This is a genomic window from Bacteroides graminisolvens DSM 19988 = JCM 15093 (assembly GCF_000428125.1).
GTDB lineage: Bacteria > Bacteroidota > Bacteroidia > Bacteroidales > Bacteroidaceae > Bacteroides > Bacteroides graminisolvens.
Genome location: NZ_ATZI01000001.1, coordinates 980,418 through 1,038,088, shown reverse-complemented (window position 1 = coordinate 1,038,088; position 57,671 = coordinate 980,418). Strand labels below are relative to the sequence as shown.

The following is a 57,671-nucleotide window of genomic DNA, read 5'->3' as shown; positions in this document are numbered from 1 at the left end:
AGAATATATTGTGGAGCTTAACCAAGCGTATGTTCCGGTGAACAACATCGATAAAAAGGAGATTGCCCACGAAATAACGTCGCAATATCGGTTAATGGCCGATTCATTGGGGGTAAACAAGCCGTTCAAAAGTTCGCCGCGGGTGAAGAGTATGATGTTCAGCTGGCTGAGTTCGGCCGTTGGCATTACAGGATACATGGGACCGTTCTTCTGCGAGTTCAATCTCAATAAGAATTTGTTGCCCGTTGAATATGCTGCTACTTATGCTCATGAACAAGCTCATTTGTGGGGAATAACCAGCGAAGCCGAGGCTAATTTTTATGCGTACCAGGTATGTACGCGTTCTGCTAACAAAGCCATTAAATACAGTGGCTATTTTTCAGTGCTCAACCACGTGCTTTATAATGCCAAGCGGTTGTTGCCCGAAGAAGATTTCAAGGAGTTGGCGAAATCGGTGAAGCCGGAAATTCAGGCGCAGAGCGAGGGTGTGTATAAACATTGGATGGCGATGTATAACCCGGCTGTGGGTAAAATGCAGGATTGGATTTACGATCTTTACCTGAAAGGGAACAAAATAAAAAGCGGACGGAAGAATTATTCCGAGGTAGTGGGACTCCTCGTTTCATGGAGGGAGAAAACTCAAATTGATCATTTAAGAAATAGTATTATAAATCAAAGAAAAGATGCACAATAAAGAAGAAAAGATGGAAGCCTTCGGGCGGTTACTGGATATTCTGGATGAGTTGCGTGTGAAGTGTCCGTGGGACAGGAAACAAACGAACGAAAGTTTGCGCCCCAACACCATTGAGGAGACTTACGAGTTATGCGACGCTTTGATGCGTGACGATAAAAATGAAATTTGCAAAGAGTTGGGCGACGTTTTACTGCATGTTATCTTCTACGCTAAAATTGGTTCTGAAAAAGGTGATTATGATATAAAGGATGTATGCGATAAGCTTTGCGACAAACTGATTTACCGTCACCCTCACGTCTTTGGCGAAGAGAAATCAGAAACCGTGGGACAGGTGCTCGAGAACTGGGAGCAACTGAAACTGAAAGAAAAAGATGGGAACAAGAGTGTGTTAAGCGGGGTACCCGCAGCACTTCCTTCGCTCATCAAAGCGTATAGAATGCAGGACAAGGCGCGACATGTTGGTTTCGATTGGGAGAAAAAGGAACAGGTTTGGGATAAGGTCAAAGAGGAATTTAGTGAGCTTCAGGTGGAAATAGCCAACTTGGACAAGGACAAAGCCGAAGCTGAATTCGGGGATCTTCTTTTCAGCGTAATCAATGCGGCGCGGCTTTACGGTATCAACCCTGACAACGCGCTGGAAAGAACCAATCAAAAATTCTTGCGACGGTTTAATTACCTGGAGGAGCACACGCTCAAGAAAGGAATCCAATTGAAAGAAATGAGTCTGGAAGAGATGGATGTGATCTGGGATGAAGCTAAGAAATTGGGATTATAAGCCATATAAAAAAGTCGTTCATTATTGAAGAATATACAATGAACGACTTTTTTGTATTTTAGTTCCTATCTTATTGCTGCACTGTGCCCGAGAAAACAGGACCACCGGCACCAACTTGCATATCCGCACCGAACTGAGGCGAATAAAAACCTTCCGGAAGATCTTTCAGCACAAACGTATTGCATCTGCGGGCAGCAATTACTTTATCGGTCAAAGCGGTATTGATGGCAGACGCTGCCAAATCAACTAATGCCCCGAGAAGTCCGGCATTTCCTCCGGAGTTCACACTGGTATCAACACTTAATACACCTTTTCGGGTAAACAACACTTCATTGGAAGTCGTTGATTTAAGAATGTATTCAATATCGACAGTTATAACGCTTCCAATGGTTGACTTACTCCATTGATTGATGATAGTAAACAAAGCAACATCGGCTCCAAATACATTCTTAAAGGCAGTTAGCGAACCATCTATATACATTTCGCTATCATAAGCACTTTCACTTTTAAGAAAATCCATTGCCAAAAAAGGAGAGATTACATAATAACCCTTCTCTGCCAAAGGCATTGCCATGGACGTATAAAAGTATTCTTTGGCCTCCACATTCACTGTTTTATTAATAGGGGGCATCACTAAAATAGTCAAAGGCTTTTCAGCATACATTTTAGGATAACTATCGCCACGGGTGGTAGTGGCAGTGGTTCCGCAAGAAGCTAAAATCACTGAAGCCAACAGCAAGTATATATATTTTTTCATTTGGTAAACTTTTTAATAAGGTGATCCATAAACACAGCCGACTCCGGATAAAGTTCTTTCTCCTTGGTAAACATAGCCAAACCTTCTTCTTGTTTGCCATTTTGAATCAAGAAATAACCATACTCAGCACAAATACCGGGAGGAACAACCTTGCGGGTCCCCTTTTGATTCTTGATAATGTCTTCATACGTTTTCATCAAGTCGGCAGCAGCTTCCGGCGTTTGTTTCTTATAGTATTTATAAGAGCTGTTCACGTAATCATCCCAACTGTAAAGTGTGGTGGTAGTTGTACACGATGCAAGTATGCAACTGAGTGAAACTAAGAACAGTAATTTTCTCATGGCAATGATATTTTTTTCGTTTCTTGGGGAGCAACAAACACGGTACGGTCATACAATACCTGACCTTTACTTCTTACAACTACATGTCTTTTGCCCGTTCTTATGGCATACGTAAAGCCTTTTATCGTTGACTTCTTTTCTTTTACTACTTGAGCTTCGAACGTTGCCTCTTCGTCAACACTCACAACGACCGGTTCCTCATACTTATTGCTGGACGCAAAGTACAGATACGCCTGATCGGTCAGCCCCTGACTGGAAGCTACGTTTCCCACTTTGCAACCTGTCATGAGCAAAGCCAGTCCAAAGACAGCTCCTAGAATCCATTTGTTTTTCATTGTTTAATCTCCTCTATGTAATAGTTCCGTAATTGTGTTCCGTCAATTTCTCCTTCTTTAAAAGAAACAATGGAGTATTCGGTTTCGGGAGTATCTCCTGCCACCGACAATACTTCAACCTTACCCACTTGTTTCCCGGGGAGTTCTATATTAATTCCTGTCTGAGGATTTTTAACAGTCTTTCCTTTCAGCTTTACTGCAAAAACATCTCCAACGGATATTCCTTGGCTAGCGCCTCCCGATACAATCACCGCATCAGAGTCATAGGTCAGGAAGTATGATCTCCAGGGTTTGTTGGTGCACTTGTTAATGATGTTCTCCACCAACTTAGAAATGGCGGCAGAAATCGCTTTATCACTCAGTGTTGCATCAAAATCGGCTCTTCCTCCAATGCCCATGGTTGTTTTGGTTTTCAGTTCAGCATCTCCCTTCGCTTCGTCGGAATAGATAATCAGTCCGGTAGAAACATCCACCAAACGAATAGATACTGCTGCCTCAACAATTTGGGTTTTAGTGGTAGAAAAGACTTTGGCATCGCCTAGATTTTTGCGGCCATACTGCGTTATTGAACCTATGATCATGTAGTCGGCGCCTATTTTCTGAAAACCATTCTCTGTAGAATTGGCTTCATCGAGTAACTGACTGATGTCATTTCGTTCCAATAAGATAAACTTGCCGGATGCGGCAAGTCGCGTCGATAAGATGTCTAGGGCCTGTTTCCCCATCGGGTCATTTTCTTTATCATAAAACAACCCTTTAGCGTACTGCGTTTCATTTGAGAAACGACCGATAGCCACTTTACGTTTCAACATTCTGGCCGTTTCAGATTGAGAAGTAGGTTCTGTTTCAACCTCAACGACTTTTCGCTGTGCATACACAGCGCCAGAAATACAGATAAACAATAGAATAAAAATGTACTTTTTCATACGTGTTTCATATTAAGACATTTAAACAGAAACAAATTAAATACATTTATCCAATATAATGAATCTTTTTGGTTAAAAAATAGACCCTATAAACAAAAAAAGCCGGAATTACTTCCGGCTTCATTTGTATCTTATAAGTTACTTATTCTTATTACCTCCCCACTCTCCTCTTTGCACACCTTTCAGTAGCTCTCGGTGGAAGCGCATCTCGGCCCTTTGTATAAGGTATATTTTCCGTGGAGACAAGATTCCCTTGAATCTTTGATAATAGGACCGCTCCAATTTATCAGAAGCAATTCGGAGATCGTATATTTTACGGAGTATCTCATCATATTGCTCATCAGTCGTTTTAGAATCTCTTCCTTTTCTTAATAGGTTCCATACCTGATCACTCAAGTCTTTCTTTTTATCTTGTAACTCAAAATAAACAGGAAAGAAAGAGGTAGCCTCCTCACTTGAAAGTCCGGCATGTTGAGTCATAAAAGCTTCTTGCTTAGCCCGGAACTGTTCGGGCGTCAGTTTCTGATTCACATCATCTTCTGCAAAAAGATGTAATACGGAAACACAAGCAAAGAAGAATAAAACAATCAGCTTCTTCATTTATATCTGTACTTTAATTATTCAACACTTTCATCGGCCAGATACACATAAAGCGAATAATCATCCATCATAGAATGGTCAAGCGCAGCATCTATGTATTGATCGGAAACAGCCTCAGATGTTTCTTTTTCAGTAATAACAGATTTATCAGTACCTTGATTAGATGAAGCGATTCTGATAATCAATGCGGCACCGGCAAACATAGCCGCCATATATGCCCACGGCTTCACCCTATCCCATAGAGTAACCTTCTTCACACTAAATTCAGTCTTTTCTTTTTCAGGAAGTCTGTTCATTACTTCTGAAGTAAGGTTTTCAAAGTAGCCCTCAGGAACCGTAAAAGGGTTCGTTGTGCCCACTTTTCTAAGTAACTTATCTTCTTCTTTCATATCTTTATCCTCCTATTCACTCTTTTCATTTAGACATTCTATACCATCAAAGGTTTAATCCGTACCTTCTAAAATCTTCTCTATCTTCTTCACTGCGTGATGATAAGAAGCTTTTAAAGCACCTACTGAAGTACCTAATATGTCCGACATTTCTTCATACTTCATATCCTGATAATACTTTAAATTGAATACCATTCTCTGTTTTTCCGGAAGGGAAAGCAGAGCTTTTTGAAGAGAAAGTTCAATCTCATCACCCGAAAAGTAAGGATCACTTTCCAGCTTTTGTATCACATCGGCTTCGGGATCATCTATATCAACCAGCGTAGTTGCCCGTTGTTTATTTAAAAAGGTAAGTGATTCATTTAACGCAATTCGGTAAAGCCAGGTAGACAATTTAGCTTCAGCCCGGAAATAATCAATATTCAGCCAAGCTTTTACAAAAGTATTTTGTAGTATATCATTCGCATCATCATGAGAAAGGACCATACGACGAATTTGCCAATATAACTGTTCGCTATATTGATTTACCAGCAATTCAAAGCCTTTTTTCTGCGTATCTTCTTCCTGCAGTAAAGCAAGAATTTCTTTCTCATTGAATAGTGTCATGGATACCGTTTCTTCTATCTTATAAAGATCATTTGATAACAAGTTTTTTCACTACATTACCAACCCGCACTAAATAATATCCTTTAGGAAGATTCAAATCTGTTTCCTTGCTAGCAGATTCGCTTGGTATAGAAAGTACTTTCACACCAAAGACAGTATATATATCAATGGAAGAGCCGGGAGTAACATTCTTCACAGAAAGTTCATTTCCGGAATACGTAATTACAATCTCGGCATCAGGTTGGGTTGTTTCTGTCTTTTTCTCCTCTCCATAAATAGAAGTAAGGTTCAAAGAAATCAGACTCATGAAACATATACTAAAAAGAAATTTCTTCATTTGGTGCAAAACAATTAATTGTATTGTACAAATATAGAATCTTTAGCCTTTATAAAAGAGACATTTTAAATCTTTAACACAACAAAATACTATAGCGGAATCGTGATGCACAGGTTTTCGCGTGCAAGAATTGTCTCAGGAAATACCATTTGCGCTTCTTCAAGTAATACGCTTTCGTCTTCGTATCGTGCAGAGAAATGCCCAATCACAAGTTGTTTGACATTCGCTTTCTTAGCAATCGTAGCAGCCTGCGCAGCAGTTGTATGAAACGTTTCACGCGCACGAGCTTGTTCTTTCTGAGCGAAAGTCGCTTCGTGAAACAATAAGTTAACCTCTTTGATTTGTTCAATCACCGACTCTCTGTAGATTGTATCAGAACAATAAGCATATTTTCGAGGTGGATCGGCCGGTATTGTTAAGCGAGCATTGGGAACAACAGTTCCATCGGCAGTAACATAGTCTTCACCGCTCTTTATCCTGTTAAGTTCATAAAGAGGGATTTCATAAAAATCAACCATATCCCTGATTATATGATTAAGAGTAGGTTGCTCAGCAAATAAAAACCCACAGCATGCAATCCGGTGTTTTAAAGGAATAGTGGTAACGGTTAGCGAGCGATCTTCATATATCAAAGTCGGCCGTTTGGTTTCGAAAGCATGAAAAAACACCTTATAGGGTAGATTATCACAAAAGAATTTCAGCATCGGCTGCAACAGCTCTTCCAAACCAGCGGGAGAATAGATATGTAAGTCGGCCGTTCTCCCCAGCAAACCGAAGGAAGAGATAAGCCCCAGTAAACCAAAACAATGATCACCATGAAGATGGGATATAAAAATATGATTTAATCGGGAGAATTTTAATCGTGATCTTCTAAATTGCATCTGACAGCCCTCTCCACAATCTATCATAAACAGCTTGTCGCGAACATTCAATACCTGAGATGTTGCAAAATGTCTGGTTGTTGGCAAAGCCGATCCGCAACCTAAAATATGTAGTTCAAATTTCTCCATTCTCCATTTAATCAATAAACAACACCTTATAAATAATACAGAACAAAAAAAGAGTTGCCACAGTTCGCAGCAACTCTTTTTATATATGAATTTTCTACAATTTTACTTTTCAGAATCCATTTGTTCTTTCAAAGCAGCAAGTGCATCAATATCACCCAATGTAGTAGAAGCAGCTTGGTTCTGGATTGAAGGAGCTGATTCCTCTTTCTTAACTGTTTTCTTAGCAGCTTTCTTTTCTGCTCTTTCTTCAGCTTTAGCTACATCTTCAAAGATACGGCTGTGAGAAAGAATAATTCTCTTAGCATCTTTATTAAATTCAATCACCTTGAACTCAAGTTTCTCCTCAAGTTGAGCTTGTGAGCCATCTTCTTTTACAAGATGTTTAGGAGTAGCAAAACCTTCAACGCCATAAGGAAGAGCAACTACAGCACCTTTATCTAACATTTCGATAATAGTACCTTCGTGTACAGAACCTACAGTGAATACAGTTTCAAATACATCCCATGGATTTTCTTCCAATTGTTTGTGGCCTAAGCTTAAGCGACGATTTTCTTTGTCGATCTCCAGAACTTGAACTTCAATATCTGCTCCAATTTGAGTAAATTCAGAAGGATGTTTCACTTTCTTTGTCCAAGACAAATCAGAGATGTGGATCAATCCGTCAACACCTTCTTCGATCTCAACGAACACACCAAAGTTAGTAAAGTTACGAACTTTAGCTGTGTGCTTAGAAGCTACAGGATATTTTTCTTCAATGTTTTCCCATGGATCTTGTTTCAATTGCTTGATACCCAAAGACATTTTACGTTCGTCACGATCAAGAGTCAATACTACAGCTTCAACTGTATCACCAACCTTCATGAAATCTTGAGCAGAACGCAAATGTTGTGACCAAGACATTTCAGAAACGTGAATCAAACCTTCCACGCCTGGAGCGATTTCAATAAATGCACCATAATCAGCCATCACAACTACTTTACCATTTACCTTATCACCAACCTTCAGTTCAGTGCTAAGAGCATCCCATGGATGAGGAGTAAGTTGTTTCAAACCTAAAGCAATACGTTTTTTCTCGTCATCGAAATCAAGGATAACTACATTCAGTTTCTGATCGAGTTCAACAACTTCTTTCGGATCACTTACACGGCCCCATGAAAGGTCAGTGATGTGGATCAAACCATCTACGCCACCAAGGTCGATGAATACACCATAAGAAGTGATGTTCTTAACTGTACCTTCAAGAACCTGTCCTTTTTCAAGTTTACCGATAATTTCTTTCTTCTGTTGTTCCAGTTCAGCTTCAATAAGAGCTTTATGAGAAACAACAACGTTTTTGAATTCTTGGTTAATCTTAACCACTTTGAATTCCATTGTTTTTCCTACGAATACATCGTAATCGCGGATAGGTTTCACATCAATTTGAGAGCCTGGTAAGAACGCTTCAATACCAAACACGTCAACAATCATACCACCCTTAGTGCGGCACTTGATGTAACCCTTAATAATTTCTTCGTTTTCAAGAGCGGCGTTCACACGATCCCAAGAGCGAGTAGCACGGGCTTTTCTGTGTGAAAGAACCAACTGTCCTTTTTTGTCTTCCTGGTTTTCAATGTATACTTCAACAGTATCACCTACTTTTAATTCAGGATTGTAGCGGAATTCATTTAAAGGAATGATACCGTCTGATTTGTAACCGATATTAACAACAACTTCACGTTTGTTCATAGCAATTACGGTACCGTCAACAACCTCACGGTCGTTTACCTTGTTCAGTGTGCCATCATAAGCTTTTTCAAGGTCTTCACGGCTTGCTCCCGAGAAGCTTTCACCATTTTCATACGCATCCCAATTGAAATCTTCAATAGGAGCAACGTTCTTCAAATTTTCCATTAATAATAAATTGTTTAAACTTTAATTAAATAAGACATTATGTTGATTATGTAAATCGGGCGCAAAGATACTATTATTTTCGCGAACGACAAACAATTTCAGCCATTTAGTTCTTCAAATAATAGTTTATGGTAGTTACCACACGCACATTTTTAATGAACGGAGTATTGGCATCGCGATCGGTTATGGTAAATTGTCCTTGCGAAGCATCCCTTATCTTGCCCAACTCACTGTCCGAATCGCGTGCAAACTTATCTGCTGCTGTACGCGCATTTTTAGTTGCTTCTTCAATCATCCGGGGTTTAATCTGATTCAGCCCGGTGAATTCATACACCACGTTATACCGATAATCACCGCCTGCAATAGCAATTCCTTGCTTAAGTAATTCGGCCTGTTCCGTCATTAGTTTTCTTACTTTGGCTACATCTTTTGAAGTAACAGTAACTACAGACGTTGCATTGTATCTGTAGGCAGAAGGAGTAGAACTGTACCGTTCCGCCTGCATATCCAACACCTCGGGCGGAGCAATACTAATTTCTTGCGCAGTTACGCCATTCGCTTTAAGGAAAGACACAATGGCCTGATTTTTACGATTCATGATATTGTATAAACTGATAAGATCATCTCCTATCTCCTTATACATCAAAGGCCAGATCACTTTATCGGCTGCAACTTCCATTTCGGCCAACCCTTTTACGCTGACCACCCTTTCCTTGTCTTTAAAATCAGTTATGCCCGATTTCACCTGATAACCCAATAAAAACAACCCGACACAGAGCAACAAAGCCTCCCATTTTAAGTTTTTCATGTTAAGTCCTCCTACAAAAATTAATTATACAATTATTATCTATTAAATAGTTCAAAGGTAAATTTGCAGCCAATTTGCGAAAACCGGCCGTTTACATTGCTAACAAAAACGCCCAAATCAAATATGTGCGTACCAATACCGTAACCCAACTCCAGATAAGGCATTAAATGCGGTACCAGCAAAGCCCCAAAATAAAGACGTTCGTTCAGTACATTGCGCGTATAACGCACAATATGAGGTAACACCAAGAACGGTGCTTCATAAGTAAAGTTAGCTCTAACGTATTTATTTGATGAGTTATACCAACGCCTGTCTAAAAGTTGAAAAACGCCACCAATATCATCATTCCAGCCCACAGGCAAATTGTTCTTACTAAAATTAACAAAGTCAACAAAGTAAAGTTCTTCTTGTTCCGTAAACATTCCTCCTCCCAAACGCCAATAAACACTTTTCATCAGGCCCAGAGAACGTTGATGCTGAACGTCAAACTCCCAGCGTTCATATTTACCGGTACTTCCTAAAACTCCCTTCACCCCTCTTTCCCAATCGAGCGAAACAGAAGGATAATCCGAATGCAGATTCACTTTGCGTTTTCCATTCATGTAATAATACTGCCCCGGCGTCCACTCCAGTCTAATTCGGGGCGCAAAACTCTTATACTTACTTTTAATTTTAGAGTCGCCACCGGGATGCAACGAATCAATCGGAGCAAAAGCAGCAGGATTCACGGCAGTCCTCCTGTGCGCGGAGACTCCAAGGTTAAGCGTAAACCCGTTGAACACCTCCAAACTATGACTGAACGTAGCATACAAGTCGCGGAAATAATTCAATTCAACCTTATTAAAGTTAAAAATACTATCGGGAATATCTTTCAACTCATCTAACACATCACTACTATAAATACGGTTACCATTACCAATCTGCAAATGCACCGCCGCCCTTTTGGCCGGCCAATAATCAAAATCAGTATTAGCTGACCAATACAATTCTTTTCGTTTGAAGTTATAGCCAACCTTTGGTACAATCCGCAGTAACCGGTCGCCCTTCAGATACCTGTTATATTTAAACTCCTGTTTGTAAGAAAGACCGTCAGTAGCGCTATAGCTCAATAAGAAAGGGTTTAATATCGGAGAGCACTTTACCATGCCAAGATTTGACAAATCAATATAATAGTTACTAATCAATGCATCTCCCGCATTTCCAAAGAACGACCATTTATTGTTTTTGAAGGACTGCTTATTTTGCAAAGAATCCTTCCTTAAATCATACTCATTATATATTTTCTCTTCGTTGGCGTTAAGACTCAGCGGACGCATTTTTTGAAAGTAATTCTTATCCGTAAAAAAAGAATTCGTATCACATTGCAACGTATATGACTCTGTCAGATCATACATTTTTTTTTGTTTTCCCAATTGATGCTGAATCTGTTGATACTTAATATCCTTATAATGCAACGCAGCATTGTAATTGGTAACAACCACATTGCCTAAAAATCGAAAACGCGTATCAACCTTACATGCAACAGGTAAGAACTCATCATCATCTCCTATTTTCCCCATCTCAATATGATTGGTGAAAAGACGATATTCAGATCTACCGGTAAATAACATTTCACGCACACTCCAAACCTTATCCGTCACAATAAAATAGCCTTCAACCAATTGATAACTAGGCCATTTGGGAACGAAGGAAATTTTGTAATGCACATTATCCGCATCATAAAGAATGGAATCTATTGAATACGTATAATATTTACGCGCATCATTTTGCAATGGAGAAAGCAATTTCTTATTTAATAAATCAGAAGAATAAACATTAACATGAAAGAAATCTAAAATATCCGCATTTACACCTTTGTACTTTTTCACCGTTCCCGAGCAGGCTTTAACCTTCTGATCATAAATATTAGGAGCCGTGTAGTGCAATTCGCTATGCGATTCCATAATATATTGACGTACACCCTTATCCGTATCAAACATAAAAGGCACAAAACGCAATATAAGATTTTTCTTCTTGATGTCGGCTTTGGCTTTAATATATAGATCGGCCGTGTATTCGCCTACTATTTTTTCGTAAAAAGGAGCATAAAGTATTACTCTATTCAGAATCGTATCAACAGGCATTCCATTGGCTTCCGAGCCAGAGAACGTATATGATGCACAGGCTTTGTTTCCACATAAACCTGACAGAACAATGCACAACCCTATTAATATATATTTTTTCAAATCAAAAACATGCCTAGAATAAACCACACAAATATAAATAAATTAGATAACATTGACACGGTCAAGCTGTTAATACATGTTGTTATCTTTATATTTGAATGAATATTCATCGAAAACCGATATAAATAGATTATTTTTTGCTTTTATTCCGTTTTTCATTTTTTCTTCTTACATTTGTGCTTTATAACACAGTTTTGCAACACTCATGGTTAAAATGAATTTGTCAGACATAGTTGTTTCGGATTATATTGCAGAGATGTGGACTCCTTTAAACGAAGAGCAAAGGGAGTTCCTTGCCAGTAATTTTACTCTTCAAAATTACAAAAAGAACGAAACCATTTATTGTGAAGGCGAAGCTCCCACTCACCTGATGTGTCTTTTAAGTGGAAAAGTCAAGATATACAAAGACGGTGTAGGAGGCAGAAGCCAAATTATTCGCATGGTTAAACCGGGAGAATATTTCGGCTACAGAGCCTATTTCGCAAAAGAAGATTACCTTACTGCCGCTGCCGCATTCGAACCATCCGCCATTTGTCTGATTCCCATGAGCGTTATTACAAAGCTGGTTAGCGAAAACAATCAATTGGCGTTATTTTTCATCAAACAATTGTCTATTGACCTTGGAATATCCGACGAACGTACGGTTAACCTTACCCAAAAACACATTCGCGGACGATTGGCAGAATCACTTCTCTTCCTCAAAGAGAGCTACGGATTGGAAGAAGACGGCTGCACACTGAGCATCTACCTTTCCAGAGAAGACTTGGCCAACCTTTCCAACATGACTACATCTAACGCCATACGAACCTTATCCAATTTTGCAAACGAAAGATTAATCAGCATCGATGGAAGAAAAATAAAGATCATCGATGAAGAAAAAATAAGAAAGATTAGCAAGATAGGTTAATCTTGCTGGTTTATTATCACTTAACACACGTAATATTATGAAAAGAGGATTTTTTATCCTTCTTTTGATTGTGTCATTTATCTCCCCCGGATGCGGACAATCAAAAGAAGCAGTTAATGAGTACCAACTCATTCCGTACCCTAATGGGTTAACACCCCAAAAAGGAAGTTTCAAACTAACCAACGGTTTACCGGTAGTGGTTCAATGCCCCGAGGCACAATGCGTGGCCGACAGTTTTATCACCCGCCTGAAACAGTGCGCTCTCATGAACCTGAAAGTAGAGACAAAGGGAACTCCCGGTCAACCGGCTATTTATTTCCAAAAGCAAGAAGGTCTTCACAAAGAAGGATATAAACTTTCCGTTTCCGGCAAGCAGATCACTGTGAAAGCCTCTACAGCCAATGGCTTTTTCTATGCCGTGCAAACATTGTATCAACTCCTGCCACCTGCCATTTATAAAAGAGATGTAACTCCTGGCTTAACATGGAGCATACCCGCCGTTGAAATTGAAGACGAACCTCGTTTTGCTTATCGCGGTTTAATGCTTGATGTGTGCCGGCATTTTTCACCCGTAGGCTACATCTATCGGTTTATTGACATGCTGGCCTACCATAAGATGAATGTCTTCCATTGGCATCTCACGGATGATCAGGGATGGAGAATTGAAATCAAAAAATACCCCAAGCTAATAGAAATAGGTTCCAAAAGACCGGAAACACTGATTGGGTACTATTTTGAAAATTACCCTCAGTTATTTGACGGCAAAGAACATCAAGGTTATTACACCCAAAAGCAGATCAAAGAGATTGTGGCTTACGCCGCCAGTAAACACATCACTGTTATTCCTGAAATAGAAATGCCGGGACATGCGCTGGCTGCTTTGGCCTCTTACCCGGAACTATCGTGCAGACCCGATACAACTTACGGAGTATCAACCAAATGGGGCATCTTCAATGAAGTGTTCTGTCCCAAAGAAGAAACATTTGCGTTCCTGGAAGGAGTACTCGACGAGGTGATGGCGCTCTTCCCCAGTCCGTATATCCATATAGGGGGCGACGAATGTCCCAAAACCGAATGGAAGAACTGCGCACACTGCCAGGCATTAATCAAAGAACTCGGATTGACAGACGACAGTGAGCCTAATAAAGTAGACGGAAAAAAGCACAGCAAAGAGGAAAAGCTACAGAGCTATTTTATCACTCGCATGGAAAAGTATCTCAATGCTAAAGGAAGAAACATCATCGGATGGGATGAAATTCTGGAAGGCGGACTGGCGCCCAATGCAACTGTGATGTCGTGGCGCGGTGTTGAAGGAGGTTTAACCGCAGCCAAAGCCGGGCACAATGCCATTATGACTCCCGGTGCCTACATGTACCTCGATCAGTATCAAGAGAATCCGGAGATAGCGCCTACCACTATCGGCGGATACGCAACCTTGAAGAAAGTATACGGATATAACCCAGTTCCCGATGATGCCGATGCGCTGGTGAAAAAACACATCATTGGTTTGCAGGGAAACATCTGGACTGAGTACATACCTACCACCGACCGAAGAGATTATCAGGCATTTCCTCGTGCGTTGGCCATTGCCGAGACGGCGTGGACACAGAATGGCCGCAAGAATTGGAACAGCTTCCGCCAAAGAGTAGAAAGTGATTTTGCCCGCATGGACATCATCGGTGTAAAGGCATGCCGAAACTTCTTCGACGTTAACATCCAGACACGCGGAAACGGTAAAAACGGACTGAACGTGACGTTGGAAACCGACGTACCCAACGCCGAAATACATTACACCACCAATGGTACCGAACCAACCAACCAATCAACCCGCTACACTCAACCTTTCCTGCTTCACGGCAACTTATCACTGAAAGCAGCAACGTTCAGAAACGGAAAACGACTGGGAAGTATCACATCAAAACCACTGTACGGAAACCTCATCAGCGGACATAGCTTTACCGTAACTCCGGGAGCAGGCTGGATGACAGGCGACATTTGGGACGAGAACCACGTGCTGGGTTCCGACAAACAAACCTTTGGCCTGACCAATGGCAAACGCGGATACCGACAGTCGTACACGCCGTGGGTAAGCTTCGGCATGAACGAATCATGCAAAGAAGTTATTTTCACAACCGATTTGGGTAAAACAGAATCGATTAGCAAAGTCGTATTCGGCACCCTGCACAACCCGGCTTACAAGGCACTCCCTGCGGGAAAAGCAGTTGTAGAAATATCGACGGATGGTGTTAACTACCAGAAAGTAGCCGAAGAAACCTTCCGCAGGCAATTACCCGGGAACGGCAGAAAAGCCTTTACCGACGAAGTAATCTTTGCCGCTTCCGATGCACGCTACGTTCGTTTAACCATTCAAAACGGAGGAACGCTGCGCAACGGCATTGATTACAGAAAAGATAACGGGCCCGCCACCATCCAAGCTAATTTATACCTAGATGAGATAGAAGTTTATTAAGCAAAGCAACGATTAAAGCTTTCATACAAAATAAGAAGCAGGGTGATTGAAGGAAGTCCCATTCAATCACCCTGCTTTATTTATGATCCGAAGCTAATTAAAGCCCGTGTTCAGACAAGTACCTTTCAGCCTCAATAGCAGCTTTACAGCCACTTCCGGCAGCCGTGATGGCCTGACGATAATGCGAATCGGCTACGTCACCGGCAGCAAACACACCCGGCACTTTGGTTCGGGGTGAATCACCTTCCGTTAAGATATAGCCCACTTCATCCGTTTCCACATAAGGTTTGAAAATATCGGAATTCGGTTTATGACCAATAGCCAAGAAGAAACCGTCAATCGCAATGTCGTAACGTTCTTCGTCGGCCTCTCCCATCCTTTTAACCAAATGAGCCCCTTCAACACCTTTCTCTCCAAACAATCCAAGCGTGTTATGCTCAAAAAGAACTTCAATTTTCTCGTGATTCATCACGCGATCTTGCATAATCTTTGAAGCACGCAAGAAAGGCTTGCGAACAATGAGGTAAACCTTAGATGCCAATCCGGCCAGGTAGATAGCCTCTTCACAGGCAGTATCACCACCTCCTACTACAGCAACCACCTTTTTGCGATAGAAGAACCCGTCGCAAGTAGCACAAGCACTAACGCCCATACCGGCATATTTCTTTTCATCTTCCAGTCCCAAATACTTAGCCGTAGCTCCTGTTGATATAATAACAGTCTGAGCCTCAATCACCTTTTCATCATCGATGGTTATTTTATAAGGTGCAGCGCTCAAATCAGCCGCGGTAGCCATACCAAACCGAACGTCCGCTCCGAATCGTTCAGCCTGTTTGCGAAGATCCTCCATTAACTCAGGACCCGTAATACCTTCGGGATAACCGGGAAAGTTCTCGACTTCAGTCGTAGTTGTTAACTGTCCGCCCGGTTGAATACCTTCGTAAAGCACAGGTGAAAGATTGGCTCTCCCAGCATAGATAGCTGCCGTGTAACCAGCAGGGCCCGACCCGATGATCAGACATCTTACTTTTTCTGTTTCCATATACTTAATCTTATTTTATCTTAAATCAATTAGTTCCACGTTAGGGTGCTGTTTTCTATTAAATACAAAAAAAGAATCAGCATACCGCTGTCCCGGCTGATAATCAGTAATGACTATTTCGCTGCGAGAACCATCCCGCTGCTGTGCCAATATGTACAACGGTTGATACGAATCCCTGGCCACATAAATAACCAAGCTACTTAAATTCTGTTTCTTGCTGCTTGCCGAAAGCTTCACCTCATAGACAGCCTTGCCCCGAAAGCTCTTCACCGAACCCAACTTGTGCGAGAATCCTTTTTTATACATATATAATAAAGTATACGGATTCATGGATTGCAGTTCCTGTTCGGTAGGATTACTGATATTCACCTCCTCGCTGCCCGACAGATAACTCCACTGCGTTTTCCCATCAAACCAAGTAGTCATCTCCGCAGTTTGAAGCACAAACTTATTACCCTTTAGTTGAATGGTACCGCGAGTATCTCCGGCAGGCCGTCCTTTCGCAAAAGCTTTTATGGTAAACCCGGCTTTGATGCCACCCGCATTTTGAAAGGCAGCAGCCGTTTTGTCGAGCACCTCAATAGAACTTCCCTGAGCAGCCAGTAAGCTAAAACCACCAGCAACACATAACAACAGCGTAAAAATATATTTTTTCATTGCTCTAATAACGACTTATTACATCAAATTGTTCAAACGCATTTCCAAATCATTTTCATCCAGACACATTACCTGACGCGCCTTACTTCCCTCGCTGGGACCCACAATTCCCGCTTTTTCAAGTTGATCCATGATACGTCCCGCACGGTTATAACCAATGGCAAACTTACGTTGAATAAGCGACGTAGATCCTTGTTGGTGAATGACAATAAGACGTGCCGCATCGGAAAATAAAGGATCGAGTCGTCCCATATCCACATCGCCCAAATCACTTGAAGCATCTTCATTCACATATTCGGGCAAGAAGAAAGCCGTGGGGTATCCTTGTTGTCGAGCAATGTATTTGGTTATATCCTCCACCTCGGGCGTATCAACAAAGGCACACTGCACACGAATGGGGTCTGCACCCTGAAGGAAAAGCATATCACCCCGACCAATAAGCTGGTTGGCCCCCGGGCGGTCGAGAATGGTACGTGAGTCCATCATAGAAGACACACGGAAAGCCACTCGTGCCGGGAAGTTAGCCTTAATGGTACCGGTAATGATATTTGTCGTTGGGCGTTGCGTAGCAATCACCATGTGAATACCAATGGCACGAGCCAGCTGAGCAATACGCGCAATAGGCAACTCCACCTCCTTACCGGCAGTCATGATCAAGTCGCCAAACTCATCGATGATCACCACAATGTAAGGCATGAACTTATGTCCCTTTTCGGGATTCAGCTTGCGGTTAATAAATTTCTCGTTGTACTCCTTAATGTTACGCACATGCGCCTTTTTCAGCAAATCATAGCGGCTGTCCATCTCCACACAAATGGAGTTCAACGTTTGCACCACCTTGGTTACATCGGTAATGATGGCCTCTTCCCCGTCGGGCAGTTTAGCCAGAAAATGATGCTCGATAACCGAATAAATGCTGAACTCAACTTTCTTAGGGTCAACCAATACAAACTTCAGTTCAGACGGATGCTTCTTGTAAAGCAAGGAAGTAATGATGGCGTTGAGCCCAACCGACTTACCCTGTCCGGTAGCACCGGCAACCAGCACGTGAGGCATTTTACAAAGGTCGACCATGAACACCTCGTTGGTGATGGTTTTACCCAATGCAATGGGCAAATCGTATGACGACTCCTGAAATTTCTTACTACCAATGATAGACTGCATCGACACAATCTTAGGATTCGAGTTAGGCACCTCAATACCAATCGTTCCTTTACCCGGTATGGGAGCAATGATACGAATACCAAGAGCCGACAGACTGAGAGCGATATCATCTTCCAATCCGCGTATTTTAGAGATACGCACACCCTGTTCGGGTGTAATTTCATATAGCGTAACCGTGGGACCTACCGTTGCCTTGATGGAACTGATTTCAATACCAAAACTTCTCAACGTATTGATAATACGATCTTTATTCGCCTTCTGTTCCTCCATGTTAATGGTCGGTTCGTTGTTATCGTATTTCTTCATCAGCTCCAACGTAGGATAGCGATAATTCTCCAAATCAAGTTGAGGATTATAAGGTTCCACCTCGGGGCCTTGGTACGATTCATCGTCGTCGCCTACAGGTGTTGCAACCTCAAAAGCCGGACCCTCGGGAATCGGCGGACTAACCATCACATCATCAGCCGTTTTGGAGAAAGTCATATCCAACGCTTCTGCCGGAGCAGGCTCTTCAACCATGAAATTGTCATGAACAGGAGGAGCCACTTCCATCGCAGGCTGTTGAGCCGGAATATCTTGTTTGAAAGTCTTCTTCACCGAAAACTCAACCGTCTGCGGCTGAGGATTTGTAAATTCGGGCTGTTCAGCCTCTTCCTCCTCGTCCAACGCCTCCACCGATTCTTTCTCTTTGCGTTTGATAAAGCCCAAAGAAAGAATTTTGCGCAACCAAATAATGGTACGAGCACTCAGGTAAATCAAGAAACAAATAGCAGTGACCAAAAGAATCATCCAAACACCGGGTACGCCAACCTGAGAGATCAGCCAGATACTCACGTTGTAGCCATGCATGCCTCCGAAGTAGATAAAAGTATCTTTGTAATGCTCCATGAGCACAAAGCCAAAAAATACAGAAAACCAAACCAACAGCAGCGTACAACCGATAAACCATTTCCACAATCGGAAGTTACGTACGCGCATCAGTTTCAATCCCGTGACAGCCAAAAACACCAGAATAAAAAAAGAAGAAACCCCAAAACAGTCGTTTATAAGGTAGCTGGCCAACTGCGCTCCTCGTGAACCTGCATAGTTTTTCACGTGATTATTGACCGAAGCCAATTCCTGTGAATTGCCCGCATCAATAATACTTTGATCGGCAGCTCCCGTGAAAAAGAACGAAGAGAGAGCCAACAACAGATACACCGAAAAAATAACCAATACCAATCCGAGAACAAAATGAATGGTTTCATTCTTGAAAAACAGTATAACTTTATTGGTAGAAGCTTCATCAGTAACCACTTCCTTTTCTGATTTCTTTTTAGCCATGAATAGAATATCTTAAACAATAACATATTAATAATGCAAACTTAGACAAAAATCTGCAATTATTCGCTGCTTACCCTAAAATTAAGAATTTGTAGCCCGAAATGAGCACCCGCTCTCATAAAAAGTATGAAATAAAGTATCACCAAGTATCACCAACCTTGTAACAAACTGATAATCAGACAATTCTGGGTGACACTTGCCTAAAAAAAAGCCTCACCAAGTATCACCAAGTATCACCAACTTTTTTGGCATTTATTCATTACATGTACATCTGTATTTAAGTTCTATATATAAGCTTTTTAATAAGCATGCTTATGCGATTTATTTTGCAGGTTAGCAAATTTCGTCTCCACCCGGATGTACACAGTTTGTACACCCCCATGTACAGATTGCGTAGACCCGGGTGTACAAGCATCCTACACCCGGGTGTACACAAAGATTGGCCACATTGTTTTACCGTCCATTAAACTAGCAGTAATAATAAAGAGTTATTCATTGTACCAAACACAACTTTTTCTTACCTTTGCAAATCAATTTCTTATTTATGAAAACAGAAAGCCAAGTTATATTCGATAGAAACGTCATAGAATTTGTTACAGTTGCTGCTGAATTCTGCGGTTTTTTAGAACGCGCCGAAGGAATGAAGCGCGATAAGTTCGTTGACACCAGTTTAAAAATACTCCCGCTACTATATCTGAAAGCGTCACTTCTGCCCGAGTGCGAAATGATGAGCGATGAATACCCTGAAAACTATGTTACAGAAGAAACTTACGAAGTTCTTCGGATGAACATTGCCTCTGTCTTGACAGAGAAAGATGATTACCTGGAAGTGTTTCTGCCCGACATGGCTTACAGCGACACCCCCATCAAAAAGTGTATTTCCGAAGATCTGGCCGATATCTATCAGGACATTAAAGACTTTATTTTTATTTTCCAGCTCGGTTTGAATGAAACCATGAATGACTCATTGGTTATTTGCAAAGAAAACTTCGGCAATATCTGGGGACAAAAGCTGGTTAACACATTGCGCGCATTGCATGATGTGAAATATAACACCAGTCCTTTTGAAGACGAAGAAAAGAGCGAAGAAGAAGACGATCACGAACATTGCCACTGTGACGACCCCGATTGCGATTGCGGGCACGAGCATCACCACCACGACCATGAATAAATTATGATTATAAAAAGAAACATATCCAAACAGACTATTTCAGAACTGCCCAAGGCTTTTTTCCCCGGTAGAATATTTGTTGTACAAACAGAAACGGAAGCGGAAAAAGCGGTGGAGTATCTTTCCTCACAAAAAGTGATTGGAATTGATAGTGAAACACGTCCGTCGTTTACCAAAGGGCAATCGCACAAAGTAGCTTTGCTGCAAATATCGTCAGATGATATATGTTTCTTATTCCGTTTAAATATGATAGGGCTGACTCCTTCTATCATACAATTACTGGAAAATCCCCACGTCATCAAAGTGGGACTTTCGTTGAAAGATGATTTCATGATGCTTCGAAAGAGAGCCCCATTCAAGCAACAAGCCTGCATTGAGTTGCAGGAGTATGTGAATCAGTTTGGCATACGCGACAAGAGTTTGCAAAAGATATATGGTATTTTGTTCGACGAAAAAATATCAAAATCACAGCGTCTCTCCAACTGGGAAGCCGATGTGCTTAGCGATGCCCAAAAACTGTATGCAGCAACCGATGCCTGGTCTTGTCTGCGCATATACAACCTGTTGCAAGAGCTGAAAGAGAACGGCAATTATGAGGTAGCACCGGAAGAAGAAGTGATTCAAAGTACATCATTCACAACAGAGTCTACAGAAAACAAGTAATTCTTAAACAAAAATATGTCTTATAAAAAAGTATATCTGAAAGCAGGTAAAGAGGAATCGTTAAAGAGATTTCATCCATGGATTTTCTCGGGAGCCATATCACACATTGACGGTGAGCCCGATGAAGGCGAAGTGGTAGAAGTCTATACATCAAAGAAAGATTTCATTGCTGAAGGACATTTTCAAATTGGTAGTATTGCCGTGCGCGTGCTCAGCTTCAAACAAGAAGAGGTCAATCTCGATTTCTGGAAGCAAAAACTTCAAATAGCTTACGATATGCGTAAGAGCATTGGTGTGGCAGCGCACCCAACGAACAATACCTATCGGTTGGTGCACGGTGAAGGCGACAACCTGCCCGGACTTATCATTGATGTGTATGCAGCCACCGCTGTTATGCAGGCACATTCGGCCGGTATGCACATGGACCGCATGGAGATAGCCCAAGCGCTAAGCGAGGTAATGGGTGAAAGCATCAAGAACATCTACTACAAATCAGAAACAACGCTTCCTTTTAAAGCCGATCTTTTTCCGGAAAATGGCTTCCTTAAAGGGGGTAGCAGTGATAATATAGCTCAGGAATACGGACTAAAATTCCACGTGGACTGGCTAAAAGGGCAAAAGACAGGTTTTTTTGTCGATCAACGTGAAAACCGGTCATTGCTTGAACGATATGCCAAAGATCGCAGCGTGCTCAACATGTTCTGCTACACGGGTGGCTTTTCGTTCTACGCCATGAGAGGCGGCGCCAAGCTGGTGCACTCGGTGGACAGCTCGGCCAAAGCGGTTGATCTGACCAACAAGAATGTAGAATTGAATTTCCCCAATGACAGCAGACATACCTCTTATGCAGAAGATGCCTTCAAGTACCTTGACCGCATGGGTGATCAATATGATCTTATCGTTTTAGATCCACCCGCATTTGCCAAGCACAAAGACGCCCTGCGCAACGCACTGCAAGGTTACAGAAAGCTCAATGCCAAAGCCTTTGAGAAAATAAAACCGGGCGGCATTTTGTTCACATTCTCGTGCTCACAGGTCGTTACAAAAGATAATTTCCGCACGGCCGTGTTCACCGCTGCTGCCATGTCGGGACGCAGCGTGCGAATACTACATCAGCTTACTCAGCCGGCAGACCATCCAGTCAACATCTATCATCCTGAGGGTGAATACTTAAAAGGATTGGTTTTATACGTAGAATAGCAGCATTAAAGTATAATTAAAGTTAAATAAGATAAGATTTTTAGTCTGATATTATGTTTTAAAGCATAAAACGATTTATATTTGCACTGTGTTTTTCATGGTATTAGATTTAAGGTTATAAAGATTGGTTGTCGCGACGACAATCAATTTTTTTTTGCCCATATTCCATATAAATAAAAGAAATTTCCCCATACTGGTCTTACTTTCTTCTCATTTTGTTTAAAGATGTAACAGTAGCATATATTCGTGTAACACAAGTCTTTAATCTTTATTAGTGTCATTCAGTAATTTTGCCACATCGCATGAAGGCATACTTCAACTAAACGATAAATGTCTGATAAAAAACACTGATGATTATGAGATCTTTTGACTTAAATTATAAAATCTGTTTATATGAATACTAATAATTTCATTCTACTTCTTACCCTATTACTATTTGAGACACATGCCGCAAAAAGTAATTCCTTAACAGGTGTTCAGCAAAAACACACAAAGGAATTGAATACAAACCCAACTTCTGATAATCCATCAACAGAACAGCGTTTGCTTCAAATGCTTGACAGAAAGGATTTTTTTCGGCTTAAAACTCTATTGCAAGAAAAAAAGGATGAATTACCTCAACATATTGTATTGTATATTGAAGCTAACTTGCAAAATGCCTTCAATCAAACTGAGAAATCTTTGCTAACTATTGACAAATTACTCAGCAATTATAGAAAATCTTTGAGCGATGCCTTTCTTTATAGGATATACGCAATAAAATACGACAATTTATTTAATCAATATCACTACAAAAAGGCCGCAGAGGCGTTAAAAATCGCTATTGACAAGTATGGTCATGCTGTAGACAGTGCAGAATTGACTAGGTCGCGTAAAGAAAAATACGATTTTGTCAATTCATTAAGAAAGTTCCCTGTACAAAAAATGCATATAACCACTGACGTAAGTATTCCTATATCGCTCAATCAATACAATCATATAATAATAAATGTATCAAGTGGCGAGCAATCAGAGAATTTCATTTTTGATACAGGAGCTTCGAATATTGTAACCGAGAGCAGTGCTCAACGATTGGGAATCCGAATACTTGAATCCGAAGCAAGTATAGAAGGAGCAGTAGGCAAGAAAGTCCAATCAAAAGTTGGCTTAGCTGATAAACTATGGATTGGTGACTTAATGTTTGAAAACGTCGTTTTTAAGGTAATGCCTGATGAATTACTCACATTTCCGGCAGCCAATTATGTAATCCATGGAATTATAGGTTTCCCTGTCATGAACCAAATGAAAGAAATCGAAATATACAAAAACAAAAACATTAACGTGATTGCCAATCCGCAAAAGGGTAATTTATGCAATCTCTTTTTGGATAACACCTTGCCTATTGTTCAATTTGAGGCGAATAGCGATACAGTACTTTTCGTATTAGATACTGGTGCTAATACAAGCAAGTTTTCCTCAAAATATTTCGCCGCGCACAATACTGAAATAAAAGAGAAAGCAACGTCAAATACAATACGACGGGAAGGAATAGGCGGTGCTGCCGATAACAATGTGCATGAATTGAAAAATGTCCCATTGAAGATCGGAGGACAAAAGATGACAGTTCCCACTATTATTGTATTAACAGACGAGCTCTCGTATCTTACAAATTATGATGGTCATTTAGGACAAGACATATTGATGTCTTTCAATAAATTAACCCTGAATTTTAAAGAAATGAGTTTATCATTTGATAATTAGTGAAGCAGGTATTATAAAGTTGTAACCATGATTAATACAAATAACATACTATATTATTCATCTCACTAATTACGGGGTGAGCCTACTTACTTTCTTTTCATTTCGTTTAAGATATAATAGATTATCCCAAAATTTCTAACTCACTTCTCTACTAATCTTAATTTGTACTGCACAGAAAGCGTATAATGTGCATTAATAAAAACCAATTTTAGACTCAATTCACACCCAAAAACACAAATGCGTACCAAATGCGTACTATAAAATCATAAGAAGCAACACATTCAGAACTATGTTTGCAAATAAAAAGAACATGCAAGAAAGACATTTAGATAGACTCCGCTATTTTGAAGAGTCAGCTAATTCCGCGCAGGAATATTATATAGACTACCTGAAGAATTTCATTTCAATAGACTCAGAAACAAACATATTGGAAGTGGGATGTGGTGAAGGAGGAAATCTTTTACCTTTTGCAAAAGCAGGTTGCCAAGTAACAGGAATAGACCGTTCTTCAACGAGAATCTCACAAGCAAAAGATTTCTTTATTAGATTTGGCCAAAATGGAAATTTCATTACTTCAGATTTCTTTAATATTGATGTCTCTATACATAAACATTTGTATGACATCATTCTAGTTCATGATGTAATAGAGCACGTAGAAGAAAAAGAAAGGTTTATGGCACATCTAAAGTCTTTTTTAACTCATAAAGGAGTTGTTTTTTGGGGGTTTCCAGCGTGGCAAATGCCATTTGGGGGTCATCAACAAATATGTCATCATAAAATCTGCTCGAAACTGCCATTTATTCATTTACTTCCAAGTTTTTTATATCGTATATTACTAAAAGCATTTGGAGAAAACCAGGCTTGCATAAATGAATTAATGGAAATAAAAAGATGTGGTGTCACAATCGAAAGATTCGAGGAACTTCTCAAAATAAACGGTTATAAGATTAGTGGTAGAATTTTGTGGTTAATCAATCCGCATTACATGCAAAAGTTTAAACTAAGGCCTCGAAAATTGAACAAATCACTGTCACAAATCAGATATTTACGAAATTTCTTTTGTACATCCTGTTTTTACATAACAAATATTATTCCTAAAGACGTAGAAAAGAATTAATGTGTGTTTCATAGAATATTATTTGTATTTATTATGATTAGACACCTTTACTCGCATCAGGGAAGAGCCCCTTCTTTGCATTTAAAAATTGTTCAAAGAAAAATAAGTCTCTATTCCTTATTTTTATTACCAACCTCCAGCATATAGACACCATCAGTATAAGTATATAAATATAGTCTATTTTTATATAACTCAAAATCAATAAGTCCGCCAATACCCGACAAGTTTGTCTGAAAAAGAGTTTCCCAACTATCACCTCCATTAGTTGATTGATAGATCATAAGCTTATGATTCTCATACGGTAATCTGTTTACTCCCGAAGTATATAAAACTGAGGGGGTATTTTTGTCAAAAACAGTTTTAAAGAAATACAAGCCACCAGTTAATACAGCTTTCCATGTTTCACCTTTATCAATGGACTTTTTAATCATAAGTTCTCCGGAATAGAGTAGTATCTTTGAATCAGTAGGATGAAATTCAATGTGGTGAATGCAATTATTATCTACTGACTCTATTAATTGCCAGTTTTTTCCGTTGTCATACGAAGAATACATAAGAGACTCAAATGCCATAGATTCACCTGTATAATAAATATTGGTTGTATCGTTGGGGTTAAACCCTACAAACCAATTCTGATACCCTGCATACTCTTTATTAAGTACCGTCCAACTTTGCCCAAAATTGGTAGATTTGATCACCCCAATCGGTTCTACCAGAGCCAAAATAGAGTTGGGATTCTTGGGGTTTTGAATTATTGAATACGGGATTACCTTATACTCATTTTCTTTTAAAATGAATGAACTGGGAGTAATCGATTTGTAGGTTTCTCCATTGTCCGAAGAATAGAGAAACGCCCTCTCATCTGCACATCCGGAAATAGCTAAAATTTTATTACCGTTCTTTACAAATTGAATAATGGGAAGATCCTTAAATGCAAACAGCTCCCAATCAGTGTTATTGGTTGTGCTTATATTCTTTCGGTACACACCGGTCAAAGTGGTTACATAAATGTAATTGTCTATAATTTGTATTTTAGATCGGTAAGGAACTCCAAAGTTACGAAAAACAGCCTCTTCTGCTTTGCTGACATTTGCAATATCTTTTAAACCCAAATATTGAAACGCTTCGGTTGAGGAAGTTTCATTCGTTTCATTGTCATTGCTGCATGAGCATAAGAAGAAGAATATAATCGGCGCTAGTAACAACACTCTCATTATTTAAATGATATAAATTAAACTAATTTCCATCTATGTATTGCAAATGTAAACAAAAAAATGTGATTTGCAACAAATTTTACCAACCATAATACTAGGAAAAAAGCAATCAATTATTTATTTTTGCAGCAAACACAACAATTACTATAAATGAAGCCATCTATCCAGTTTCTATTTACACTTATTTTTCTGTTCTGCTTGTACTCTTGCAATAATAAGCCTTATCCACGCCCTATGCAAATTGCAGATTCCATAGTTATACAAGACCCAGACAGTGCAGTTTTATTATTAGAGAAGCTCGAAAAAGATATAATTAAAGAGCCCGAAAACACCCGCATGTATTATTATCTACTTTATACAAAAGCGAAAGATAAGGCATACATTCCTCACACTTCTGACAGCTTAATGCAAAGAGTGTTGCACTATTACCAATCGAATAAGGACAAAAAACACTTACCGGAAGCCTATTATTATACGGGATGTGTTTATCGGGATTTAGGTGATGCACCACAAGCATTGGACTATTTCAACAAAGCCATTGAAGCCAGTAAGAAAAGTCCTGATTACAAAGTAATTAGCCTGATTTATAGCCAAACTGGTACTTTGTATCTATATCAAGACATTTATGATCTAGCCATGAATGCTTTCAAAGAAGCTTACAACTACAATAAGATGGCAAAAGACAGTGTAAGAATTGTATATAACTTAAGAGATATAGGACGAACCTTCACAGGGCTTAATAATGCTGATAGTGCGTTATGCTATTACAAAAAATCGTATGAACAAGCTTTAAAAATAAAAGACAAACATCTGATAGATGTTACGCAATATGGATTGGCTAGCCTTTATGTGCAACTTCACAAGTATAACCTCGCCAAACAAATCTTGCAGTCCACATCAAGAGATATTAAAAGAGGCTATGCCAGCGGGGTATATTCTATTTCAGCAGATTTGTATTACAAATTAGGGAAAACCGATTCTGCTGTTTATTTTTTTAACAAAATGCTAAATGAAGGCACAGTTTATGCTAAACAATCGGCCCATTGGGGACTGGCTAGCATTGCAATAGAAAAATCCGATTGCAATACAGCAATAAAACAACTTCGTGATTACAATACTTATACGGATTCCATACAAAAAATAACGGCCACAGAGACCATAAAAAAGAAGCATTCGCTCTATAACTATCAATTACGTGAAAATGAGAATAATAAATTGCGGAGAAAAAATGCCTATCAAACTTTATGGATTGGATATGCTTCCATAGCAGTTATTCTTCTATTAGCATTTATAGTCAGCTACATTCAATATAATAAGCGCAAAAAGGCTCAATGGCAAATACAGTTGAACAAACTAAAACAGATTAAGGAAGAACAATATAAAAGAAGCATTCAATTTATTGAAGAGAATAAGATACAAATTAAAAAATTAGAAGAGACATTACAGCTCACAAAAGGCGAATACAACACGCTAAAAGAAAAGTTATTAAAAGCACAAAAGAATGCTATAGAACAAACAAATACACAAATAAAGGCGAAACTCAAAGAAGAAGAATTAGCTGAAATGAATCTCAAAAAATCTGACATTTATATTCTATTTCACAAATCAGTAAACGATTCTACATTAAAAATAACTAATGACGATTGGGATGCATTACAAGAGGCTGTAGACAATACTTACAATTTATTCACCCAACGTCTTAATGCTCTTTATCCAATTAGCGAAATAGAAAAACGTATTTGCCTACTTATTAAAATTTCAATTCCCATTAAGGATATTCCATATTTAGTTTCACGCTCCAAGCAAGCCGTTACTTCCGCACGAAAAAGACTCTATGAGAAAATATATGGGGAATCCTGCGCTCCCGAAACTTTTGACGCTTTTATTTCTGAGTTTTAGTTCGAATAGAATTAATTCTATTCTGTAATGATAAGGAGAACTTTTCCGGTTTTCCTCAAAAAAGCATTTATTTTCCAATAAAATACATACATTTGCACTGATGTTACAGTATTTTTAAGAACACACAAAAATATATTTAAGGCTATGAGCATTAAGTTTCGTTTAACGATCATGAACTTCCTTCAATATGCAATTTGGGGAGCATGGTTAATTTCTCTGGGTGCCTATTTGGGCGGTGAACTCTCATTCAGTGGTCGCCAAATAGGCAGTTTCTTTGCTACAATGGGTATTGCCTCTTTGTTTATGCCCGCCATCATGGGTATCATAGCCGACAGATGGATTCCCGCCCAGAAACTTCTCGGGATATGCCACATCATAGGTGCAGCATTACTGGTAGTTGCTGCTCCGCAACGAGAGTATCTCCCGCTTTATAGCTTGATATTATGCAGTGTTATGTTTTATATGCCCACCATTTCTTTATCTAACTCGGTGGCTTACAACGCACTAACCAAATCGGGCCTCGATACGGTAAAGGCTTTCCCGCCTATCCGGGTATGGGGAACGGTTGGCTTTATCTGCGCCATGATTGCGGTCGACCTCCTTGGGTTTGCTCAATCATCCATGCAACTTTATTCATCGGCTGTGCTGGGATTCATTTTAGGAGTTTATTCGTTTACACTTCCTAATTGTGAAGTAAGCAAAGCGTGCAAGAATCAATCGTGGGTGGACACCCTGGGACTGCGCGCTTTCATGCTCTTCAAGCAAAAGAAAATGGCTATTTTCTTTGTTTTCTCCATGCTGCTGGGGGTATCGCTTCAAATTACAAATGCGTTTGCCAATGATTACCTGACCAACCACTTTGGAGTGATTGATGCTTACAAAGGTACTTTCGGAGTGGAGCATGCCAATATCTTAATATCTTTATCGCAAATGTCCGAAACGCTTTGCATTCTGCTGATTCCTTTCTTCTTGAAACGTTTTGGTATCAAGAATGTGATGCTCATCAGTATGTTTGCCTGGGTACTCCGTTTCGGTTTATTAGGAACCGGTAATCCCGGTGATGGCGTATGGATGTTAGTACTTTCCATGTTAGTTTACGGCGTTGCATTTGACTTCTTCAATATTTCAGGTTCTCTGTATGTTGATAAAGAAACGGATCCTTCCATCAGATCGAGCGCGCAAGGTGTGTTCATGATCATGACCAACGGATTTGGTGCTTTTCTGGGGTCGTATGCTGCCGGCGAGGTAGTTGACATCTTTGGCTGGCCTCATTCGTGGTTCATCTTTGCTTCGTATGCTCTGGCAGTGGGCATTTTATTCGCTATCGTCTTTAAATACAAACATAATCAGGAAATAAAGTAAGAATGGAAAGAAAGAAAGCAGAAGTACTGGTTATTGGGGTGATTAATATTCAGGAACCCAGCGGAACCTATGCGCTGTTATTGGGGGAGCTTAACGGAAATCGACAAGTTCCTGTCATTATAGGCCCCGCTGAAGCAAACCCCATAACCATGCAGCTGAAAGGAGTAGAAACACCTCGCCCCACGACTCATGATTTGTTTAAAAGTTGCCTTCGCACTTTCAATATTAAAGTCAGCGAGGTACTTATCTACAGAGTGGAGGAGGGAATCTTTTATTCTTATGTCTATTTAAAGCACAATCATGATGTGGTTGCAATTGATGCCCGAACTTCAGACGCTATTTTGCTGGCTCTTACTTTCCACGCTCCGATATACATGTATGATGATATTTTAGAAACTCAATGCATGCCTTACGATGAGGATGAGGAGCTAGATGATTATTCAATGGCAAATGAAAGTGAAGAAGCTGAATCTGTTGAGGAGCTTGAGATGGCTTTGGAAAAGGCGATTAAAGATGAGAACTACGAACTGGCCTCGGTTTTACGCGACAAGATAAAAAAACAAAAATAACATGCATGTTTTTTATACTCCTGATATTCTGACCAAAGCCGAGCTTCCTGAAGAAGAGGCTGCTCACTGCACGCGGGTGCTCCGCCTCAGCGAGGGGGATGAAATAACTCTCACGGATGGAAATGGCTATTTTTATCAGGCAGAAATATCGGCTGCGAGCAACAAACGTTGCTCCGTCATTATTAAAGAGACTACTTTCCAGGAACCTTTGTGGCCGTGCCACCTGCACATTGCCATGGCGCCGACCAAGAATATGGATCGCAATGAATGGTTTGCCGAAAAGGCTACAGAGATTGGCTTTAGTGAGCTTACTTTTCTGAACTGTCGCTATTCGGAACGCAAAGTCATTAAAAACGAGCGCATTGAGAAGATATTGATTTCTGCCATGAAGCAATCGCTGAAAGCCAGACTGCCTAAGCTAAACGAAATGGTTGACTTCGACAAATTCATAGCCGGCAACTTCGAGGGACAAAAGTTTATAGCACATTGTTACGACGGTGAAAAGCCTTATTTAAAAGATGTGATCAAACCGGGCGAAGATGCGCTGATACTAATTGGTCCCGAGGGCGATTTTAGCGAAGAGGAAGTGAGCAAGGCAATAGAAAAGGGATTTACTCCCATAAGCCTTGGCAATTCAAGGCTTCGAACGGAGACTGCTGCTCTTGTGGCTTGCCATACGCTGATTTTAGCAAATGGATAAATGAAATTGAATAGATGATATATAACGATAACTATGAAAAGAAATGTTTCATGCTGTTTATCGGTTCTGATAGGACTGATAATTGTTTTAACCGGGTGTTCTGATAAGAAAGAGTATACCAATGCTGTACCTGCCGACACGCAAGTTTTGGCTCGCTTTGATTTAGTGGCAATTGCTCAGAAATCTGGGTTAAATGACAAAGAGAACCAAGCTACGAAAAGCAAACTAATGGATGCTTTGAAAGAGGGTATGGGGGCAGCAGCCTATAAACAAATGGAGAAAATCATAGCCGATCCGGCTGAAAGTGGCTTGGCGTTGAACCAACCGGTGTATCTTTTCAGTTCTCGTGGACTACCCTACCCCACGCTGCTGATTAAGGTCGACAATGAGGAAAAGGTTACTGCTACATTAGAGGCCATGGCGTCCGAACAGCTTTGCAAAAAGCCGGTTGAGGAAGGTGATTACTATTTCACAACAATGACCGATGGCTCCGTGTGTATGTACAATGAAGGTACTTTTATGCTTGTATCGGGCACAGTCAACGGTGCTTCAAAAGAGGTACAGACTACTGTTGCCAAACTGTTTGATCAGGATGCGGAAAAAAGCGGAGTAAAGAATAAGGGGTTCATTAAAATGGAACAACAAAAGGGTGATATTACTTTTTTTGCTTCCATGCGCGACTTACCCGAAGCATATACCAAACAAATTGCCTTCGGTTTGTCTGACGATGTTGATTTGCGTGAAGTATTTGTGTTAGGTGCGCTCCGTTTTGAGAATGGAAAAATAAGCATAAACTACGAAACGTATAGTGAAAACAAGGAGCTGAATGCTCAACTCGACAAACAGCAAAAGGCTTTTGGCAAACTAAAATCTTCGCTTACCGGTTTATTCCCAGCCTCAACCGTTGCCTATATCAGCATGAACATCAAAGGGAAAGACTTGTACGGCATTTTATCTGAGAACAGGGAGTTTCAAAATGCATTCATCGGGGCTGAAAGAAAAGAGGTGAAGAACTTCATCACGCATGTAAATGGTGAGGTGGCTGTAGCTATTACTGATTTTTCGATGTTTGGCATCCCGGGGTTTATTGCTTATGCCGAAATTGATAATGACGAAGCGGTGTCTGCTTTGAAAAAGTATGCCATGACTTCTTTTATACCTATGTATGCGGGTAAAAGTGGGAACTTGGCTTACTTAACAAACAACAGGGCTTTGGTTGCTTCGGTAGGTCAAACAGTCGAAAAATCGCTGACCAGCGCTCCTTTTGCTTCCAACATAGCAGGAAACAGTTTCTATTTTGCACTTAATGCCGAGAATATCTTGAATTTATCGGCTATTAATGAGTTAAGTAGCTACGGTGAAGAATTTGCAATGTACCGAAACATGGCTTCTCAAATTTCTTTTCTGGAGGTGAAAGGGTATGACAACGGAAAGGGCGAAGCAGCACTCGTGCTCAAGGACCCAAAAACAAATGCATTGAAACAGATGGTAAACTTTGCAAAGCAATTTACCGGTTTATAATAAAGAAAAGAAATGATGGACTGCATTCACTTGCAGCAAACACTACCAGCAGTGTTTGCTGACCGCAACTCAATTGAGTCTGATGTTTGGCACAAAGACATACGTTTTGAGAAAAAAGGAATTTATCTGATTGAGGCGGCATCTGGTACCGGCAAGTCTTCTTTGTGTAACTTTATCTATGGTTACAGGAAAGATTACCAAGGCATCATTAATTTTAATACTGATAACATCCGTTCATATAAAATAAAACAATGGGTGGAAATCAGAAAGCATTCTATCAGTATGTTATTTCAGGATATGCGGTTATTTACTGAACTTACTGCCATGGAAAACATATTGCTTAAGAATAACTTAACGCATTTTAAAAGCAAAAAAGAAATAGTCTCATTCTTTGAGGCGATGGGAATTGCCGACAAACTAGATAGCAAAGTAGGCCGGTTGTCTTTCGGGCAACAACAACGTGTGGCATTCATACGCTCGCTTTGCCAGCCTTTCGATTTTATCTTCCTGGATGAACCGGTGAGCCATCTGGATGACACAAACGGAGAGATTATGGGTGGGATACTAATGGATGAAGCCAGCAAACAAGGGGCGGGTATCATCGTAACCTCTATTGGCAAGCACATTACGCTTCCTTACACTGAGACATTAAAGTTATAAGTATAACATGGAGCAGGCATAACCGCTCAAAACCGTAAAACAATGAAACTTCTTTGGAAACTTCTTCGCCAGCACATTAGCATAGGACAACTAACCGGTTTTTTCCTGGCGAATCTCTTTGGTATGTCTATTGTCTTATTAAGCATACAGTTTTATAAAGATGTAATACCTGTCTTTACGGAAGGTGACAGCTTTATGAAGAAGGAATATCTGATTGTCACAAAGAAAATCAGTGCAATCGGGTCTTTCGCAGGTAAAACGAACACTTTCTCTGAAGATGAGTTGAAGTCGCTTCAGGAACAACGTTTTTCAAAAGATGTAGGTGCTTTTACTCCTTCGCAGTTCAAAGTATCAGCCGGTTTTGGGATGAAAGAGGCAGGTATCAGTCTGTCAACAGAGATGTTTTTTGAATCGGTGCCCAACAAGTTTGTGGATGTTAGTCTGGACAAATGGCATTTCGACAAAGAAAGTCGCTCCATCCCTATCATAATACCCCGGAGTTACTTGAACTTATACAATTTTGGGTTCGCACAATCACGTAGTTTACCTAAACTTTCCGAGGGGGTTATGGGACTGATTCAGATGGATATTGTCATCAAAGGAAACGGACGTTTAGAGCAATACAAAGGAAACATTGTGGGGTTCTCAAACAGATTGAATACGATTTTGGTGCCGGAAGATTTTATGAAATGGGCCAATAGTGAGTTTGCCGATGAGAATAAGCCTCAGCCTGTGCGACTAATTGTTGAGGTTGACAATCCTGCCGACGATGGAATAGCTCGCTATTTTCAAGAAAAAGGTTACGAGGCTGAAAATGATAAGCTGGATGCCGGAAAAACAACTTATTTCTTAAGACTCATAACGGGTATCGTCATGGGAGTAGGCTTATTTATAAGCATTCTTTCGTTCTACATCCTGATGCTGAGTATTTTCTTGCTGCTTCAGAAGAATACGGTTAAGCTGGAGAGTTTGCTACTCATTGGCTATAGTCCGGCCAAAGTGGCCATTCCCTATCAGGTTCTGACTCTCGGACTAAACCTCATCGTATTGGCGTTAAGCATCGGCATCGTTATGTATATGCGTGGTATGTACACGGAAGTGCTTACGCAGTTGTTTCCTCAAATGGAAATGTCCATCATGTGGCCGGCATACGTAGCTGGTATTATTTTATTCAGCTTAGTATCCGTTATTAATATTATTGCCATCAGAAAAAAAATAGCTTCTATCTGGCTACATAAGAGTTAATCACTTTTTTTGTTATCTTTGTAGAAATATAATCAGATACTGCTATGCCAAACTATGATTTAATTGCCATACTGGGTCCTACTGCATCGGGTAAAACTTCTTTTGCTGCCACATTGGCTTATGAACTCGACACTGAAATTATCAGTGCTGATTCTCGCCAAATATACAGAGAGATGGATTTAGGAACAGGAAAAGATCTGGCAGATTATACAGTCAACGGCAAGCAGATTCCTTATCATCTTATTGATATAGCAGAACCCGGATACAAGTACAATGTATTTGAATACCAACGTGATTTTCTAAATGCCTACCAAAGCATTAAACAAAAAGGCCGATTGCCTGTTTTATGCGGTGGAACAGGTTTATATCTGGAGTCTGTTCTCAAAGGGTATCAGTTAATTCCTGTTCCTGAAAACCCGGAACTGAGAATCAGGCTGGCCGGTAAAACGCTGGAGGAGCTGACGGATCTATTATCGACTTATAAAACGCTCCACAATTCGACGGATGTTGATACGGCCAAAAGAGCCATTCGCGCCATTGAAATAGAAGAGTATTATGCAACTCATGATTTGTCGGCTAGGGAGTTTCCATCCATTAACAGTTTGATTATTGGTGTTGATATTGATAGGGAACTTAGACGGGAGAAAATAACCAAACGCTTGCGTCAAAGATTGGATGAAGGGATGGTTGAGGAGGTTCGGCAATTGCTGAACAAAGGCATTCAGCCCGAAGATTTGATTTATTACGGACTGGAATATAAGTACCTCACGCTGTATGTAACCGGAGAAATCAGTTTCGAAGAGATGTTTAAACAGCTGGAAATAGCCATTCATCAGTTTGCCAAACGACAAATGACTTGGTTCAGGGGGATGGAAAGAAAAGGATTTAAGATACATTGGATACAGGCATCCATGCCTACAGATGAAAAAATAGAACTGGTTAAAAAATTAATTTAATCAGGATGAACTGAAAAAGCCTCCGTCAATTGATTAGTGCTTTGAAGTTCTAGTAACTCTCTAAAAAAAGAACAACTATGAGTGTAGATCCAGGAAAATGGGGAGTAATATACAATCCCAGAGCCGGTACCAGAAAAGCTCAAAAAAGATGGAAGGAAATTAAAGAATACATAGACAGCAAACAAGTTGCCTATGATTATATACAGTCCGAAGGGTTTGGCTCCGTTGAGAGAATTGCCGGTATGTTTGCAAATAACGGTTATAAAACCATTGTAGTAGTGGGTGGTGATGGTGCTCTAAATGATGCTATTAATGGAATAATGGCATCGGACGCTCCCGAAAAAAGCAGCATTGCCATTGGTTTAATTCCCAATGGAATTGGTAACGATTTTGCCGACTACTGGGGACTGACGCTTGACTATAAAGTGGCGGTTGACTGGATTATCAATAACAGAAAAAAGAAAATAGATGTGGGGGTTTGCAGTTATTATAATGGAAAATCTCACGAGAAACGGTATTTTCTGAATGCTGTAAACATAGGCCTCGGGGCTAGAATTGTATCTATTACTGATCAGACCAAACGCTTCTGGGGAGTTAAATTCTTATCTTATGTGGCTGCACTGTTTTTATTGTTCTTTGAGAGAAAGCTTTACCGAAGCCATCTCAAGATAAACGATGAACACATCAGGGGTCGCATCATGACCGTCTGCGTGGGAAGTGCCAAAGGGTATGGTCAGACGCCCAGTGCTGTTCCCTATAACGGATGGCTGGACGTATCGGTCATTCATCGCCCGGAACTTCTTCAGTTGGTGTGGGGACTATGGATGTTGATTGAGGGCCGAATTCTTAATCATAAAATGGTGAAGTCATATAGAACCAAAAAGGTACGGGTGTTACGAGCAAAAAATGCGTCGGTTGACTTAGATGGTCGCTTGTTACCCAAACACTTCCCTATTGACATTGGCATCATTCCTGAAGCAATAACCTTGATTATTCCTAATTAAATTGATTATAAAGATGAGAATCAAAGAATTAAAACATACTGACTCAGATAATTTCTTTCTGTTGGCCGGTCCGTGCGTCATTGAAGGTGAGGATATGGCACTTCGCATCGCTGAAAAGGTAGTCGATATCACAGATCGACTAAGAATTCCTTATGTATTTAAAGGGTCTTATCGCAAGGCAAATCGTTCCAGATTAGACTCTTTCATGGGAATAGGTGATGAAAAGGCGCTGAAAATACTTAAAAAGGTGAGCGATACATTTAATGTTCCAACGGTAACGGACATACACAGTCCGGAAGAGGCAGTTATGGCAGCCGAATATGTAGATGTGTTGCAGATACCCGCTTTTTTATGCCGACAAACGGATTTATTGGTAGCAGCTGCCAAGACCGGTAAAATAGTAAATATCAAGAAGGGGCAGTTTCTTTCGCCTATGGCTATGCAGTTTGCGGCTGACAAAGTGGTTGAGGCGGGCAATGAGAACGTAATGATCACGGAACGCGGAACAACCTTTGGTTATCAGGATTTAGTTGTTGATTACAGAGGAATTCCTCAAATGCAAACGTTCGGATTTCCTGTTATACTAGATGTTACGCACTCTCTGCAACAACCCAATCAGTCGAGTGGCGTAACAGGTGGCATGCCCCAATTGATTGAAACTGTAGCCAAAGCCGGTATAGCGGTTGGAGCCGACGGATTATTCATTGAAACACACGAAAATCCTTCTGTTGCCAAAAGTGATGGAGCCAATATGCTGCAACTCGATTTATTGGAAGATTTGCTAACCAAACTAGTACGCATACGCCAGGCAATCAAAGCGTAAATACCACTTGATAGCTACCGAAACAAAACGTTCTACTTTCTTTTGTTTCGGTAGCTATGCCTATTCTGTCCTCCCTTGTTTATTCTTTTTTTTCTGTTATGTGTGATTAATCTACCGCAGTGGCCGACCAATGTAGCATAATAGAAAATCACATAAAAAAACATTCTAAAATGAAACATCTATTTCTCACATGTAAAGTTGCTTTTGCATTCTTTTTTTGTGCACAGACTAGTATTACTTTTGCACAACAAATGCCCCCTGTTCCGGTAGACACCAAAGTTCGTATTGGAAAACTGGAAAACGGGTTGACTTATTACATCAGAAAAAACAATCTACCCGAAAAAAGAGCCGATTTTTATATCGCTCAAAAAGTTGGAGCCATCCAAGAAGAGCCTTCACAGAGAGGGTTGGCGCATTTTTTGGAACACATGTGTTTTAACGGCACCAAACATTTTCCCGGCAGTCAACTAAAAGAGTATCTGGAAAGTATCGGCGTTAAGTTCGGTGAAAATCTGAATGCATATACATCGGTTGACGAGACTGTTTATAATATATCCAATGTGCCGGTTCACAGAGAAGGACCCATTGATTCTTGTCTGCTCATTCTGCATGATTGGTCAAACGACTTATTGTTGGAGGAGAAAGAGATAGATAAAGAACGTGGAGTCATACACGAAGAATGGCGTACACGCATGAGCGCCAATCAGCGTTTACAAGAGAAGGCGCTTCCACAAATGTTTCCAGGTTCCAAATATGCCGACTGTTTACCTATAGGCAATATGGATGTTGTGGATAATTTTAAGTATCAGACATTAAGAGATTATTACGAAACATGGTATCGTCCTGACCTTCAGGGGATTGTCATTGTTGGTGATATAGACGTTGATCAGGTTGAAGCTAAAATTAAAAAAATATTCTCAGACATACCCGCACCAACTAATGCGAAAGAAAGAGTATATTATCCGGTTAATAACAACAAGGAACCGATAGTTATTATTGAAAAAGATAAAGAACTTCCCAATGTGCAACTGCTTATTTTTAACAAGCACGACTATACTCCTCTCGAACAAAAAAACAACTTGGGATATGTAGTTGAGAATTATGCTAAAAGCTTGATTAGCAACATGTTGAATGCCAGACTGAATGAGCTGGTACAAACGGCCAATCCTCCTTATGTTTTTGCTCAATCGGGCGACGAGGAGTTTTTTGTAGCTAAAACAAAAGATGCATTCACCAGTATCGTTATTTGCAAAGAAAACGAGGTAGAGCAGGGCTTAGCTGCCGCACTACGTGAAGTAGAAAGAGCACGTCGTTTCGGTTTCACTGAATCAGAATACAATAGAGCCAAAAGCGAATACCTGCGTCACCTGGAATCAGCATACAATGAACGTGATAAAAATAAAAACGAGAGTTATGTTCAGCAGTATGTACGACACTTCCTCGACAACGAGCCGATACCCGGTATTGAAAACGAATATACAATTTTAAATCAGATTGCTCCGGCTATTCCGGTACAGGCTCTTAACCAAATGATGCAAAGCTTAGTTACCGACAGTAATCTCGTTGTTGCGTTATTCGGTCCTGATAAAGAGGGAATAAAATATCCGGAAAAAGAGCAACTTCTTGACGTTATCACAAAAGTAAAGGCTGAGGAGCTGACTGCTTATGTAGACAAAGTCTCTAATGAGCCGCTAGTAGCCAACAAGCCTAAAGGGGGTAAGATTGTTAAGACACAAAACAATTCGATCTTAGGGACAACAGAACTGACCTTGTCAAATGGTATCAAAGTATATCTGAAGAAAACTGAATTTAAAGCCGATGAGATACTCATGAAGGGCTTCAGTTTAGGTGGTAGTTCACTCTTCCCCGATACGGAAATAGCAAACATAATGAATTTGAATGACGTTGCTGCAGTAGGCGGTTTAGGTAAATTCAGTACTACGGAACTTGAAAAGGTGCTTGCGGGAAAGAAAGCTTCTGCAAGTGCTAGTATTGGAGACAAAACAGAGGCTATTAACGGTAGTTGTTCTCCTAAAGATTTTGAGACCATGATGCAACTCACCTACTTGAGATTTACGGAACCTCGTAAGGACCTTGATGCATTTAGTTCTTATAAAACCCGAACAAAGGCTGCGCTCCAAAACCAAGAACTGCAACCAATGGTTACTTTAGTGGACTCAATACAGCAAATTGTGTACAACAAGCATCCGAGAAAACAAAGACTCAAGGCCGCAAACATTGACCAGATTGATTATGATAAGATTCTTTCAATGTATGGCGATCGATTCAAAGATGCAGGCGACTTCAAATTTATTTTTGTAGGAAACATTGAAATTGATAGCATTAAACCTTATATTGAACTGTATTTGGGTTCATTGCCTAATTTGAAAAGAAAGGAAACATTCAAAGACAATAAAACTTATTTCAAAAAGGGTCTTTATAAAAGTGAATTTATAAAAGAACAAGAAGCAGTTAAAGCATCGGAATTTGTTTTTTATAATGGTAATTGCAGCTATAATCTTAAAAACAACATTCTCATGAGCATGACCGAACAAATTCTCACACTGTTATACACCGAAAAGGTACGTGAAGAGGAAGGCGGTACTTATGGCGTTTATGTAAGCGGAGCGCTCGATAAATTCCCTAAAGAAAGCTACAACCTGCAAATCATGTTCGATACGGATCCGGCCAAGAAAGATAAGTTAATGCAAATCATTTTGGGAGAGATTCAACAGATTGCCGACAAAGGTACTACTCAAGAAAACCTCAGCAAAGTAAAAGAATTCATGCTCAAAAAACATACCGAAAATCAAAAAGAGAATGGATACTGGCTGGGACAAATTGACGAAATGCTCTTCACCGGAAGCGACATGAGCAATGAATATGTAAACATTGTCAATGCGATTTCAAATGCAGACATACAGAAGTTTGCTTCAGAGATATTCTCTCAAAACAATCGGGTAGAGATCAGCATGATCAGTCCTGAGAAAAAGAAATAATAACTTGTATACAGAATTATGCTTTTTAATGAACTAAGAAAACATCACAGGCTTGCCGCCAAAAGACATCCGATGTATGAGAAGAATCGTTTTGGGAAATTCTTCATGTATTTCATGTCTGTCTTTTGGGCGGGCTACCTCATCTTCTTCGGCACAACTTTTGCATTTACTTTTGCCGAAGGAATACCCAACATGGAACCTTATCATGTGCTGAACAGCGGATTGATATTTGTTTTAGCATTGGACTTTCTATCTCGTTTTTCTTTTCAAAAGACCCCTACGCAGGAAGTAAAGCCCTATTTATTATTACCAATCAAAAAGAGCAGGATACAAGATTTCCTGCTCATCCGCTCTGGAGTCGACCCGTTTAACTTCTTATGGCTATTCATGTTTGTTCCATTTGCCATTATAACAGTAACCAAGTATTATGGAGTAATGGGAGTGATTACTTATTCACTTGGTATCTACTTATTAATGGTGCTAAATAACTATTGGTATCTTTTCTGCCGTACGCTAATCAATGAAAAGCTTTATTGGATCGGGTTACCTCTCGTTGTTTATGCCTTAATTGGAGTAGCCGCTTTCCTTCCGAAAGAGAGTATTGTCGACAATCTCACTATGGATTTAGGCGAAGGTTACATTGAAGGTAATGTACTGTTTTTCGCCGGAACATTAGCCGCCATAGCTGCTGCCTGGTTTATCAACAAATGGCTGTTAAGCAAATTAGCTTATTCAGAGTTGAACAAGGTGGAAGATACGAAGGTGAAACATGTTTCCGATTATAGTTTCCTTGAAAAATACGGTGAAATTGGTGAGTATTTGCGTCTAGAGCTAAAGATGTTGTTTAGAAACAAAAGATGCAAAACTTCATTGAGAATGATTGCCATTATTGTTGTATTCTTCTCTCTTATGCTGAGTTTCTCTGGAGCATACGACGGTACATTCATGAAAAGCTTCGTTTCTATCTATGCTTTCGTTGCCTTTGGTATGGTAATCCTAACTCAAATAATGAGCTTTGAAGGTAACTACATTGATGGTTTGATAACACGAAAAGAATCCATATTCAACCTGCTGAAAGCCAAATATTATTTTTATAGTTTGGGAGTGATTATTCCTAATATCTTAATGATTCCGGCAATGATAATGGGAAAGATCAGCGTCCTGGATGCATTGTCATTCAGTTTCGTTGCGATTGGCCCCATCTATTTTATATTATTCCAGTTGGCTGTTTACAACAATAAAACAGTTCCTTTAAATGAAGGGGTGACAGGTAGGCAAGCTTCGGGAACCGGATTTCAAACAATTGTAAGTTTCACCTCATTTGGTTTACCTATGCTGTTGAACTTCGGCCTGAAATCGGCTTTTGGCGAAACAGCAGGTGCATTCATTCTGCTCGGAATAGGATTGGGATTCACGCTAACCGCACATATTTGGATTAAAAACGTTTATGTGCGATTCATGAAAAGAAGATATAAAAATATGGAAGGTTTCAGAGATACAAAATAAGAAGAGATATGATTACGATAAATGAATTACAGAAAATATTTGGAGAAAAGATAGCAGTCGATATTAACAGCTATACTATTAATCCAGGCGAGATGATTGGTCTTGTTGGAAATAACGGTGCGGGAAAAACTACTTTGTTCCGTTTGATACTAGATTTGTTGAAAGCTGACAAGGGCAATGTAACGATCAAAGACATTGATGTAAGCAAGAATGAAGAATGGAAAACATTCACTGGAGCATTTATTGACGATGGGTTTCTTATTGACTACCTTACACCCGAGGAATATTTCTATTTTGTTGGAAAGATGAACGGAATGAAGAAAGAAGCCGTTGATGAGAGATTGGCAACTTTTGAAAGATTCATGAATGGTGAAGTCATGGGACAGAAGAAATACATACGTAATTTCTCAGCTGGTAACAAACAAAAGATTGGCATTATATCTGCCATGCTTCATCAACCGGAACTGTTAATTCTGGATGAACCGTTTAATTTCTTAGACCCAAGTTCGCAATCCATTATCAAACAATTGCTGAAGAAGTACAATGAAGAAACTCATGCTACCATACTTATTTCAAGCCATAACTTAAGCCATACGGTCGATATTTGTCCGCGCATAGCTTTGTTAGAACATGGAGTTATAATAAAAGACATCAAAAATGAAAATAATTCCGCCGAAAAAGAATTGGAAGAGTATTTCAATGTAACTGTTGAATAGCTTATCAGCTGTCGCTTCACAACTTTGTCTGACAGCATGTAAAAACAGCGTGCCAGGGCTCAATAATAGAGTTCTGGCACGCATAGGTATTAATTAATCAAATAAAAATACTATTATGAAACTAAAGTTATTTCTCTTTTTCTTAGCATGCTTCAGTTTAAATACAAATGCTCAACTTCTGTGGAAAATAACCGGTAAGGGACTTAAGGCTCCTTCATACCTTATGGGGACTCATCATCTAGCCCCACTAAGTATTATAGATAGTATAAAAGGTATGCAAACAGCTTTGAATTCAACAACACAAGTGATTGGCGAATTAAATATGTCAGACATACATAAACCAGCCAACATACAACTCCTGCAACAAAAGATGATGATTGAGTGTGATACCACACTACAGACTCTCTTTTCACCGTCAGATTATGATATGGTTAACAAATTCACAAAAGAATACCTCAACTTCGAATTGTCGCAAGTTCCCAAACTCAAACCAGCTTTTATATCTAATAATGCAGTTGTAGTAATATACGTCAAACACGTTGACAACTTCAACCCTCAAGAACAATTGGATTCTTATTTTCAGAAGCAGGGTACTGAGAAAGGGAAAAAAATAGAAGCACTGGAAACCCTCGATTTTCAGCTTAATATACTTTACAACAGCAGTTCACTTCAACGACAAGCTCAACTATTAGTTTGCGGTTTGAGCGATATACCTCAAGCTATTAATGACTTAAAAAGACTCACAGAAGCATACATAGCTCAAGATCTTAACCTCATGCTAAAAATATCTGAAGAAAGACGGGGGAATTCTTGTGATCCATCTCCTCAGGAAATGGAAAGCATGATGACTGCCCGTAATAAAACATGGGCTAAGAAACTTCCTGCATTAATAGAAACAGCACCCTCCTTTATCGCAGTAGGAGCTCTACACCTGCCAGGAGAAGAAGGCTTGATTAATTTATTGAGAGCCCAAGGATATCAGATTGAAGCTGTTTGGTAAATCGAATAACATGAATACTCAAAGAATCAAGGCATACATTCGTTTAATCACTTGTCGAATCAAAGAAGGAAAGAAAATCCCGGTATATCACCAAGAGGGAATTACAATCTGTGGCAACTGCCAAACAAACTTCAGCGGAAACTATTGTTTTAACTGCGGTCAGCACAAAGATGTACCCAGGTTTTCATACAAATGGATTGCCAAAAACATGATTGGAGGATGGATAAACATTGATAGTGGATTCTTTTTCACTATAAAAGAGTTGTTTATAAGACCGGGATATATGATAAATGATTATATAACCGGAAAAAGAATACGCTATTTCAGACCTCTTCAGATGTTATTCGTGTTAGGAGCTGTATACGTACTCTTAAGTCAAGCGCTATATTCTTCCGCAGAAAGCATAATTAACAATGATAAAGAAAACCAAGAATTAGTTGTTGAATTAGGGAAAATCAATGTCGGAAAATGGATTACGGAAAATGAATTCATTAAGTCCGTTTACAAATTGTTAGATAGCTGGTTTAGCAGCAACAGAGCGTTAGGGGTTATTTGGATGTTGCCAGTATCTGCCTTAGCCATGAAAATTGCTTTTAGGAAAGGGGCACGGAAGCTAAATTTAAACTTAGTTGAATATTTCCTAGTGAGGACTTATGCTGCATGCCAAATATTTATCGTTTCAATATTACTTCTTCCCTTATCGAAGGATCCGGAAGATTCGCTACCTTGGTGGTTGTATTTTATATTTTCTTTTTGGATCAACCTGCAATTGTTCAATGATAAGATTAAAACAACGTTTTTCAGAACAGTACTGATGTATGTGTATTTAATTTTAATACTAATTTTACTCGCATTATTTTTAGCCAGCATATTGGTATTCATACTCTGGATATTCAATTAAGATAATATAAAAGAAAAAAACATAAATGTTTGTCTGATTGAAAGAAAATATCTAATTTTGTGCCCTGATTATTCCGCAACGGGTAAACTAAGTGTACTTTGAGTGATTAAAGACCACCCGCCGGATCAAACCTGTATAGCAATATTATAACAGATGTACGCAATCGTAGAAATCAACGGTCAGCAATTCAAAGCAGAAGCTGGCAAAAAACTGTTTGTTCACCACATGCAAGAAGCTGAAAACGGATCAACAGTTGAGTTTGACAAAGTTCTTTTGGTAGACAAAGACGGAACTGTAACAGTGGGTCTTCCTACTATCGAAGGAGCTAAAATTGTATGTGAAGTTGTTTCAAACCTTGTTAAAGGCGACAAAGTGATCGTTTTCCACAAGAAAAGAAGAAAAGGTTACAGAAAACGTAACGGACACCGTCAACAGTTTACAGAGTTAAAAATCACAGAAGTAGTAGCTTAATCATTTTAAATTTTAAGAAGAAATGGCACATAAAAAAGGTGTCGGTAGTTCTAAGAACGGCCGCGAATCAGCAAGTAAGAGATTAGGCGTGAAGATATTTGGTGGCGAAGCTTGCAAAGCAGGTAACATCATCGTTCGTCAAAGAGGTACTGAATTCCACCCGGGAAATAACATCGGAATGGGAAAGGACCACACTCTTTTCGCTTTAGTTGATGGAATTGTAACTTTCAAGAAAGGTAAAGAAGACAAGAGATTCGTATCTATTGTTCCTGCTCAAACAGAAGCATAATTCTTTGTTGAAAATACAAATAAAAGAAAAAAGAAAGAGGTGTAACTTTTAAGTTGCACCTCTTTCTTTTTATATATAAATCACATCGTGTCTTTATTTTATTTATCTTTGCATACGAAATTTGATATTAAAAAAACAGATATGCTTACCATTAAACAAATTACAGAAAATACAGACGCTGTATTACGCGGTCTGGAGAAAAAACACTTTAAGAATGCTCAAGAAGTGATTTCTCAGGTGATTGAAGCAAACGACAAGAGACGTAATTCGCAAAATCAGTTAGACAAAAACCTGGCAGAAGTAAACTCCTTATCGAGATCCGTAGGTCAGCTAATGAAAGAAGGTAAGAAAGAAGAAGCTGAAGCTGCGCGTTTGCAGGTAAATGAAATAAAAGAAAAGAACAAGGAGCTGGAGGCAGCCATGAATGAGGCAGCAGCTGAGCTCCAGAATTTATTATATACCATACCCAATATCCCTAATGAGGGGGTTCCCGAAGGTTATGGCGCAGAGGATAATGTCGTTGAACGAATGGGAGGAAACCATGCTGAACTGCCAGCCGACGCACTTCCACATTGGGAACTAGCCAAAAAATATGATCTTATTGATTTTGAACTCGGAGTCAAGATTACAGGAGCCGGATTTCCTGTTTATAAAGGAAAAGGGGCACGCTTACAAAGAGCACTTATCAATTTTTTCCTCGATGAAGCAAGGGATGCAGGTTATCTTGAAATAGAACCTCCTTACGTGGTGAACGCAGCTTCCGGGTATGGTACAGGACAGTTACCCGACAAAGAAGGACAAATGTATCATGCCAATGAGGATGATTTATATCTGATTCCAACCGCTGAAGTTCCCGTAACTAATATCTATCGGGATGTTATTTTGGAAGAAAAAGAATTGCCGATAAAAAACTGCGCATACTCTGCGTGCTTCCGTCGTGAAGCCGGTTCTTACGGTAAAGACGTAAGAGGTTTGAACCGCTTGCATCAATTTAATAAAGTAGAGATTGTACGTATTGACAAACCAGAGCACTCATACGAATCGCTAAATGAGATGATTGCCCATGTTGAAAATCTGGTTCAGAAACTGGAACTGCCCTATCGCATCTTGCGACTTTGCGGAGGAGATATGAGTTTCACTTCTGCAATCACGTTCGACTTTGAAGTATTCTCTGCTGCTCAAAAAAGATGGTTGGAAGTAAGTTCGGTATCAAATTTCGAATCATACCAAGCCAACAGACTTAAATGCCGTTACAGATCCGGAGAGAAAAAGACAGAACTTTGCCATACGCTAAACGGTTCCGCCTTGGCTTTGCCTAGAATTGTTGCTGCATTACTAGAGAACAACCAAACTCCAGAAGGTATTAAAATACCCAAAGCATTGATTCCTTATTGCGGTTTTGATATAATTGATTAATTTTTTGTTCATAACATGATAAAAGCCACCCATTTGAGGTGGCTTTTCTTTTACATTTACCAAAATAGCAGTATCTTTGTCCCGCAACAATCTGACATAGGTTACATACAAATTACAACAAATTAATTAAATAATGAACAGAATCGTAAACAAAGAGCACTTTTCCGAGAAAGTTATTAAGCTTGAGATAGATGCTCCTCTTATCGCAAAATCACGCAAGGCCGGACATTTTGTAATTGTTCGCGTTGGGGAAAAAGGCGAACGTATGCCACTGACTATTGCAGGTGCCGACATCGCAAAAGGTACTATTACACTCGTAGTTCAGGAAGTTGGATTATCATCAACGCGGTTGTGCGAACTCAACGTGGGAGACTATATTACAGATGTGGTAGGTCCACTGGGACAGGCCACTCACATCGAAAACTTCGGTACTGTAGTTTGTGCGGGAGGCGGTGTAGGTATTGCTCCCATGCTTCCTATTGTTCAAGCTCTAAAAGCAGCAGGCAATAAAGTTATTTCAGTATTGGCAGGCAGAAGCAAGGAATTAATTATCTTGGAAAAAGAGATTCGCGAAAGTTCTGATGAAGTCATTATTATGACGGATGATGGATCATATGGCAGAAAAGGACTTGTCACCGAAGGAGTAGAAGAAGTTCTCAAGCGTGAGAAGGTAAACAAGTGCTTTGCTATTGGTCCGGCTATTATGATGAAATTCGTATGCCTACTTACCAAAAAGTACGAAGTTCCAACGGATGTTTCATTGAATACCATTATGGTTGACGGAACAGGAATGTGTGGAGCATGTCGTATTTCCATAGGAGGAAAAACCAAGTTTGTTTGTATTGATGGACCTGAATTTGACGGACACCAAGTTGATTTTGATGAAATGTTGAAACGCATGAATGCTTTCAAAAGCATTGAGCGTGAGGAAATGAATAAGCTTGAAGCCAACTGTGAAGCTACCAAAAAGACTGAACTTACTGGAAGAGACGCTCCTTGGCGCGAAGAATTAAGAAAATCAATTAAAGCCAAAGAAAGAGCCGGTATAGCCCGCGTTAAGATGAATGAACTTGATGCTGAATATCGTTCTCATAGCCGTAAAGAAGAAGTTAATCAGGGACTGACAGCCGAACAGGCGGTCATTGAAGCCAAACGCTGCCTAGATTGCGCCAATCCGGGTTGCATGGAAGGTTGTCCTGTAGGAATTGACATCCCCCAATTTATAAAAAACATTGAACGTGGAGAATTTCTTGAAGCAGCAGTAACGTTAAGAGAAACAAGTGCATTACCCGCAGTATGCGGACGCGTATGTCCTCAAGAGAAACAATGCGAATCAAAATGTATCCACTTAAAGATGGGTAAAGAGGCTGTTGCCATAGGAAACTTGGAACGGTTTGCTGCCGACTACGAACGTGAAAGCGGACAAATATCTGTTCCTACTATAGCAGAAAAGAACGGAATAAAAGTAGCCGCCATCGGTTCGGGACCTGCCGGACTCGCCTTCGCAGGAGATATGGCAAAATACGGATATGACGTAACGGTATTCGAAGCGTTGCATGAAATTGGAGGTGTACTAAAATACGGAATTCCTGAGTTCCGTTTACCCAATAAGATTGTAGATGTTGAAATTGACAATCTTTCAAAAATGGGAGTAGAATTCATCAAAGACTGTATCGTAGGGAAAACAATCAGCATTGAAGACCTCAAACAAGAAGGATTCAAAGGATTCTTTGTCGCATCGGGTGCCGGTCTTCCTAATTTCATGAACATCCCCGGTGAGAATTCTATCAATATTATGTCCTCTAATGAATACCTAACGCGAGTAAACCTCATGGATGCAGCAAGTCCCGACTCTGACACGCCCGTATCTTTAGGTAAAAATGTAGCAGTAATAGGTGGAGGTAATACGGCAATGGACTCAGTGCGAACAGCCAAGAGACTTGGAGCTGAACGTGCTATGATTATTTATCGTCGTTCGGAAGAAGAAATGCCTGCGCGTTTGGAGGAAGTGAAACACGCAAAAGAAGAAGGGGTAGAATTCCTGACCTTACATAATCCGATTGAATACATTGCCGACGAACAAGGCAAAGTAAAACAAGTAGTACTGCAACAGATGGAATTAGGAGAACCGGATGAATCAGGAAGACGTAGTCCAAGAGCCATCCCCGGTGCTACTGTTACCGTTGACATTGACTTGGCAATTGTCAGTGTAGGCGTATCCCCTAACCCAATTGTGCCTAGCTCAATAAAAGGGCTTGAAGTTGGAAGAAAAGGTACTATCACTGTTGACGAAAATATGGAATCCTCTATACCCACAATTTATGCGGAAGGAGACATTGTTAGAGGTGGCGCTACCGTAATTCTGGCCATGGGAGACGGCAGAAAGGCAGCAGCATCCATGAACGAAAAACTTAAAGTTCAGAAATAAATAACTTCACATAAAAAAGAAGAAGGCGTCTTTTCAGGATGCCTTCTTCTTTTTTATGGTTTAATAGTAAGCCTATTTATTTCACTTAACAACACTATTTGTTGTTGGATCAGGGAATATAACAATAGGTTTAAATTGTTTCGCTTCCTCAAAATCCATCATGGCGTATGACATGATTATGACAATATCATCCGGCTGTACCTTTCTAGCTGCCGCACCATTCAAACAAATCATGCCAGATCCTCGCTCACCTTTGATTACATAGGTTTCAAAACGCTCACCATTATTATTATCAACAATATGCACCTTTTCACCTGCAATCATGTTGGCTGCATCCATAAGATCTTCATCAATTGTGATGCTCCCCATATAATTCAAGTTTGCTTCTGTTACACGGGCACAATGAATTTTCGACTTCAACACTTCAATCATCATAAGGTTTGGTCCATTTTAAATTTAAACTTCTTTGTACTTAATGTTATCAATGAGACGTATTTCACCACAAAAAACAGTAATGCATCCTACAGCATAAGGCGTCTCATCCCAACTTTCAATCCGTTGCAACTTGTATCCGTCTACTATTTCAAAATACTCAAGGTCTAACCCGGGAGCCTTCTTGATAGCCTCTTCAACAAACTGTAATGTTTCACTCACCGTATGAGTGGCTGCAAAGGTACGACTTTTAAATAATGTATCAGATATTTTTAAAGCATTTTCACGTTCCTGAGAAGAAAGGCGTGCATTTCTACTGCTAAGTGCAAGTCCATCGCTCTCACGAATGATGGGGCAACCCACTATTTCAACTGGATAATTCATCTGCTTAACCATTTCCCGAATTATAGCCAATTGCTGAAAATCCTTCTCACCAAAATAAGCCCTATTCGGTTCAACAACGTCAAACAGCTTACTGACTATTTGGCAAACACCATTAAAATGACCCGGCCTGAATGCACCCTCCATTACAACATCCAAAGGTGGGTAACTAAACTGCCTTTGATCGGGCTCGGGATACATTTCCAGAACAGAAGGAGCAAACACCAAAGTTGCTTTATTTGCCTCCAACAAAACACAATCGGCATCTAATGTACGCGGATATTTAACCAAGTCGTTCTTATCGTTAAATTGAGTCGGATTAACGAAAACGCTAGCAACCGTTATATCATTCTCTGTTACACTGCGTTTCACCAGTGACGCATGACCCTCATGCAAAGCTCCCATAGTAGGCACTAAACCCACTGATTTACCTTGAATTTTCAGCTTTGCTAACTTATCTCTGAGATCCTTTATAGTATGAATAACTTCCATTTCATTCGTTTTATGACAGATTATCTTTTCAAAAAACACTGCAAAATAAACCATTATTTACCACATAACGAAAGAATACAGTAAATTAATGCAGCTTATATTATATCCAATGCATGCATAAGCAAAGTATTATTAACTGATTTACAAAGAGTTAACATATCACAAGTAATTATAGAGCCGTCCGACTTGTATTAATGCCCTTTTTTTTTTATATCTTTGCAGAATATTTACGAGAATGATTGTTATTATGGCAAAAGCTAATAAAGTTTTATTCATTACACAGGAGATAACTCCTTACGTTGCAGACACTGAAATGGCAAATATAGGACGTTATCTTCCACAAGCAATACAGGAAAAAGGAAGAGAAATCAGAACTTTTATGCCTAAATGGGGAAACATAAACGAACGTAGAAATCAACTACATGAAGTAATTCGACTTTCCGGGATGAACCTGATTATTGATGATACGGATCATCCACTCATAATAAAGGTGGCTTCCATTCAAGCAGCACGAATGCAGGTATATTTCATTGACAACGATGATTATTTTCAGAACAGATTACAGACATGCGATGAAAACGGTTTGGAATATGAAGACAATGATAGCCGCGCTATTTTTTATGCCAGAGGAGTTCTGGAAACAGTAAAAAAGCTCAGATGGGTTCCTGATGTAATTCATTGCCATGGATGGCTAACTGCCTTGGCACCGTTATACATAAAAAAAGCTTATGCAGACGAACCTTCGTTTAGAGATACTAAAGTAGTATTTTCTGTGTATGGTGAAGATTTTAAAAGCACATTCAAAGAAGATTTCCCTTCTCAACTGATAATCAAAGGAGTTAGTGCGGATGATATTAAAAGTTTAAGCACACCCGTAGATTACACTTCATTAATGAAGCTGGCCATCGACTATTCTGACGGAGTAGTCCAAAACAGTGAATCTGTTAATGAAGAGGTTATGAATTACGCACGTCAGTCGGGTAAGTTAGTACTTGATTATCAAACGCCAGAGGCATTTCATGATGCTTGTGACGAATTTTATGATAAAGTTTGGGAGTCAGAAAACAAATAGGAATAACTAAACGATAATAGAACCATGAAAATAAAACATCTGTTAATGGCGTTGTTGGCATCTGCAATTTACAGTTGCGATGACACCACAGGTAGTTTAGGTCTTGATATGTTGCCCGGAAGTGACAATGTCAATGTCTCCTCTACTAGTTTCGATGTAACAACCAAATCAATACTCTCAGGTCCTGTATTTGCCAAAACCGATATTGGTTATGTAGGAAAATATACGGATCCGGACTTTGGTTACTTTGAATCGGGATTTCTTACTCAGCTAAACTGCACAGACAGCCTTCAATTTCCTTTCGGTGTAATGGCAGGAGATACGGCTCATTTGGCCGAACTTGTTTTATTTTACGATAGCTATTTCGGCGACTCATTAAACGCTTGTAAAATGAGTGTTTATGAATTGAACAAAGTATTGGATAAAAACCACTATACGAATATTAATCCTGATAATTACTACAATAAGTCGACCGGGTTAATAGGAAGCAAATCATATAGTGCGGTAGATCTTTCTATTAGTGATTCGATAAGAAACAGTTCAAACTATAGTAAATATGTTCGTTTCGTACTACCCAAATCATTTGGAGATGACATGATCAAACTCAACAAAGAGCATCCTGAATATTTTTATAATGCGGATGCTTTTATCAAAAATGTTTTTAAAGGATTATACGTAAAGAGTGATTACGGAGATGGTACTATTTTATACATCAACCACGTAAACCTTAATATTATTTACAACAGTCATTATACTGACAGCCTTGGCAACTTCTTAAAAAAGAAAGACGGAACCGATTCCTTGTACTATGGAAAAAGGACTTTTGCCGCTACAAAAGAAATTATTCAGGCCAATCAATTTAAAACGTCTCAAAAGTTAGCTGAAAAAGTAAACGAAAAGGATTGGACATATCTCAAATCACCTGCCGGTATCTTTACTGAAGTAACGCTCCCTGTGCAACAGATTGCTGACCAATTAAGTAAGGACACCTTAAACACCGTTAAACTTTCAATCAACAATTATCATCAAGAGAAAGTAAATCAATACAGTTTACTTGCTCCTAAATACATGTTACTTGTCAGAGAAAAGGATGCAACATCATTTTTTGAGAAGAATGAAATCATTGACAATATAACATCTTATTTAGCTGTTCACAATAACTCAAAAAATAATAACTATACATTCGGTAACCTTTCCCGATTGATAAGTACCTGTATTGCAGAGAAGAAAGCGGCAAAGGAAAAAGCAGGTAAAAATTGGGATGAGCAACAATGGCTCAGTCAGAATCCTCTTTGGAACAAGGTCGTTCTTATTCCTGTGAATGTTACTGTTGACAATAATAGCAATAACATCAATCGCATACAACATGACTTGAGTCCGGCTTCAGTTAAGTTGGAAGGTGGTGAAAACAATAAATTAAAATTGGAAGTAACGTACACCAAATTCCCAAACTAGTCAGTCATCGGTTAGAATAATAACATATTCATATAAGTAATCCCATCAATGATACGATTGTAACTTTGATGGGATTGTTATATAAAGATTATAAAACAGAACTTATTCTATAATCTCCGTATTAGCTCCCTTCTTTTTACCGGCAGCCTTTTTACTGCGTAAACGATCCAATTCTTTGTGCAGTTCACTCAACTCCTCGCCTTGGTTACGAATAATAATCAGCAAAGAATTAAGTTCCTCATTATCCATATCTTCAGGGTATAACGCATTGACTCTGGTTATGAAATCGCCTAGAATATTCATATAATTAGTGAACGCATCATACGCAGAATCATAAATACCTCTGTAAACTGGAAGACCGGTGTTCTTTGTGGTCATAAAGCGGAAGTTATTGCTGGCCTGCAAATAATCCCAATCTTGCTTAATTCGCCTGTCATTACACAAATAGACCCTTTCTGCGACACTATATAACTTATTAAAAGCTTCGCGCTGCAATACATTCCCCAGCCAAGGACTTATATCGCGTTCTTCATCAACCCACGATATGGGATAAGGAACATCCAGCTGAGAAACCGACTTCAATTTAGAAACAATCTCTGTAGGCGTTGAGAAGTTAATACCTTTAGCTTTTGCACACCCCGGTAAAGCCTTTAAAAACTCTAATATATTAGAAGATAAAGGTTGCGAGATGCCTAAGGCCGATAATTCCATAAAGACGTTGACTATTTGTTCGTCTTGAGGCAAAGCGTCAATCCAATTAATGTATTTATCAGCAAACAGAGGATATTCACTCCATTCCGAATTAGAGAAACGCAAGCTGATATCATCCGAGAGTTTAAAATCACGCAATAAAAGTTTCAACGAAGGAGCCTGATTGCAATGATACATGTAATGAGGACTTTTCCAGCCAAGAATATATTTTGCACCTTCAGTAAGCATCCCTTTGAATCCCATCGAAGCAACTACCGCCCCAATATCATCCGAATAAATCAAGCTTGAATTGCGAAACACCTTGGGAGCTTTTCCGAACAACTGTTTTATTTTCTGACTCTGCCTTAAAACTTCCTCCTTGAAACACTCTTCGTTGATTAAGGAAGATAGTCCATGCGAATAAGGCTCAGCCAAGAACTCACAGCAGCCGGTATCGTTCAGCTGATGTAGCAAATCAATCACTGCAGGAGCGTGAATTTCCAATTGTTCCAAAGCCACACCGGACACAGACAAGGCAACCTTAAATGTGTTATCTGAATTTCTGACCATTTCAATTAACGTATTCAGTGCCGGGATATACGATTTCTCAGCCACCTCGTTAATGCTTGATTCATTCACAAAATCATCATAGTAATAATGATCCTTACCTATATCAAAAAAACGGTAACGTTTTAAGTGAATAATTTGGTGTATTTCAAAATAAAGACAGATTGTTCTCATATTCTATCTATTTTTTTCGTTATTATCAATATTTAGTTAACACATCCTCATAAATGCGGCGCACCTTGTACCCAACATTCTCCCATTTAATTTCATCAACTTCTCGCTTCCCTTCCACTTTGAGGTATTCATACAAAGCCGGATAAGTACAAATAGCATAAATAGCATCGGCCATGGCCTGAATATCCCAATAATCAGTCTTGATACATTTCTCTAAAATTTCGGCACAACCCGACTGTTTGGAAATAATAGTAGGCACGCTACATTGCATCGCCTCCAAAGGGGAAATACCAAAAGGCTCGGACACCGAAGGCATTATGTACACATCACTCGCTTTAAGCACTTCGTATACCTCATGTCCTTTCATGAAACCGGGGAAATGAAAACGGTCGGCTATTCCTCTTTGAGCAGCCAATCGAATCATCTGATTCATCATGTCACCGTTGCCCGCCATCACAAAGCGAACGTTCTTAGTCTTTTTCAGAACCAGAGCAGCAGCTTCAACAAAATACTCCGGACCTTTTTGCATGGTGATTCGTCCCAAAAAAGTAACAATCTTCTCTCGTGGATTTTTCTTGGGAACAATATCGATGATATCTTGTGAAAGGGGAGACACGGCATTATGTACGGTAGATACCTTTTTGGGATCTTGAAAATACTTATGTATCACCGTCTGCCGAGTGAGTTCGCTCACACACATAATGTGATCGGCCTGATCCATTCCATTCTTTTCTATGGCATAAACCGTAGGATTGACATTACCCCTGCTGCGATCAAAGTCAGTAGCGTGCACATGGATAACCAAAGGTTTGCCGCTCACTTGCTTGGCATGAATGCCGGCAGGATAAGTCAGCCAGTCGTGTGAGTGAATTATGTCATACTGTTGCTGACGCGCAACCACTCCGGCTACTATTGAATAGTTATTTATTTCCTCGTATAGATTATCAGGATACTTTCCCGAGAACTCGATGCACCCCAGGTCATTGGTATACAGATAATTAAAGTCGGCATAAATATGATCACGCAAATCATAATACAGTTGCGGATCCATATAAGTCCCTACTCTACTCTTCACGTGCTCCCAGTTAACATCACGCCAAACAACCGGCGTGCTGTTCATTCCTATTATTTTCAAGAAACTTTGATCTTCATCACCCCATGGTTTAGGAATACAAAATGTGATTGATAAATCATTCTGTATGGCCATGCCCTTAGTCAATCCATAGCTTGCAGTTCCCAAACCACCAAGAATATGAGGGGGGAATTCCCATCCAAACATTAATACTTTCATATCCGCCCCTCCTAAAAATTATATTTCGACAATAGTTTTAATATTCTCAGCATCTCCGCCACATTCATTGCAAAAGAAACAGCTCCCCGACCCTTGAACGGTGGATTACCGTCAAACAGTTCAGGCAATGAACCGATGCAGTGATTAGTCATTTCATCTTCAAAGCCAATCAGCTGCCTTTCAACAAACGATATACCACTTATTTTATAGATTTTAAGATAAGCTTCCATATAAAAGCCCATCAGCCAAGGCCAAGCGGTTCCCTGATGATAAGCACTATCCCTTTCTCTTTGAATTCCTACGTAATTGGGGTTATAGCCCACACTCTTAGGGCTCAGACTCCGTAAACCTTTGGGCGTAAGCAGTTCCTTGGTTACTATATCCAGAACCTGTTTCTTTTGAATTTTATCAAGTGGAGAATAATCAAAGGCAACCGTAAAAATCATATTCGGACGAACGCTCCAATCCATCATGTTACCATCAACAAAATCAAGCAGATATCCATACTCATTACGGAAGGTTTCAACAAAAGACACTGCCGTTTTCTGCGCCAGGGCATCCAACGTATCGGCTAAGGAAGGATTTTCATCTTCTCTTAGCATATCGGCCACAAATCGCAATGCATTATACCACAAAGCATTCACCTCCACAACATAACCGGTGCGGGGAATAACCGGATGGCCGTCAATGGTAGAGTTCATCCACGTAACAGGTTTATTCGCTCCATGCGTGTAAAGCAAACCGTTTTCATGCAAAAACAAGTTATTGTGCTTACCCTTTCTGATAAAATCAATAATTTCCAGCAGTAAATCGCCATACTTTATCCGGCATTTTTCTCTTGTGGTTTCTTTGGCATATTGCTGTAAGGCCCAGACAGCCCATAATAATACATCAGGATCATCTAATTCGTATATTTTGCAGTCAACGGGAATGTTGTTCATGTAGCAACGCAGTGTTTTCTGAGCCGTTTCCATTACATCTTCAAACTCCTCAGGCTCATCAATAGCCAAAGTCAGTCCTGGTAAAGACACAAACAAATCGCGTGCTCTACACTTAAACCAAGGATAACCGGCTAGTATATAATGGCAATCACCCTGTTTGTTATGAAACTGATGAGCCGAGTTTTTCAAACAATGATAAAAGCTATCGCGCGGCGTACGGTCATTCACTTCATGCTGAAATATCTGTTTCAACTTATTAGTCGACACATCGGATATTCCAGCGGAAAAGACCACGCTTTCACCTTTCTTTATATCTACCTCAAAAAAGCCGGGTACATAGAGGTCCTCGTTAAAGTCGTACCCTCGCTCCTGCTCTTTGGGATATTCAATACCCCGATACCAATCGGGTTCAAAATGAAATTCATTCTTCTTGTTCACTTGCATAAAAAGTTCCGGATAACCGGGATACATGCACGTTTTAATTCCATTTTCAACTACCTGATATTCCTTGTTCACCTCATTGTTTTCGTGCGTATATTGCCGCACACTTCTAAAGGCCAAGAAAGGTCTCAATCGTAACTTGGTAGCCGAATGTGCCTCTACAAGCGTGTATCTGATCAGGATTCTATTCTCATGGTGTACAAAGACTTTTTCTTTGGTAAGAAGTACTCCACCAACACGGTAAGTTGTAACCGGAACTTTCTCACAATCAAATTCACGGATGTATTTATGTCCTTTCGGGCTAAAATTATTTCCCTGATACTTATGTAGTCCCAAATTAAACTCTGCACCATGCTGAATTACCGTTTCATCAAGAGAAGAGAGCAGCACATGATTTTCTTCATCCAACTCAGGGACAGGAATGACAAGCAATCCATGGTATTTTCGTGTGTTACAGTCAACTATTGTTGTACAATGATAAGCTCCCGATTTATTTGTCCGAAGAATTTCTCTGGGCAGAGATTCCTCCAGATTAAGCATAAGGGTCTTGTCGAATCGTAAATAGCTCATAGTCTGCACTATTAAAAAGGTTAATTTAAATGCCACGCGGCAATATTATTGTATTCTCCAAAAATACAAATTATACGAAGAAGTCGAAATAAAAAAGCCGATTATTTTCATTTTTATTGTAAATATTCGTAGCATTGTATAGCCAATCACATAAAAAGACGATTATGAAAGTTGAAATACAAAGATTAATTCTTTCTCTGGTTATTCCGTTACTTTTACTTTTGATGCTATATGCTATTAAGATATTGGAAGTAGGTATGGGATGGGATTTGTCACACTTTGGCATATACCCTTTACACGTCAAAGGAGTCATAGGAATTATAACTTCCCCGTTGGTTC

52 protein-coding genes (2 of these 52 cut by a window edge) are annotated in these 57,671 nt (G+C 39.7%); 31 read left to right on the top strand and 21 right to left on the bottom strand.

The annotated features are described in order from the left end of the window. Together C511_RS16160 and mazG are read left to right on the top strand one after the other, a co-directional pair. Positions 1-694: the 3' portion of a DUF3810 domain-containing protein gene (locus C511_RS16160; RefSeq protein ID WP_024996227.1), read on the top strand. Its footprint begins 401 nt before the window's first position; only the last 694 of its 1,095 coding nucleotides appear in the window; its start codon lies off the left edge, out of view; its stop codon occupies positions 692-694. Beyond that, a complete protein-coding gene (mazG, locus tag C511_RS0104295; protein WP_024996228.1) occupies positions 684-1,469 on the top strand; it encodes a nucleoside triphosphate pyrophosphohydrolase in 786 nt (261 codons plus the stop codon). The genes C511_RS16160 and mazG overlap by 11 nt, the downstream gene beginning before the upstream one ends. 70 nt (positions 1,470-1,539) lie before the next feature. On the opposite strand, the gene C511_RS0104290 is transcribed toward mazG, so the two are convergent. From C511_RS0104290 to C511_RS0104235, 12 genes are all read right to left on the bottom strand, one after another. After that, positions 1,540-2,226 (bottom strand): GNA1162 family protein, encoded by a 687-nt coding sequence (locus tag C511_RS0104290; RefSeq protein ID WP_024996229.1) that lies wholly within the window; start codon positions 2,224-2,226, stop codon positions 1,540-1,542. Continuing rightward, the gene (locus tag C511_RS0104285; protein ID WP_024996230.1) at positions 2,223-2,567 is read right to left on the bottom strand and encodes a DUF4810 domain-containing protein; all 345 of its coding nucleotides are present in this window, start codon (positions 2,565-2,567) and stop codon (positions 2,223-2,225) included. The genes C511_RS0104290 and C511_RS0104285 overlap by 4 nt, the downstream gene beginning before the upstream one ends. After that, positions 2,564-2,902 carry a hypothetical protein gene (locus C511_RS0104280; protein WP_024996231.1) on the bottom strand — a complete coding sequence of 113 codons (339 nt, stop codon included), beginning with the start codon at positions 2,900-2,902 and terminating at the stop codon, positions 2,564-2,566. Before C511_RS0104280 ends, C511_RS0104285 begins: the two co-directional genes overlap by 4 nt. After that, a complete protein-coding gene (locus tag C511_RS0104275) occupies positions 2,899-3,828 on the bottom strand; it encodes a CsgG/HfaB family protein (protein WP_024996232.1) in 930 nt (309 codons plus the stop codon). The genes C511_RS0104280 and C511_RS0104275 overlap by 4 nt, the downstream gene beginning before the upstream one ends. Positions 3,829-3,966: 138 nt before the next feature. Beyond that, a complete protein-coding gene (locus C511_RS0104270) occupies positions 3,967-4,428 on the bottom strand; it encodes a hypothetical protein (protein WP_024996233.1) in 462 nt (153 codons plus the stop codon). Positions 4,429-4,445: 17 nt separating this feature from the next. After that, positions 4,446-4,817 (bottom strand): hypothetical protein, encoded by a 372-nt coding sequence (locus C511_RS0104265; RefSeq protein WP_024996234.1) that lies wholly within the window; start codon positions 4,815-4,817, stop codon positions 4,446-4,448. A gap of 54 nt (positions 4,818-4,871) precedes the next feature. Then, positions 4,872-5,423 (bottom strand): RNA polymerase sigma factor, encoded by a 552-nt coding sequence (locus tag C511_RS0104260; protein WP_024996235.1) that lies wholly within the window; start codon positions 5,421-5,423, stop codon positions 4,872-4,874. Between the two features lie 28 nt (positions 5,424-5,451). Further along, the gene (locus C511_RS0104255) at positions 5,452-5,760 is read right to left on the bottom strand and encodes a T9SS type A sorting domain-containing protein (RefSeq protein ID WP_024996236.1); all 309 of its coding nucleotides are present in this window, start codon (positions 5,758-5,760) and stop codon (positions 5,452-5,454) included. A gap of 89 nt (positions 5,761-5,849) precedes the next feature. Continuing rightward, on the bottom strand, positions 5,850-6,770 hold the full coding sequence (locus tag C511_RS0104250) for a ribonuclease Z (protein ID WP_024996237.1): 921 nt from the start codon (positions 6,768-6,770) through the stop codon (positions 5,850-5,852). A 102-nt stretch (positions 6,771-6,872) separates the two neighbouring features. Then, entirely contained in the window at positions 6,873-8,660 is a 1,788-nt protein-coding gene (rpsA, locus tag C511_RS0104245) for a 30S ribosomal protein S1 (protein WP_024996238.1), read from the bottom strand. A gap of 106 nt (positions 8,661-8,766) precedes the next feature. Continuing rightward, positions 8,767-9,468 carry an SIMPL domain-containing protein gene (locus C511_RS0104240; protein ID WP_024996239.1) on the bottom strand — a complete coding sequence of 234 codons (702 nt, stop codon included), beginning with the start codon at positions 9,466-9,468 and terminating at the stop codon, positions 8,767-8,769. 35 nt (positions 9,469-9,503) lie between these two features. Continuing rightward, the gene (locus C511_RS0104235; RefSeq protein WP_024996240.1) at positions 9,504-11,693 is read right to left on the bottom strand and encodes a DUF5686 family protein; all 2,190 of its coding nucleotides are present in this window, start codon (positions 11,691-11,693) and stop codon (positions 9,504-9,506) included. 205 nt (positions 11,694-11,898) lie between these two features. Between C511_RS0104235 and C511_RS0104230 the strand changes: the two genes are divergently transcribed. After that, on the top strand, positions 11,899-12,600 hold the full coding sequence (locus C511_RS0104230) for a Crp/Fnr family transcriptional regulator (protein ID WP_024996241.1): 702 nt from the start codon (positions 11,899-11,901) through the stop codon (positions 12,598-12,600). Positions 12,601-12,637: 37 nt separating this feature from the next. Further along, complete coding sequence (locus tag C511_RS0104225; RefSeq protein ID WP_024996242.1) at positions 12,638-15,070, top strand: glycoside hydrolase family 20 protein; 2,433 nt, start codon at positions 12,638-12,640, stop codon at positions 15,068-15,070. Positions 15,071-15,167: 97 nt separating this feature from the next. On the opposite strand, the gene trxB is transcribed toward C511_RS0104225, so the two are convergent. From trxB to C511_RS0104210, 3 genes are read right to left on the bottom strand one after another with little or no spacing between them, the layout of a single operon-like run. Further along, a complete protein-coding gene (gene trxB, locus C511_RS0104220) occupies positions 15,168-16,112 on the bottom strand; it encodes a thioredoxin-disulfide reductase (RefSeq protein ID WP_024996243.1) in 945 nt (314 codons plus the stop codon). A 15-nt stretch (positions 16,113-16,127) separates the two neighbouring features. Next, a complete protein-coding gene (locus C511_RS0104215) occupies positions 16,128-16,769 on the bottom strand; it encodes a LolA-like putative outer membrane lipoprotein chaperone (RefSeq protein ID WP_024996244.1) in 642 nt (213 codons plus the stop codon). An 18-nt stretch (positions 16,770-16,787) separates the two neighbouring features. Next, positions 16,788-19,256 (bottom strand): FtsK/SpoIIIE family DNA translocase, encoded by a 2,469-nt coding sequence (locus tag C511_RS0104210; RefSeq protein ID WP_024996245.1) that lies wholly within the window; start codon positions 19,254-19,256, stop codon positions 16,788-16,790. Positions 19,257-19,800: 544 nt separating this feature from the next. On the opposite strand from C511_RS0104210, the gene C511_RS0104205 reads away from it, so the two are divergent. The 5 genes from C511_RS0104205 to C511_RS0104185 all read left to right on the top strand — a co-directional run bounded on the left by C511_RS0104205 (position 19,801) and on the right by C511_RS0104185 (position 25,147). Further along, positions 19,801-20,427: a DUF5063 domain-containing protein gene (locus tag C511_RS0104205; protein ID WP_027317855.1), complete on the top strand. Its 627-nt coding sequence runs from the start codon at positions 19,801-19,803 to the stop codon at positions 20,425-20,427. Positions 20,428-20,430: 3 nt separating this feature from the next. Continuing rightward, complete coding sequence (locus tag C511_RS0104200; RefSeq protein WP_024996246.1) at positions 20,431-21,090, top strand: 3'-5' exonuclease; 660 nt, start codon at positions 20,431-20,433, stop codon at positions 21,088-21,090. Between the two features lie 15 nt (positions 21,091-21,105). Further along, positions 21,106-22,290, top strand: a complete 1,185-nt coding sequence (locus tag C511_RS0104195) for a class I SAM-dependent rRNA methyltransferase (RefSeq protein ID WP_027317854.1) — start codon at positions 21,106-21,108, stop codon at positions 22,288-22,290. Positions 22,291-22,683: 393 nt separating this feature from the next. Next, the gene (locus C511_RS0104190; RefSeq protein WP_024996247.1) at positions 22,684-24,030 is read left to right on the top strand and encodes a retroviral-like aspartic protease family protein; all 1,347 of its coding nucleotides are present in this window, start codon (positions 22,684-22,686) and stop codon (positions 24,028-24,030) included. A 310-nt stretch (positions 24,031-24,340) separates the two neighbouring features. Next, a complete protein-coding gene (locus C511_RS0104185; RefSeq protein WP_024996248.1) occupies positions 24,341-25,147 on the top strand; it encodes a class I SAM-dependent methyltransferase in 807 nt (268 codons plus the stop codon). Positions 25,148-25,257: 110 nt separating this feature from the next. Here the strand turns inward: C511_RS0104185 and C511_RS0104180 are convergent, their stop codons facing one another. Beyond that, complete coding sequence (locus C511_RS0104180) at positions 25,258-26,361, bottom strand: WD40/YVTN/BNR-like repeat-containing protein (RefSeq protein WP_024996249.1); 1,104 nt, start codon at positions 26,359-26,361, stop codon at positions 25,258-25,260. A gap of 234 nt (positions 26,362-26,595) precedes the next feature. On the opposite strand from C511_RS0104180, the gene C511_RS0104175 reads away from it, so the two are divergent. The 19 genes from C511_RS0104175 to C511_RS0104085 all read left to right on the top strand — a co-directional run bounded on the left by C511_RS0104175 (position 26,596) and on the right by C511_RS0104085 (position 48,826). Beyond that, positions 26,596-28,260 (top strand): tetratricopeptide repeat protein, encoded by a 1,665-nt coding sequence (locus tag C511_RS0104175; RefSeq protein WP_051260444.1) that lies wholly within the window; start codon positions 26,596-26,598, stop codon positions 28,258-28,260. A gap of 144 nt (positions 28,261-28,404) precedes the next feature. After that, positions 28,405-29,622, top strand: coding sequence for a nucleoside permease (locus C511_RS0104170; RefSeq protein WP_024996250.1), 1,218 nt, complete (start codon positions 28,405-28,407; stop codon positions 29,620-29,622). Positions 29,623-29,624: 2 nt separating this feature from the next. Beyond that, positions 29,625-30,191, top strand: a complete 567-nt coding sequence (locus tag C511_RS0104165; protein WP_024996251.1) for a bifunctional nuclease family protein — start codon at positions 29,625-29,627, stop codon at positions 30,189-30,191. Between the two features lies 1 nt (position 30,192). Next, positions 30,193-30,891, top strand: a complete 699-nt coding sequence (locus tag C511_RS0104160) for a 16S rRNA (uracil(1498)-N(3))-methyltransferase (RefSeq protein ID WP_024996252.1) — start codon at positions 30,193-30,195, stop codon at positions 30,889-30,891. A gap of 33 nt (positions 30,892-30,924) precedes the next feature. Then, positions 30,925-32,412 (top strand): DUF4836 family protein, encoded by a 1,488-nt coding sequence (locus C511_RS0104155; protein WP_034781426.1) that lies wholly within the window; start codon positions 30,925-30,927, stop codon positions 32,410-32,412. 15 nt (positions 32,413-32,427) lie between these two features. Next, positions 32,428-33,072: an ATP-binding cassette domain-containing protein gene (locus tag C511_RS0104150; RefSeq protein ID WP_024996253.1), complete on the top strand. Its 645-nt coding sequence runs from the start codon at positions 32,428-32,430 to the stop codon at positions 33,070-33,072. A gap of 42 nt (positions 33,073-33,114) precedes the next feature. Next, positions 33,115-34,317: a hypothetical protein gene (locus C511_RS0104145; RefSeq protein ID WP_024996254.1), complete on the top strand. Its 1,203-nt coding sequence runs from the start codon at positions 33,115-33,117 to the stop codon at positions 34,315-34,317. A 44-nt stretch (positions 34,318-34,361) separates the two neighbouring features. Then, on the top strand, positions 34,362-35,273 hold the full coding sequence (miaA, locus tag C511_RS0104140) for a tRNA (adenosine(37)-N6)-dimethylallyltransferase MiaA (RefSeq protein ID WP_024996255.1): 912 nt from the start codon (positions 34,362-34,364) through the stop codon (positions 35,271-35,273). 77 nt (positions 35,274-35,350) lie between these two features. Further along, positions 35,351-36,277, top strand: coding sequence for a diacylglycerol/lipid kinase family protein (locus tag C511_RS0104135; protein ID WP_024996256.1), 927 nt, complete (start codon positions 35,351-35,353; stop codon positions 36,275-36,277). 13 nt (positions 36,278-36,290) lie between these two features. Next, complete coding sequence (kdsA, locus tag C511_RS0104130) at positions 36,291-37,100, top strand: 3-deoxy-8-phosphooctulonate synthase (protein ID WP_034781405.1); 810 nt, start codon at positions 36,291-36,293, stop codon at positions 37,098-37,100. 170 nt (positions 37,101-37,270) lie between these two features. Beyond that, a complete protein-coding gene (locus C511_RS0104125) occupies positions 37,271-40,099 on the top strand; it encodes a M16 family metallopeptidase (RefSeq protein ID WP_024996258.1) in 2,829 nt (942 codons plus the stop codon). A gap of 18 nt (positions 40,100-40,117) precedes the next feature. Continuing rightward, on the top strand, positions 40,118-41,605 hold the full coding sequence (locus C511_RS0104120; protein WP_148297712.1) for a DUF5687 family protein: 1,488 nt from the start codon (positions 40,118-40,120) through the stop codon (positions 41,603-41,605). An 8-nt stretch (positions 41,606-41,613) separates the two neighbouring features. Next, positions 41,614-42,321: an ABC transporter ATP-binding protein gene (locus C511_RS16155; RefSeq protein ID WP_024996260.1), complete on the top strand. Its 708-nt coding sequence runs from the start codon at positions 41,614-41,616 to the stop codon at positions 42,319-42,321. 115 nt (positions 42,322-42,436) lie between these two features. Next, the gene (locus C511_RS0104110) at positions 42,437-43,321 is read left to right on the top strand and encodes a TraB/GumN family protein (RefSeq protein WP_024996261.1); all 885 of its coding nucleotides are present in this window, start codon (positions 42,437-42,439) and stop codon (positions 43,319-43,321) included. A 10-nt stretch (positions 43,322-43,331) separates the two neighbouring features. Continuing rightward, positions 43,332-44,222, top strand: coding sequence for a DUF3667 domain-containing protein (locus C511_RS0104105; protein ID WP_034781402.1), 891 nt, complete (start codon positions 43,332-43,334; stop codon positions 44,220-44,222). A 153-nt stretch (positions 44,223-44,375) separates the two neighbouring features. Beyond that, positions 44,376-44,693: a 50S ribosomal protein L21 gene (gene rplU, locus C511_RS0104100; protein ID WP_024996263.1), complete on the top strand. Its 318-nt coding sequence runs from the start codon at positions 44,376-44,378 to the stop codon at positions 44,691-44,693. 22 nt (positions 44,694-44,715) lie between these two features. Further along, positions 44,716-44,982, top strand: coding sequence for a 50S ribosomal protein L27 (gene rpmA, locus C511_RS0104095; protein ID WP_024996264.1), 267 nt, complete (start codon positions 44,716-44,718; stop codon positions 44,980-44,982). Positions 44,983-45,123: 141 nt separating this feature from the next. After that, positions 45,124-46,398: a serine--tRNA ligase gene (serS, locus tag C511_RS0104090; protein WP_027317851.1), complete on the top strand. Its 1,275-nt coding sequence runs from the start codon at positions 45,124-45,126 to the stop codon at positions 46,396-46,398. Between the two features lie 133 nt (positions 46,399-46,531). Continuing rightward, positions 46,532-48,826: a bifunctional dihydroorotate dehydrogenase B NAD binding subunit/NADPH-dependent glutamate synthase gene (locus tag C511_RS0104085; RefSeq protein ID WP_024996265.1), complete on the top strand. Its 2,295-nt coding sequence runs from the start codon at positions 46,532-46,534 to the stop codon at positions 48,824-48,826. A gap of 81 nt (positions 48,827-48,907) precedes the next feature. On the opposite strand, the gene panD is transcribed toward C511_RS0104085, so the two are convergent. After that, complete coding sequence (gene panD, locus C511_RS0104080; protein WP_024996266.1) at positions 48,908-49,261, bottom strand: aspartate 1-decarboxylase; 354 nt, start codon at positions 49,259-49,261, stop codon at positions 48,908-48,910. 21 nt (positions 49,262-49,282) lie between these two features. After that, the gene (gene panC, locus C511_RS0104075) at positions 49,283-50,131 is read right to left on the bottom strand and encodes a pantoate--beta-alanine ligase (protein WP_024996267.1); all 849 of its coding nucleotides are present in this window, start codon (positions 50,129-50,131) and stop codon (positions 49,283-49,285) included. A 247-nt stretch (positions 50,132-50,378) separates the two neighbouring features. Here panC and C511_RS0104070 point away from each other — a divergent pair, with 247 nt between their 5' ends. Together C511_RS0104070 and C511_RS0104065 are read left to right on the top strand one after the other, a co-directional pair. Continuing rightward, complete coding sequence (locus tag C511_RS0104070) at positions 50,379-51,203, top strand: glycogen/starch synthase (protein WP_024996268.1); 825 nt, start codon at positions 50,379-50,381, stop codon at positions 51,201-51,203. A gap of 24 nt (positions 51,204-51,227) precedes the next feature. Beyond that, positions 51,228-52,658, top strand: coding sequence for a DUF4270 domain-containing protein (locus C511_RS0104065; RefSeq protein WP_024996269.1), 1,431 nt, complete (start codon positions 51,228-51,230; stop codon positions 52,656-52,658). 102 nt (positions 52,659-52,760) lie between these two features. Here the strand turns inward: C511_RS0104065 and C511_RS16150 are convergent, their stop codons facing one another. From C511_RS16150 to C511_RS0104050, 3 genes are read right to left on the bottom strand one after another with little or no spacing between them, the layout of a single operon-like run. After that, a complete protein-coding gene (locus C511_RS16150; protein WP_034781399.1) occupies positions 52,761-54,089 on the bottom strand; it encodes a glycoside hydrolase family 57 protein in 1,329 nt (442 codons plus the stop codon). A gap of 25 nt (positions 54,090-54,114) precedes the next feature. After that, complete coding sequence (locus tag C511_RS0104055; protein WP_027317850.1) at positions 54,115-55,380, bottom strand: glycosyltransferase family 4 protein; 1,266 nt, start codon at positions 55,378-55,380, stop codon at positions 54,115-54,117. An 11-nt stretch (positions 55,381-55,391) separates the two neighbouring features. Continuing rightward, positions 55,392-57,332: a glycogen debranching enzyme N-terminal domain-containing protein gene (locus C511_RS0104050; protein ID WP_024996270.1), complete on the bottom strand. Its 1,941-nt coding sequence runs from the start codon at positions 57,330-57,332 to the stop codon at positions 55,392-55,394. 164 nt (positions 57,333-57,496) lie between these two features. Between C511_RS0104050 and C511_RS0104045 the strand changes: the two genes are divergently transcribed. Then, positions 57,497-57,671, top strand: partial view of a rhomboid family intramembrane serine protease gene (locus tag C511_RS0104045; RefSeq protein ID WP_024996271.1) — the 5' portion only. The gene runs 479 nt beyond the window's last position; the window shows 175 of its 654 coding nt (coding positions 1-175); its start codon is at positions 57,497-57,499; the stop codon falls past the right edge of the window.

Coding starts and splice junctions, on each gene's coding strand:
- C511_RS0104165 (WP_024996251.1), top strand. CDS start 29,625: ATGGAAAGAAAGAAAGCAGAAGTACTGGTTATTGGGGTGATTAATATT.
- C511_RS0104150 (WP_024996253.1), top strand. CDS start 32,428: ATGGACTGCATTCACTTGCAGCAAACACTACCAGCAGTGTTTGCTGAC.
- C511_RS0104250 (WP_024996237.1), bottom strand. CDS start 6,770: ATGGAGAAATTTGAACTACATATTTTAGGTTGCGGATCGGCTTTGCCA.
- C511_RS0104050 (WP_024996270.1), bottom strand. CDS start 57,332: ATGAGCTATTTACGATTCGACAAGACCCTTATGCTTAATCTGGAGGAA.
- C511_RS0104275 (WP_024996232.1), bottom strand. CDS start 3,828: ATGAAAAAGTACATTTTTATTCTATTGTTTATCTGTATTTCTGGCGCT.
- C511_RS0104270 (WP_024996233.1), bottom strand. CDS start 4,428: ATGAAGAAGCTGATTGTTTTATTCTTCTTTGCTTGTGTTTCCGTATTA.
- C511_RS0104160 (WP_024996252.1), top strand. CDS start 30,193: ATGCATGTTTTTTATACTCCTGATATTCTGACCAAAGCCGAGCTTCCT.
- trxB (WP_024996243.1), bottom strand. CDS start 16,112: ATGGAAACAGAAAAAGTAAGATGTCTGATCATCGGGTCGGGCCCTGCT.
- C511_RS0104170 (WP_024996250.1), top strand. CDS start 28,405: ATGAGCATTAAGTTTCGTTTAACGATCATGAACTTCCTTCAATATGCA.
- C511_RS0104280 (WP_024996231.1), bottom strand. CDS start 2,902: ATGAAAAACAAATGGATTCTAGGAGCTGTCTTTGGACTGGCTTTGCTC.
- mazG (WP_024996228.1), top strand. CDS start 684: ATGCACAATAAAGAAGAAAAGATGGAAGCCTTCGGGCGGTTACTGGAT.
- C511_RS0104120 (WP_148297712.1), top strand. CDS start 40,118: ATGCTTTTTAATGAACTAAGAAAACATCACAGGCTTGCCGCCAAAAGA.
- C511_RS0104195 (WP_027317854.1), top strand. CDS start 21,106: ATGTCTTATAAAAAAGTATATCTGAAAGCAGGTAAAGAGGAATCGTTA.
- C511_RS0104175 (WP_051260444.1), top strand. CDS start 26,596: ATGCAAATTGCAGATTCCATAGTTATACAAGACCCAGACAGTGCAGTT.
- serS (WP_027317851.1), top strand. CDS start 45,124: ATGCTTACCATTAAACAAATTACAGAAAATACAGACGCTGTATTACGC.
- C511_RS0104225 (WP_024996242.1), top strand. CDS start 12,638: ATGAAAAGAGGATTTTTTATCCTTCTTTTGATTGTGTCATTTATCTCC.
- rplU (WP_024996263.1), top strand. CDS start 44,376: ATGTACGCAATCGTAGAAATCAACGGTCAGCAATTCAAAGCAGAAGCT.
- C511_RS0104065 (WP_024996269.1), top strand. CDS start 51,228: ATGAAAATAAAACATCTGTTAATGGCGTTGTTGGCATCTGCAATTTAC.
- C511_RS0104085 (WP_024996265.1), top strand. CDS start 46,532: ATGAACAGAATCGTAAACAAAGAGCACTTTTCCGAGAAAGTTATTAAG.
- C511_RS0104200 (WP_024996246.1), top strand. CDS start 20,431: ATGATTATAAAAAGAAACATATCCAAACAGACTATTTCAGAACTGCCC.
- C511_RS0104055 (WP_027317850.1), bottom strand. CDS start 55,380: ATGAAAGTATTAATGTTTGGATGGGAATTCCCCCCTCATATTCTTGGT.
- C511_RS0104070 (WP_024996268.1), top strand. CDS start 50,379: ATGGCAAAAGCTAATAAAGTTTTATTCATTACACAGGAGATAACTCCT.
- C511_RS0104185 (WP_024996248.1), top strand. CDS start 24,341: ATGCAAGAAAGACATTTAGATAGACTCCGCTATTTTGAAGAGTCAGCT.
- C511_RS0104230 (WP_024996241.1), top strand. CDS start 11,899: ATGGTTAAAATGAATTTGTCAGACATAGTTGTTTCGGATTATATTGCA.
- C511_RS0104240 (WP_024996239.1), bottom strand. CDS start 9,468: ATGAAAAACTTAAAATGGGAGGCTTTGTTGCTCTGTGTCGGGTTGTTT.
- C511_RS16155 (WP_024996260.1), top strand. CDS start 41,614: ATGATTACGATAAATGAATTACAGAAAATATTTGGAGAAAAGATAGCA.
- C511_RS0104255 (WP_024996236.1), bottom strand. CDS start 5,760: ATGAAGAAATTTCTTTTTAGTATATGTTTCATGAGTCTGATTTCTTTG.
- C511_RS0104285 (WP_024996230.1), bottom strand. CDS start 2,567: ATGAGAAAATTACTGTTCTTAGTTTCACTCAGTTGCATACTTGCATCG.
- miaA (WP_024996255.1), top strand. CDS start 34,362: ATGCCAAACTATGATTTAATTGCCATACTGGGTCCTACTGCATCGGGT.
- C511_RS0104145 (WP_024996254.1), top strand. CDS start 33,115: ATGAAACTTCTTTGGAAACTTCTTCGCCAGCACATTAGCATAGGACAA.
- panC (WP_024996267.1), bottom strand. CDS start 50,131: ATGGAAGTTATTCATACTATAAAGGATCTCAGAGATAAGTTAGCAAAG.
- rpsA (WP_024996238.1), bottom strand. CDS start 8,660: ATGGAAAATTTGAAGAACGTTGCTCCTATTGAAGATTTCAATTGGGAT.
- C511_RS0104105 (WP_034781402.1), top strand. CDS start 43,332: ATGAATACTCAAAGAATCAAGGCATACATTCGTTTAATCACTTGTCGA.
- C511_RS0104190 (WP_024996247.1), top strand. CDS start 22,684: ATGAATACTAATAATTTCATTCTACTTCTTACCCTATTACTATTTGAG.
- kdsA (WP_034781405.1), top strand. CDS start 36,291: ATGAGAATCAAAGAATTAAAACATACTGACTCAGATAATTTCTTTCTG.
- C511_RS0104180 (WP_024996249.1), bottom strand. CDS start 26,361: ATGAGAGTGTTGTTACTAGCGCCGATTATATTCTTCTTCTTATGCTCA.
- panD (WP_024996266.1), bottom strand. CDS start 49,261: ATGATGATTGAAGTGTTGAAGTCGAAAATTCATTGTGCCCGTGTAACA.
- rpmA (WP_024996264.1), top strand. CDS start 44,716: ATGGCACATAAAAAAGGTGTCGGTAGTTCTAAGAACGGCCGCGAATCA.
- C511_RS0104260 (WP_024996235.1), bottom strand. CDS start 5,423: ATGACACTATTCAATGAGAAAGAAATTCTTGCTTTACTGCAGGAAGAA.
- C511_RS0104265 (WP_024996234.1), bottom strand. CDS start 4,817: ATGAAAGAAGAAGATAAGTTACTTAGAAAAGTGGGCACAACGAACCCT.
- C511_RS16150 (WP_034781399.1), bottom strand. CDS start 54,089: ATGAGAACAATCTGTCTTTATTTTGAAATACACCAAATTATTCACTTA.
- C511_RS0104135 (WP_024996256.1), top strand. CDS start 35,351: ATGAGTGTAGATCCAGGAAAATGGGGAGTAATATACAATCCCAGAGCC.
- C511_RS0104205 (WP_027317855.1), top strand. CDS start 19,801: ATGAAAACAGAAAGCCAAGTTATATTCGATAGAAACGTCATAGAATTT.
- C511_RS0104210 (WP_024996245.1), bottom strand. CDS start 19,256: ATGGCTAAAAAGAAATCAGAAAAGGAAGTGGTTACTGATGAAGCTTCT.
- C511_RS0104125 (WP_024996258.1), top strand. CDS start 37,271: ATGAAACATCTATTTCTCACATGTAAAGTTGCTTTTGCATTCTTTTTT.
- C511_RS0104215 (WP_024996244.1), bottom strand. CDS start 16,769: ATGAAAAAATATATTTTTACGCTGTTGTTATGTGTTGCTGGTGGTTTT.
- C511_RS0104290 (WP_024996229.1), bottom strand. CDS start 2,226: ATGAAAAAATATATATACTTGCTGTTGGCTTCAGTGATTTTAGCTTCT.
- C511_RS0104155 (WP_034781426.1), top strand. CDS start 30,925: ATGAAAAGAAATGTTTCATGCTGTTTATCGGTTCTGATAGGACTGATA.
- C511_RS0104110 (WP_024996261.1), top strand. CDS start 42,437: ATGAAACTAAAGTTATTTCTCTTTTTCTTAGCATGCTTCAGTTTAAAT.